A 53552-nucleotide genomic window follows, 5' to 3' on the forward strand; every position below is an offset into this window, starting at 1 on the left:
CGGACCAGCTCCTCGGGTTTGTCGAGGAAGATCCCCATCGAGCCGACCTTGTCCGAGCGGACCGCGCTCAGCAGGGCGTCCGGATCGTCCGGCCACTCGGAACGCGAGGCCCAGTCCCGCTCCCGGGACTGGGTGTCCGCCCACTCCTGCCGCTCACCGGGCAGCCAGACGATCCCGGGCGCGTCCTCGGCGACCAGCCCGGTGACCGTGCGGACCTTGACGGCCTCGCGTGGCCGGGTCCAGGGGGGACTCGTGAGCAGTTCGGGCAGGGACGCGGCCGGGGCGTCGGGCACCCGGCCCTGCGGACTCAGCAGCGGTTCGACGGCGCCGGCCGCCTCGGGAGAGAGGGAGGCGAGCGCCTTCCCGGCCAGGTCCGGGTGGGCGGACACATGCACCAGCAGCGTGTGCCGCAGGGCGTCGGCGTTCGGCCCGCCCGCCGCCACGGCCTCGGCGAGCATGCGCAGGGCACGCCTCGGGTAGCGGCGGGCCGCCTTCGTCACGAAGGGCTGCGTCCGCTTGTCGCCGAGCTGTGCCATCAGCAGGGCGAACGCCTCGTCGGACGGAATCTCGACCAGGATCGAGTTGACCTTCCTGATGGTGTCCGACGTGACGTACGAGCCGCTCAACGACTCCGCCACGAGGGGTGCCACCGCCGTGCCGATGCCCTCGGCGACGGTGGCGACCGTCGGCATCGGCCATGCCCCGTAGCTCAGGCCGGCCACACCGCCCAACTGCCGGACCTGCTCCGGATCGTTGAACGAACAGAACAGCATCGAGCGCAGGGCGTTGTTGCGCGGCCGGTTCGCCTCGGGGCCGCCCGCGCACTCGTTGAGCCATTCCGTCTCGCTGGGCACGAGGTACGAGACGACGACGCGTCTGCGGGCGCTGCTCCGCATTCCGGTGAGCGCCGCGACCACGGTTCGGTACGTGTCCTCGTCGGCGGCGGCGAGCAGCGCACGCATACGGTCGGCGACGCCCCGCACCCGCTCCGCGGCGCCCGCGAAGGGTTTGTTCGGTGTGCGCTCGACGTACGGATCGAAGCGGCGGGTGCCGTGCTGGGTGTAGTGCCCCTCGACGTCGAAGAGTTCGACGGTCGCGCGGGCGGCGAACACCGGGCCGTGGGCCTCCACCCAGGCATCGGCGCACGCAGCACCCGACCAGGCCATGTCGGAGGCGACGGCCAGCACGGCCGCGCCCAGCGGGTCGGCCGTACCGGCGAGATGAGCCTCGGCGGCCCGCAACAGGTCCGCGTCACTCCGAGGGCTGTCCAGGTACAGCCGCACCCAGGTGGCCCCGGCGCTCAGCCGCTGCTCGGCCTCGCTCGCCGCGCCCTTGCGCGGGGGCGCGGGCTTACGGCGGACACCGCCCCGGCGCGGATGGAGGTGGCGGTGCCAGGAGGCCGGGAGCACGAAGGTGTCCTCATCGACCACAGAGGCTTCCGGAACCGGGGCGTCCCCTTCGGCGGCGGGAGCCGCGCCGACCTCCTGATATCCCTTGCGCTCCTTGGCCGTTATGGTCTTCCGCAGGTACTCGGCGGCCTCCTCCGGGGAAGCGCACTCCTTGACCTGGGTCCGGCCCTCCGTACCGCAACGCCCGTACCGGACGGTGACCGTGGCCCCGTCCGCCTCCGCCTCCCAGAACTTCGAAGAGTCCCCTTCGCCATACTCCCAGCGGCGCACGCCCCCACCCCTTCCGACCGTGCCGGCTCCCCGGCCCACCCCACGCGGATCAGGCCGCTGACCGGCGGATACACGCCACGTCCAGCGACAATCACCACATTAGAGGGAGCCACTGACAACGCCGTCGGCCGTCGGTCGGCTGATGTCCGAGGCCGGCCGACGGGGCGTCACCGGCCGGTTCGTTCAGCGCCCTCGGCGTTTGCCGCCCGCCTCCAGTTCGCGGCGCAGCCGCTGCGGGGCCCAGTTCTCACTGACGGCCTGCCAGAGCAATTCGGCCTGGGAGGGCGGGGCCAGGCCGTCGACGGGCGGGTCGAGGTCGAGGTCGGTGGGGAAGGGGTAGCCCTCGGCGGTGGCGGCGACGACGCGGCGCAGCCAGCACTCGGTGGCGCCCTCGGACCTGCGGTGCGACAGAACCGGGAAGAGCGCGTTGGCCATCGCCTCGCGGTCCACGGTCTCCATGGCGCGGCCGAAGGCGGAGGAGATCTGGAGCAGGTTCGCCATGCGCCGGATGCCGGACGAGCGGTTGTGCCCGGCGGCGTGGAGGAGCGCGGGGTTGAAGAAGGCCGCGTCGCCCTTGTCCAGGGGGAGTTGGACGTGGTGGGCGTCGAAGTACGCGACGAACTCGGGGAGTCGCCAGGCGAGGTAGCCGGGCTCGTACTTCTGCGAGTGCGGCAGGTAGAGGGTGGGGCCGGACTCGACGGGCATGTCGCAGTGGGCGACCGCTCCCTGCAGGGTGAGGACGGGGGAGAGGCGGTGGACGTGCGCGGGGTAGGCGGCGGCCTGCCGCTGGGAGAGGAAGCCGAGGTGATAGTCGCGGTGCGGGCTCTGGGCGGTGCCGCCCGGGTTGACGACGTTGACCTGGGAGGTCACCTGGTAGGCGGGGCCGAGCCAGGCCTCGGCTATCAGCGCCAGCATGTCGTTGGCGTAGTAGTCGGCGAAGACGTCCGGCGCCCGTACGGCCAGCTTGTCCAGGGCGTTCCAGACGCGGTCGTTGGCGCCGGGCTTCGCGAAGTGGTCGCCCCGGGCCGTACCGGCGGCGCGCTCCTCCTCGATCAGTTCGCGGAAGGCGGCCGAGGCCCGGTCCACGACGGCCGGGTCGGTGAACGCGCCCTTGAGCACGACGATTCCGGGGCCGTCCAGCAGGGCCCGGACCAGCTCGGTCTGTAGGTTCCGACGACCCTCCGGGGTGGCCGTCAGGGCGCGGAGCCGGTCGCTGTCGTAGAGCGGCACGTTCCGCTCGACCCGCTCGGCCGAGGGATGGTCGGCGAGATCGGTGCTCTGCTCGACGAGCGCGCGGAACGCGTCGAGATCGCAGTCCGCCTCGGTCAGCCAGGTCCGTGACACCGCAGCGATGGGGGACATCGCGGCTCCTTTCGCAGGCCTTGTGTTTCTGCCAGTCTGCGGACCTAGAACCCCTCATTCAATGCGCGGAAACACGTCAAAAAGACCTCACGGAACGTGGGAAAACAGCGATGCGACACCCGTACACGATCAGGGAGATCGCCCGTCAGTCGCGGCTGAGCACGGCCACGGTCGACCGCGTCCTGAACAGCCGGGGCCAATGTGCGGGAGAGCACGATCCGTGAGGTGCGGCAGGCTGTCGAGGACCTGGACCGCCAGCGGAGCCGGGTCCGCATCGGGGGCCGTACTTTCGTGATCGACATCGTGATGCAGGCCCCGGCACGCTTCACGACCGCCGTGCGCGAGGCCCTCGAAGCGGAACTGCCCTCCCTGCACCCGCCGTCGTGCGCTCCCGGTTCCACTTCCGTGAGACCGGGCCCGCGGCCGAACTGGTTTCCACCCTGCACAAGATCGCGAAGCGGGGTTCGCAGGGCGTCTCCTCAAGGCGCCGGACCTGCCGGAGATCACCGCCGCCGTCGGCCGGCCGCGGCCGGCATGCCCGTCGTCACCCTCGTCACCGATCTGCCCGGCAGCGCGCGTGGCGTACGTCGGGATCGACAACCGCGCGGGCCGGAACCACCGCCGCATACCTCATCGGCCAATGGCTCGGCGATCGGCCCGGCCATGTGCTGACCACCATCAGCCGCGCCTCCTTCCGGGGTGAGGAGGAGCGCGAGACGGGCTTCCGCAGCGCCATGCGCCTCGCCCACCCCGCCCGCTCCCTGGTGGAGGTCACCGACAGCGACGGCCTCGACGCCACCCAGCGCGACCTCGTCCTCGCGGCACTCCGACGCGAGCAGGACATCGTCGCCGTCTACTCTTTGGGCAAACGGGAACCTCGCGACCCTGGACGCGTTCGACGAACTGGGCTGGAACCGCGCGGTGTTCATCGCGCGCGACCTCGACCACGACACACCAGCCTGCTCCGCGAGCGCCGCCTGTCCGCCGTCCTCCATCACGACCTCCGCCAGGACGTACGCCGCGCCTGCCAGACCGTGATGCGCGCGCACGAGGCACTGCCGGACGACGGGCCGATACTGCCGTCGGCGATCCAGGGGGTCACCCCGTTCAACACGCCCGCCCCGACGCGTCGGGGCGGTCACGTACGGGATGAGGCCGGACCGTGACCCGGGGGCGGCCGGCACGGGCCGAAGCGGCGGCGGAGTATGTACGGAGTACGTGTCGAACATGCCTGGAAAACCGGGTCCGGATGTCGGTTTTCCGGGTTCCGGTGGGCGGTGGCTTCGTCGGGCGGCCGGCGCGGCCGAGGGTGGGCGCAGTCAGTCCGTCCCCGTGCCCACCGGGCGCTGCAGAGAAGAGTCTTTCGTGAATGCCACGACCACGGCGAGCACGCCGCGGGAACGGCGGGCCGCGACGCTCGTCATGGCCTGCGTCGGCGTGTTCGTCGCCTATCTGCCGGTGACGAGCGTCTCGGCCAGCCTCCCCGCGATCCAGCGGTCCCTCGACGCTTCGACCTCCCAGCTCTCCTGGGTCTCCGACGCGTTCGTCCTCCCGATGGCCGCCCTCATCCTCACCGCCGGGGTGTTCGGCGACGTCCACGGCCGCAAGAAGGTCTTCCAGGCGGGCCTCGCCCTCAGCGGCGCGGGCGCTCTCGTCGCCCTGTGCGCGCAGTCCGTCCAGATCCTCTGGGCCGGTCAGGCACTGGCCGGTCTGGGCTCGGCCGCCCTGCTGCCCACCACCCTCGCCCTGATCAGCCACGCCGTCCCCGACCCGCGCGAACGAGGCAGGTTCATCGGACTGTGGGCCACGTCCCTGGCCGCCGCCCTGGCGCTCGGCCCCGTCATCGCCGGCGTCGTCCTGGACCACTACGACTGGCGCTGGATCTACCTCCTGCCCGTCCCCGCCTCCCTCGCGGCGATGGTCTGCGCGGCGAAGCTGCTGACGGACTCCCGGGCTCCGGGCACCCGCCGACTGGACTGGCCCGGACAGCTCACCGCCGCACTGACGATCACCACACTCGTCTACGGGATCATCGAGGGCGGCGCCACCTCCTTCACCGACCCGAAGGTCATGGTGGCGCTGTCCACCGCGGCGGTCGGTGCGGTCGCGTTCGTCGTCGTGGAGCGCGCGAGCGGCAGCCCCATGCTCGACCTGACGCTGTTCCGCAGCCCGGCCTTCACCGCCACCACCCTCATCGCCATGATCAGCTTCCTGGGCCTGATCGGGTTCTTCTTCACCCTCAGTCTCTACTTCGGCATGGTCCAGCGGCTCTCCACCCTCGACGCGGCCTGGCGGCTGCTGATGGTCTCCATGGTCCCGCTCGTGCTCGGCGCCACCGTGGGCCGACTCGTCCACCGGGTCTCACCGAGGGTGCTCATCCCCGGCGGCCTGCTGATCGCCACGGCCGCGCTGCTCTCCCTCACGAACATCGGCGCGCACACCTCCTTCGGCTCGCTGGCCTGGCGGCTGGCCCTGCTGGGCCTCGGCATGGCTTTCGTCATCACGCCGATGACCGCCACCGCCGTCAGTTCGGTGCCCTTCCACCAGGCAGGCATGGCCGCCGCCGGCAACAACGCCTTCCGCCAGGTCGGCGCCGCCCTCGGCCCCGCCGTACTCGGCACCCTCCTCTCCACCGAGGCCGTCGACGCCCTGCCCGGCCACCTCACCGACACCGGCCTCACCACTCCGACCGTGCAGCACGTCACGGCGGTCGCCGAGCAGGGCGGAATCGGCGCCGTCGCCGGACTCGACCTGGGCGCCGACACGCCCCGCGCCCTGGCCGCCCTGTCCGAGGCCTTCCTCGACGGCCTGCACGTGTGCCTGCTCGTCGCCGCCGTACTGACCCTGCTCGCGGCGGCCGTCGGAGTGCTCCTGCTGCGCCGACCGCGGCACCCGGCACCGTCCGGGCCCGTGCACACCACGACCGCATCCCATCCTGAAGCAGTACGACCCCATCCCGCCCTGAACCTCTGAACTCCGAGCCCCTGAACCGAGGAGGGCCATCGTGGACGCCCGGCCGCTCGACGCGCTCGACCTGAAGCTGCTGCAGGCCCTGCAACTCGACGGCCGGGCGCCCTTCAGCCGGATCGGCGAGGTGCTCGGCGTGTCCGACCAGACGATCGCGCGACGCTGCCGGCGGCTGCGCACCACGGTCGGCCTACGGGTGGTCGGCATGGTCGACGAGAGCATGCTCGGCCGCAACAGCTGGATCGTCCGGTTGCGCTGCACCCCCGACGTGGCCGAGCAGCTGGCCAACTCCCTGGCACGCCGACCGGACACCTCGTACATCGACCTCATCGCGGGCGGTACGGAGGTGCTGTGTGCGATGAAGCCGCGCAGCCAGAAGGACCGCGACGAACTCCTCTTCGACCGACTGCAGCGAACCCCGCGCGTCATCTCCGTCAGCGCCCACTGCCTGCTCCACATCTTCTACGGCGGCCCGCTCAGCTGGCTCGACAAGATCCGGGCGCTCGACGCGGACGAGGAGGCGGCGCTGCGTCCGCCCCCGGTGGAGAGGGCCGAGGCGCCCGTCTCCCTCGACGCGGAGGACGAGGCACTCGTAGCCCTGCTCCGCGACGACGGGAGGGCCACGTTCCAAGAACTCCAGGCCGGTACGGGCCAGTCGGAGGCCGTCGTCAAGCGGCGCGTGGAACAACTGCGTTCCTCGGGCGTCCTCTACTTCGACGTGCAGCACCGCAGCGAACCCCTCGGCCACGGCGTCCGCGCGATGCTCTGGCTCACCGTGGCCCCCTCCGCCCTCGCCGCCGTCGGCCAGGCCCTCGCCGCACACCGCGAGGTCCGCTTCGCCGCCGCGACCACGGGCCCGGCCAACGTCGTCGCCTCCGTCCTCAATCGCAGCACCGGCGAGCTCTACCGCTACCTGAGCGAGAAGATCGGCGCCCTCGAAGGAGTCCGGTCCGTCGAAACCACCCTGACCCTGCGCCAGGTCAAACAACTCACCTACGAGCCCACACGCTGACGGCGAGCCGGGCATCGGGGACGCGACGTGCGCCCCCGGCAGCCAGCTGGTGCCAGCGGCGGCCGTAGCGCACCTGGTGTCTGTAGGCTCTCCGTGGCTCTCCGTGGCTCTCCGTGGCTCTCCGTGGCTCTCCGTGGCTCCCGTGGCTCCCGTGGCTCCCGTTGGTTCTCATAGCCCCCGTGTCGCCCCGCGAACGGCCGCCGGGAGCGACGTAGCGTGGCCCGCGCAGATGACGGTCGACCCCATGGTGGCGTGATGTGCTGGAGTGCGACGGCCGATCTCGTGGCGGGTGCCGGTGTCGCGGCCGTCGGGGTGGCCTGTGTGGCGCTGGTGCGCAGCGGGCGGGACCTGCCGCTCGCCGCGCTGCCGTTGCTGCTCGGGGCCCACCAGATCGTGGAGTCGGTGGTCTGGTCCTCGGGCGGAGGCAGCGGACCGGCCACCGTCGCCTGGGCCGTCATCGCGTTGCCGCTGCTGGCCGTGTGGGTGCCCGCGGGTGTGCTGTGCGCGGCCCCGCCGCCCGCCCGCACCCGGCTCATCGTCCTCCTCGCGGTCGGAGTCGCGACCGCCGCGCTGCTCACCCACGGCCTCGCCACCGGCCCGGTGACGGCCGAGGTCCGCGGCCATACCGTCGGCTACACCATCGCCCTCTCCCACCCGGTGGCCCCCGTCGCGGGCTACCTCCTCGCCACCGTCGGCTCCCTGCTCCTCTCCGGTGACCGGCGGCTCGTGGTGCTCGGGATCCTGGCCGCCGTCGGCGCCTCGATCTGCTGGACCCTGTGGCGGCTGGAGTTCATCTCGACCTGGTGCGCCTTCGCCGCCCTGTGTTCGTTGGTCCTCCTCGGCTGGGTGCGCACACGACCGAGGGCTTCCTCGCCGCCGTCCCGTCACCCGGCCGCGGAGCATCGGGAGCACGCGAAAGGCGATTGACAGGGCACACGCGTGTACGAGAGATCCTGGGCATGGGCGCGAACCGCTATGCCTGCCGCCCGTACCGGGGCCCTGCAGACCATGACGCGATGGCCGCAGTACGGCTGGGCTGCGCTGAGCGGGACCTCTACGCGAACGTCGGGTTCCACCGCCGGAACTGGTACGTCCGCTACCGCAAGCCGATCGAGTGCTGAGGCGGCGGAGGTGGGGCCCCGCGACCGCCACGACCCGCCACGACCCGCCACGACCGCCACGACCCGCCACGACCGCCACGACTGCCACCAGGACGGGCCGACCCCGCGGAACCGCCGAGGCTTGATGAATCAATCATCCACCAAGCTGTTGACTTTCGGCTTGATCAGCCAGAGGATTTCGGGGGTGACACACTCCGCCGCCGGGCCTGTCGGCCCGGTCCTCCCCGCGGCCCTCGACGAGGCAGCCCACCGCTGCCTCGTCGCGGGCTTCGACGGTACGACGACCGTCCCCGACACCCTGAAACGGCTGATCGACCGTGGGCTGGGCGGGGTCATCCTGTTCACCCGCAACATCCGCGACGCCGACCAGGTCCGCGAACTCACCGGCACGCTGCGGACGTTGCGCCCGGATCTGCTGGTCGCCATCGACAACGAGGGCGGCGGCATCGGCCACCTGGTAGCCGCGGGCGCTCCCGAGGTGCCCGGCTCATGGGCGCTCGGTGTCGCCGACGACCCGAGCCTGACCGCCGCGTGCGCCGACGCCCTCGCCGGACACCTGCTCTCGCTCGGCATCACCGCCTCCTACGCCCCCGTCGCCGACGTCCAGAGCCGGCCCGAGAATCCGATCGTGCGCACCCGCGCCTTCGGCGGCGACCCCGAGCTGGTCTCCCGGCATCTGCGCGCCTGGATCGAGGCCACCGAGGCACGCGGCGTGGCCTCCTGCGCCAAGCACTTCCCCGGCCACGGCGGGACCGTGACCGACAGCCACCACGAGCTGTCGGTCGATCCACGGCCGTACGAGCGACTCGACCTCGCGCCCTTCCGGGCCGCCGTCGACGCGGGCGTGCCCATGCTGATGAGCGCCCATGTCGTCTTCCCGGCCCTCGACCCCGACCTGCCCGCCACCCTCAGCCCGCGCGTCCTCTCCGACCTGCTGCGCGGCGAACTCGGCTTCGACGGCGTCCTCGTCAGCGACGCGCTGGAGATGAAGGCCATCGCCGACCGCTACGGCGAGGCGGCCGGCGCCCGGCTCGCGCTCGCCGCCGGAGCGGACCAGGTCATCGTCGCCGTACCGGACCTGCAGGTCACCCTCGCCTGCCGGGACGCCGTGCTCGACGCCCTGCGGACGGGCGACCTCGCCGAGGAGCGCGTGAGCGAGGCCGCGGAACGGGTACGGCGGCTCGCGCTGAGGTACGCGGTGCCGTACCGGCCGGGTGCCGTGGCGACGTGGGACGCGGACGCCGGACTGACGGCGGCGCGACAGGCCGTACGGAGCGGAGGGCCGCTGCCGGAGCCGGTGCCGGGCGCCCATGTCGTCGACTGCTTCCCGCCCCCGCACCCCGCCCTCAACTGGGGTGGCGAGGACCTGCTGACCGAGATCCGCGCCCTCGACCCGACCGCCACGGGGACGGCGGTCGCCGGGGAGCCGGACGACCTCGGGGCCGTCGCGGAGGAGGCGCTGCGGGCCGCCGGGGAGCGTCCGCTGGTCGTCGCCGTGTGCGACGCGGAGCTGTACCCCTGGCAGGGGCGTCTGCGGGGCGCGCTGCTGACCGCGCGACCGGACGCGCTGCCGGTCTCCACCGGGTTGCCGGAGGCGGGCAGCGCGGTGTCCGCGCACGGGAGGGGACGGGTCAACCTGCGGGCGGTGGCCGAGGTCCTGACGGGGCGGACGTCTGAAAGGGATTGAGAGGGGCTGAAAGGGATTGAGAGGGGCTGAGGGGGACCAAGAGGGCGGACGTCCTGACGGTGTCCGCCCCTCGGCCCGCTCACTTCCCCTCGATCAGCTCCGTGATCCCCCTCGCCGCGAGGTACGCCGTGTCCTCCGCGCGCTCCGCCAGGACCACCGCCGGGCGGGTGCCCTCCTGCCGCAGGCCCATCCAGGCGTCGAAGAAGGCGCCGCCCGGGCCGGAGACCGAGCGCGTGGACGGGGTGCAGTCCAGGACCAGGGCCGTCGTGCGGGGATCGGGCGGGGTGGCGGCGGTGCGGATCTCGGCCACCGTCGCGGACAGGGCGTCCGCGATCGGCTTGGGGCGGCCCGTGGAGTCGAACAGGCCGAGCGTGTACTCCAGTTCCGGGAAGTCGGCCAGGGAGCGGTCGACGTCGTGCGAACACCACCAGGTGACGCCCCACAGGTGGGCGCAGCCGGCCGCGTTCAGCAGGGTCGCGCGGGCGAAGTCGGGGGCGTCCGACGCCGGGATGTGTGGCTCGGGCGCACCGGTCTCCTGGACCCAGACCGGGCGGGCCGGGTCGGTGGCGTAGGCGGCGGCCAGCTCCGTGCCGTACTCCGCGAGGTGGTGCACCTGCGGTGAGCGGGGCCCGTAGCGGCGGGCGCAGTCGGCGGAGAAGACCCAGGGATGGACGGTGGTCAGGTCGCCCTTGCGGGCCGAGGACTCGGGGGTGAAGGGGTGGTCGTCGCCGTACCAGGCGGCGTCGTACGCCGAGTGCGTGACCAGGCCGCGTCCCTCGCCGAGCCCGTCCCGCGCGGCGGCCAGCAGGGTGTCCAGGTAGTGGTCGACCTCGGCCACGGAGACCGGGTTGTGCTCGACCAGGTTGTTGAGCTCGTTGCCGAGCTGGAGGCCGAGGAGGTGGGGGTGGCCCGAGAGGGCACGGCCCAGTGTGCGCAGCAGCAGTGCCTGGGCCTCGATCGCCTCGGGGTCGGTGAAGACGTTGCGGTGGTGCCAGCTGCGCGTCCACTCCGGGTAGAAGTCGAAGCTCGACAGATGGCCCTGGACGCCGTCCACGAGGACGTCCAGCCCGCACTCGGCGGCCAGGTCCACCAGTTGGACGAGCTGGTCGACGGCCGACGCCCGGACCAGGGTGCGGTTGGGCTGGAGCAGGGGCCAGAGATGGAAGACCCGGACGTGGTCCAGGCCCAGCCCGGCGATCTGTGCCAGGTCCTCGCGCGCGAGCCCGGGATCGAAGTCGTGCCAGGCATGGAACCAGCCCCTGCGTGGGGTGTAGTTCACTCCGAAGCGGAGTGCGGGTGTGGGCGAGGGCGGTGTGCTGATGGCGTCCTCCTCAAGAGACGGACCTTGTCTCCGGCGAATGTATCAACCACCATGGACGGCAATGAATAGTGATTTGAACCAAGCTTTCGCGGATTCCCCGGCCTGCGACGCATCTCCGGCTGCCGACGACTCCCCGGCTGCTGACGAATCCCCGGGTACCGCGGCTTCCCCCGCCTACGTGGTCGGCCTCGACGCCGGCGGCACGCGTACCCGTGCCGTCCTCGCCGACCTGGGTGACGGCCGTACCCGGGGCGAGGGCACGGCCGGGCCGGGCAACGCGCTCACCGTGCCCGGGCCGGTCCTCGCCGACCACCTCGCCGAGGCCGTCGCGCAAGCCGTGCCCGAGGAACTGCGCGGGCGGGTGGTCGCGGTGGCGGGCGGTTTCGCGGGGGCCGGCCACCAGGCCCAGGGCGCCGACGAGCCCGGCCGACTGCGGGCCCGGGCCGCCCTGTGCGCCGCGCTGGCCCGGCTCGGCATCGACGCGACCACGGTCGGCGTCCACAGCGACATCGAGACGACCTTCGCAGCGGCCCCCGGCCACCCCGCCGACGGACTGGTCCTGGTGGCCGGCACCGGCGCGGTCGCGGCCCGGATCGCCGGACGGGTGCCGGCCGCGACCTCAGGCGGCGACGGCTGGCTCCTCGGCGACGACGGCGGCGGCTTCTGGATCGGCCGCGCGGCCGTACGGGCGGCCCTGCGCGCGGCCGACGGCCGGAGCGTGCCCACCGCGCTCGTCCTCGCCGTCGGCCAGGACCTCGGGCTGCCCGCGCAGGTCCTGCCCCCGGAGGGCTACGGAGCCACTGACGCCGTCCCGTGGAGCGCCGAGCGGCGCACCGCCTACCGTGCCCATCTGCTGCCCGCCGTCATGGACCGGTCACCCGTCCGCCTGGCCGACCACGCGCCCGGGGTGGTGCGGACCGCCGAGGAGAAGGACGTCGTGGCCGTGCAGATCCTCCAGGAGGCCGCCCGCCGCCTGGCCGAGACCGTCGCGGCCCTGGCGCCCCACCCGGGCGAACCCCTCGTCGCCACCGGCGGCCTCCTCGCCCCGAACGGCCCCCTGCTGCCCCCGCTGACCGAACGTCTGGCCCCTCTCGGACTCACCGTCACCCCGGTGTCGGACGGTTCCCCGGGCGCCGTCGCCCTGGCCCGCCTCGCCCACGCCGCCCGCGACTGACCGGGCAAGAGCCCCCCACCCCCCAGCCCAGCTCCTCCCCGATGCCGACAAGGACGACCCATGCCCCCTCAGGACCAGACGGTCGCCCCGGCCGCCACCCCCGCGACGCAGCCCCCGTACCTCGACCCGGCCGCCCCCCTCGACACCCGCGTCGCCGACCTCCTCTCCCGTATGACCCGGCGCGAGAAGGTCGGCCAGCTCAACCAGCGGATGTACGGCTGGGACGCCTACCGCCGCACCCCGGACGGGGACTTCGAACTCACCGACGCCCTGTACGCCGAGACCGAGCGCTTCGCCGGCCTCGGCGCCCTCTACGGCCTGATGCGCGCCGACGCCTGGTCCGGCGTCGACCACGGCCACGGTCCCGGGGCGGACGACAGCGCCGACCTCGTCGACCTGGTCCAGCGCCACGTCCTGGAGCGCAGCCGCCTCCGTATCCCCGCCCTGTTCGTCGAGGAGGTACCGCACGGCCACATGGCCCTCGACGGCACGGTCCTCCCCGTCAACCTGGCCGTCGGCGCCACCTGGGATCCTGCCCTGTACGAGCGGGCCGCCGCGCACGCCGCCGCCGAACTCCGCGCCCGTGGCGGCCACGTGGCCCTCGTGTCCGCGCTGGACATCGCGCGGGACCCGCGCTGGGGCCGTACCGAGGAGTGCTTCGGCGAGGACCCCCACCTCGCGGCCCGCCTGACCGAGGCGCTGGTCAGGGGCATGCAGGGAACGCCGGACGCGGAAGGAGGCTTCGCCGCCGACCGCGCCCCCGTCGTCCTCAAGCACTTCGCCGGCCAGGGTGCCACCGTCGGCGGCCGTAACTCCGCCGAGTCCGAACTCGGCCCCCGCGAACTGCACGAGATCCACCTTCCGGCCGCCCGCGCCGGGGTCCGCGCCGGCGCCGCCGCCGTCATGGCCGCCTACAACGAGGTCGACGGCATGCCCTGTTCCGGCAACCGCGCCCTCCTCACCGGGCTGCTCCGAGACCGCTGGGGGTTCCAGGGCCTGGTCATGGCGGACGGCCTCGCCGTGGACCGCCTCGCCCGCGTCACCGGCGACAAGGTCTCCGCCGGCGCCCTCGCCCTCGACGCCGGAATCGACCTCAGCCTCTGGGACGAGGGCTTCACCCACCTGGAGGAGGCCGTCGAACGGGGCCTGGTGAGCGAAGCCGCCCTGGACACGGCCGTCGCCCGCGTCCTGCGCCTGAAGTTCCGCCTCGGCCTGTTCGAGAACCCCTGCACGCGCCGCGCGCCGATCCCCGAGCACACCGGGCGCGCACTGAGCACCGACCTGGCCCGGGCCTGTGTCACCCTCCTCCACAACCCGACCGGCACCCTGCCCATCGGGCCATCGGTACGCCGTATCGCCGTGCTCGGCCCGCACGCCGCCACCACCGCCCACCAACTCGGCGACTACACCGCTCCGCAGCGCCCCGGCACCGGCGAGAGCGTCCTCGACGCACTGCGCCGCCTCGCCCCGCCCGGCACGGACATCCGCCACGACAGGGGCGCCGCCCTCACCGGCGCCGACCGCACCGCCGTCCCGGCCGCGATCGCCGAAGCCACGGCGGCCGACCTGGCCGTACTCGTGCTGGGCGGCAGCAGCGCCCGTACCCCCGACACGGAGTTCGACGCCAACGGGGCCGCGCGGACGGTGGTGTCCGAGATGACCTGCGGCGAGGGCGTCGACCTCGCGGGGCTGCGGCTGGGGGAGGCCCAGCACGCGCTGCTGGACGCGGTCGTCGCGACAGGGACGCCGACGGCGGTCGTCCTGATCCAGGGCCGCCCGCACGCCGTACCCCACACGGCGGGCGCGCTGCTCACCGCCTGGTACCCGGGCCCGTGGGGCGGCACCGCGATCGCCGAGGTACTGCTGGGGCTCACGGAACCCACGGGCCGGCTGCCCGTCTCGGTGCCGCGCTCGGCAGCCCAACTCCCGGTCCACTACAACCACAAGGACACCGAGTACGGCGCCTACGTGGACGAGAGCTCCGAGCCGCTCCACTCCTTCGGGCACGGGCTGTCGTACACGAGTTTCGCGTACGGCACACCCCGCCTCGCGGGGGCCGGCGTCGAGGTCGACGTCACCAACACGGGGACACGGCACGGGCGTACGGTCGTGCAGGTCTACCTTCGGCGGCTGATCACTCCAGTATGGCCGCGCACCCTCGAACTGTGTGCGTTCGAGGGTGTCGGCCTCGCGCCGGGTGAGCGCCGTACGGTCTCCCTGTCCTTCGACGTGCCGCCAGGTGTCGGTGCCGTCGAGATCCGAGTCGCCGAGTCGGCGCGAGGGGCGCTCACCGTCGTACCCCTGGTCCTGGACCTGAGAGAGCGGCCTCAGAGCTTGACGGCCCCTGAGGACACCCCCTTGTAGAACCACCGCTGGGTGATCACGAAGAGCACCAGCACCGGGATCACGGAGATCACCGAGCCTGCCATCACCATCCGCTGGTCGTAGCCGAAGGACGAGGACTGCAGACGGGCGAGGCCCAGCGTCAGAGTGAAGTGGTCCTCGGTGCGCAGCACGATCAGGGGCCAGAGGAAGTCGTCCCAGGCGCTGATGAAGGTGTTGATGGTGACGACGAGGATGGCGCCCCACGCGGACGGCAGATACAGATACCGGAACCGCTTCCACTCGCCGGCCCCGTCCAGCATCGCCGCGTCCTCGATCTCGCGCGGCACCGCGAGGAACGCGGCCCGCATGATGAGGACGTTGATGGCGGCGACGAATCCGGGCAGCCAGACGCCCGCCAGGTTGTCGAGCAGGCCCAGGTCACGGATGCTGAGGAACAGCGAGACCATGATCGACTCGAAGGGGAACATCATGGACGCCATCAGCAGCACCCAGACCAGCTTGCGGCCCTTCCAGCTCGGCTTGGAGAGCATGTAGCCGGCGAGTGTGGAGAAAACCAGCTGGCTGGTGACCGACAGGGCGACGACGGCCATGCTGTTGCGGATGTACGTCCAGACCGGGACCTGCGCGAACACCTCGCGGTAGGCGCGCAGGGTCGGGTCGCGCGGGAAGAGGGAGGCGTTCGAGCCGAACACGTCCTCGCCGACGCCCTTCAGCGACGACAGCAGCTGCCACAGCAGCGGGCCGACGGTGATACCGAGGACGAACAGCAACAGCAGGTAGCGGACGACGAGTTCGCGTGGCCGGCCGTAGTCCCGCCAGCGCGGCATCAGGCGCCGCCGCCTCTCCACCGGAGTCACGGCCGCCGCCGTCGCCTGCTCTTTCACGGCGGTCGTCATGACTCGTCCTCCTTCGTCAGGCGTTGTGCGAGCAGCGTGAGGCCCAGGGTGAGTACGAAGAGGGCGACGCTGACCGCCGAGCCGTAGCCGGCGTTGCCGGTGAGCGGGTCGAGGGCGACGTCCCGGATGTAGAACGGGAGGGTGCGGTCGGCGCCGCCGGGGCCGCCGGTCGCGCCGCCGAGCATGTAGATCTCGGTGAACACCCGCAGCGAGCCGATACCGGTGAGGGTGCCGACCAGCATCATCGAGGTGCGGACGCCGGGCATGGTGATGTGCCAGAAGCGGCGGATCGCGCCCGCGCCGTCCACGGCGGCGGCTTCGTGCAGCTCCTTCGGTACGTTCCCCAGCGCGGCCAGGTAGAAGATCATGTACCAGCCGAGGCCCTTCCACAGGGTGAGCCCCATCGCGCACAGCAGGATCAGCCAGGAGTCGGAGAGGAACGGGATCGCCGACCGGATGATGTGGGCCTTCTGCAGCCAGGTGTTGACCAGGCCCTGGTCGCTGAGGAGCCACTGCCAGCTGAGTCCGACGACCACGCTGGAGGCGAGGACCGGGGTGTAGAAGGCGGAGCGGAAGAAGCCGATGCCGGGCAGGTTCTTCTCCACCAGCACGGCCAGCATCAGCGGCAGCAGCACCATCAGCGGGACGACGATCAGCGCGTACAGCACGCTGTTGCGGGTGGCGAGCCAGAAGTCGGAGTCGCCCAGCATCCGCGTGTAGTTGTCCAGGCCCACGAACGAGGCGGCGCCGCCGAGCGGTTTGGCGTCGGTGAACGACAGCAGGAGCGTGTTCAGGAACGGGTACAGACCGAAGACGGTGATGCCGATGATCGCCGGTGACATCCACAGCCACGGCAGCCACCAGCGGCGGTACAGCGCGGCGCCGCCCGCATCGGCGGTGGGGCCCGGCCTGAGGGCCCGCAACGGGCGGCGCCGGCCGCTCGGTTCCCCGGGGCGGGGGTCGCGGGAGGAGTCCGCGACCCCCGGTCCCTCGGTGGGGGGAGAGAGGGTGGTCATACTCAGCTGCCCTGCTCGATCAGCTCGTTGGCCTTCTTCTGGGCCTCGTCCAGCGCGTCCTGGGCGCTCTTCTTGCCCTGCATGGCCAGCTGTATCTGGGCCGTGATGGCGTTCAGCTCACCGGGCGTCAGCGCGATCTCGTCGGCGGTCGAGGTCTTGCGGTCGCTCGCGACGATCTTGCGGGCCTCGGCGAACGGGTCGTCGCCCTGGACCGACTGGAAGAACGGGTCGTCGAGGGAGGCCGTGGTGGAGGGGAAGATGACGACGTTCGGATCCTTCGCCCACCCCAGCTGGTTCTCCGCGTTGGTCAGGAACTGCGCGAAGGACAGCGCGGTCGCCGCGTTCTTGCTGGTGGACGCGACACCCACGTACTGCGGGGCGCCGACGGTGTGGCCGAGGTCGTCCAGCATGAAGCGGGCGACCCCGGTCTTCTTGTAGACGCTCGGGTTGTTCTGCTGGATGAAGCGCAGGAAGTTGGGGTTCGTCGGGCCGTAGACCAGCTTGCCCTGGCCGTAGACGTTGGCCGGGTCCTGGGTGGAGGAGAGCGAGTCGCGGGGCATGCCGCCGCTCTTGTAGAGCTTCGTCATGGCCTCGACCCACTGGGCGGTCTTCGGGTCCTCGGCGAAGGTGAACTTCTTGCCGTCGGAGGAGAGGATCTTGATGTCCATCTGCTGCCAGTCGGCCGGGATGCGCAGCTGTGGGTTGGCGAGGAACGCGTAGTACTTGCCGTCCGAGGCCTCGGCCACCTTCTGGGCGTCCTCGAAGAGACCGAGCACGGTCGTCGGAGGTTTGGCCGGATCCAGGCCCGCCTTCTCCATCAGGTCGGTGTTGAAGGTCTGCACGATGCCGCCGGAGTACCAGGGGAGCACGCTGTGCACCTTGGCGCCGGAGGCGTCCGCGTACCTGCTCGACTTCCACAGGTTGGGCACGAACGGCTCGCCCGCGTCCGGCGCCTTCTTGTCCAGGTCGAGCAGATAGCCGTTCTTGGTGAGCGCGATCGCCGTGTTGACGTTGATGTTCACCACGTCCGGCAGCGTGCAGCCCTGCGCGTCCGTGACCAGGCGCTGGGTGAACGTGGCGTCGCCCGGGTCGTCGACCCACTTCACGGTGGTGTCCGGGTGGGCCTTCTCGAAGGCCTTGATGACGCCGTTGAAGTAGTCGCCGAAGTCCTTCTTCAGGTTCGTCGTCTGGAAGGTGATCGTGCCCTTGACGTCCCCGGTGAGCTTCCCGGAACCGACGTTGCCCTGGTCGACCTCGCAGCCGCCGGCGGTGGCGTCCCCGCTGTCGGAGCCGCCGCCCGACAGGCCGCAGCCGGCGGCGGTCAGGGTGAGGGCGATGACGCCCGCCACACATCCGGTCAGTCTTCTCGCGCGCATGTTGCCTCCTGCGATCAGTCAGCTGCTGGACCACGCTGCTGGATCAACCCGTTGAATCGAGCTGCCGGATCGAGCCGCTGGTTCAAATCACCAACTTGGACTCCGATTGATGAAAAGGTGGACCAGAATTCATCGGAGGTCAATGCCTAGCCGTGTTGCTTTTCGGTTCCGAGTCGTTTGCCGGCCGGGTGTTCGGGCGCCGCGTGTCAGTGACGGTGCTCGTGGTCGGGGTGCGACGGGTCGCCCGGGTGCTCGTGCCCCGGCGTGTACTCCACGTCGGCCCGGGCGCGGTCCAGCCAGTCGAAGAAGGCCTGCCGGCCCATCGCCCGCCGCAGCTCCCGCACGAGGTCGTCGTGGACCTCGTCGTACGGCAGGAAGTCCCCCGGCCCCGCCCCGCCGTACGGGTCGACGCCGCGCCGCAGCGCCTCCGCGGTGAGGAATCGGTCCGGATTGCGGTCGTAGAAGCCCCGTACGGCCTTCTCCGGCACCCGTTGCTCGGTCTCCAGCGCCGCCAGCAGGGCGCGCGCGGCGGGGGAGTGGGCGAGCGCCACCGCGATGATGCTGCCCAGGTCGGCGACCTCGGTCCCGGACACCGCGAGCGCACCCGCCGGCGACCCCTCGTCCGGCGGCGCGAGCCCCCGCGCGGCACAGGCCCGCCGCGCCAGCTCGTCCGCGACGACGACCTGCGTCGCCCACCGCCTGCGCTGCCGCTCCGCCCGCGCCTGCCCCTCCGGCCGGGCCTCCCGGTCCCGGGCGGGCACGGCGTCCAGCACGGCGTCGACCCGGGCCCGGGGGACGGGCTCACCACCGACGAGCACGGCGGGCCCGGCGGGGGCCGGGTGGCTGTGCGGCGCGGAGAGCTGTTCGCGCGCCGCGATTCCGCCCGACGTCGCGTGCCCGCCGTGTCCCGCGTGTCCGTCCGGCGCCGGGTGTCCGTGCGAGGCCACGTGTCGGTCCGGCGCCGGGTGTCCCTGCGAGGCCGTGTGCCCGTCAGGCGCGGAGTGGGCGCCCGGCCCGGCATGCCCGGCGTACGCCGAGTGCCCGTGCGGCGGGGCGTGGTCGCCCGGCTCCGCGTGGCCGCCGTGGGCAGGGGGCTCGCTCATGGCCTCACCTCCAGGACGACCGTCTCCGTATAGGCCACGCAGCCGTGCCAGCCGGCCTTCGCCATCAGCCAGTACGAGCCCGGTGGCACCGCCGATCCGTCCACCTCGACGAGGCAGTCGGTACTCTCCCCCGGGGCCAGGGCGAACCCCTGGAGGCCCGGTCCGACCCCCGCCCAGGTCCCCCAGGACGACAGCGCCCACAGCGTTCCGTTCACCGGGCCCCGGGTCGTGTTCCGCACGCTCACCGGCACCCGCACCCGTTCGCCCCGGCGCACCTCGACCCGGTCGACGCCCAGCTCCATCACGAGACCCGGCCCGGTCCGCCCGTCGGATTCGCCCTCCGCCGCCTCGCCGGGCACGTCCAGGGCGACCACGTCCTCGAACGTCTGCCCGCCGTACGCCAGCCGCGCGGCCAGCGAGTAACGGCCGGGCACCGGGTCCGGCGGCGGCGTCACGGTGACCTCGGTGAGCGAGAACCCGCCGGGGCCGAGCGCGTACGGCAGTTGGGCGGGCTCGACGCTCCAGCGGGGCGGCACTTCCAGGGCGACCGTGCCCGACACGGGCGCGTCCGTCAGCTCGGAGGAGATACGGACCGCCGCGGTGACCGGCCCGTCGGCGCTCAGCGCGGTCGGCGAGAGATACACGGCCACAGGCATGTTCCCCCGGGGCGCGGGACCGGAGTTGTGCAGCCAGTACCGGGTGTGCACGGGCTGGGCGGGTTCGTGCGCGGCGACACCGGGGTCTTCGGCGGGGCGGCCGTCCGCCGGCGAGGCGCCGGCGGTGGACCCTTCGAACCGCGAGGCGTCGGCGCGGGGCCCTGCGGACCGCGAGGCCTGAGCGGTGGTGACCGGCGAGGCCAGCACGGTGGCCACCTCGAACCCCGTCAGGTCCAGCTCCAACGCCCCGTCCGCGCCGGGGGCCAGAGCCTCACCGGGCCGTTCCAGGACGTCCGCCCGGCTGCCCCCGGCCCACGCCGACGGCCCCGCCAGCCGAGCCCGCACCGGCCGTCCGTCCACCTCGTGCGTCCGTACGACGACCCCGCGGGCCGGGTCCGCGCAGGCCGTGCCGCCCCGGGCCAGCGGCGATCCGGCCGGCTTCAGCGCGTCCAGCAGCACCCGGCCCTCGGGCTCCAGCGACAGCAGGGCCGCGGTCCTCGGCAGGCCGGGCGGAGTCCCGGCGGGCTCCCGCAGTCGTGCCGTGAGCGGATGATCCGGCTCCCGCAACCGCGCCGTCAGCGGATGGTTGAAGGCGTGCCCCACGCGCGGCCAGCCCAGGTCGCGCCAGTCGCCCTCGCCCGCGACGACCGCGTACTCGAAGGTGTGGGACCAGCGTTGGAGCTGGAAGCCGGAGCCGTCGGGGGCGGTGCGGCGGGGCGGGTCGACCCAGATGCCGGAGGGCCAGCCGGTGCAGGAGCGCATCAGCGACATATAGAGGTCGCCGGAGGAGGTGACGACGCACCCGGGGGTGCCCCGGTTGAGGATCGCGAAGCCCCGCCCGTCCCAGGCGTCGCCCGGCGGCAGCGCCTCGCCACCCCCGGCCGCGGTGGCCCGTACGGTCGCGTCGTCCAGGTCGGCGACGAGCGCGTCGACGGCCTTCGCGTCGTCCTCGGGGCGGGCGCCCGCCACCACGAGCAGCGGCAGCCGCTCCAGGTCGCGCAGGTCGGCGCCGGGCACCCACTCCTCGCGGAGCGAGGCGCGGGGCGCCACCCACACCGAGGCCAGACCGTCCTCGGCCAGTTGGCGGCGCAGTTCGCGGGCGGCGGCCGGGTCCCAGCCGAGGGCCTCGGCGACCAGGGAGTTGCGCTCCGGGCCGCCGACCGCGATGCGGATGTCGGGGAGGTTGGAGTCGACCTCCAGGTCGCCGTAACGGGGGCCGCCCGCGATGGTCGAGGTGGCCGTGACGCCCGTACGCACCAGGGCGGCGGCGAGCGGGGTGCCCAGCTCACCGGCGGAGTCCCAGTCGCTGAAGATCAGCTCGGCGACGCCGACGGACCGATGGCCGAGCAGCGCGCCGGTGTCGTCGTGGACGGCGATGCGGGCCGTGGAGCCGAGCCCGAACCAGGTGTTCGCGGGGTTGTCCAGCGTCCACGGGAACTGCTCGCTGTCCACCTCCACGAACCCGAAGCCGCGCCCGATCACCGCGTCCGCGACCTCGTGCACCGGAAGCCCGCCGCGTACGTCCGAGGGCCAGCGCACCCGGATCAGCCGGTCGGCGCCGTCGTAGCCGTCGACGGTCGTCGTCACGTCCAGCCGGTCGACGCCCGCCCAGAGCGTGAGCCGCTGGGTGTAGCGGAAAAGGCCCAGGTCGGCGCGGACGGTGATCCGCGAGCCGGCGGACGAGTGTTCGACATCGATGTCAGCCGTCACGTCCCGGCTGCGGGCGGCGGTCGTGCCGGTCGGCGTGAGGTGCCAGGGGCCCTCGCCGAAGCGCGGGTGCCTCGGGTACTCCTCCTGCACCACCAGCTCGTTGCCGATGCCCCCGGCGCGCAGCAGCTCCCGGCCGCCCTCGCCATCGCCCCCGGCTTCGGTGAGCGCGCGCAGACTGCTGACGCCTCCTCCTCGCGCGGGGTCGACGGTCACCTCGTAGAACTCGTTGCGGATCGTCGCGCCTTCACCGGCCGTCCAGCCGGTCACCGAACCCTCCGCGAGGGAGAGCGCCTTGAGGCCCATGCCGGGCACCTCCGGCACGACGACCTTCAGTTCGCCGTCCTCGGACACGGCCGGCAGCGGCAGCCCGGTGTGGTCGAGCGGGACCCGGCCGGGGTCGGCGACGGTCAGGACGTCCTTGCGCTGCCAGGTAGCGGAGTTGAAGACGACCAGGTCGGTGCCGTCGCCCGGCAGGGGCACGACCCGGTCGGCGAGCGCCTGGGTCGCGTCGGCGTGCACGGTCCCGGCGAGGTCGTACAGCTCCCGCCAGCCGGTGAGCAGGTCGATGTACACCTGGTCCGACTCGGAGCCGGTGATGGCGTCGTGGTGGGCGCCGTAGATCAGCTGCCGCCAGGCCTTGTCGAGGGCCGCGTCCGGGTAGGCGTGCCCGGTGGTGAGGGAGGCGAGGGTCGCCCAGGCCTCGGCGTCGGCGAGCAGCGCCTCGCCGTACCGCTGGGCCTGCTTGGTGTCGATGTAGGAGACGTCCTTGCCGGTGTAGACCGGGTTCATGTCCCGGGTCTGCGGGGACGCCGTGCGCCCCTCCCGCTCCAGCTCGGCCCGTACCGCGGCGAAGAAGTCCCGGGGGATGCCGCTGATGAACCGGGGCCAGACGTACCGCTCGTTCCAGTCGCGGTGGATACCCATCACCCAGCGGCACGGCGGGGCGTAGTCGCCGCCGACCGGCAGCAGGACGTTGCGGGTGAGCGCGACCTTCTTCAGCCCCCGGAAGAGCTTGAGCGCGGCGGCCTCCGCCTCGGGCAGGGTGGGCGCGTTGTCGATGGCCCAGCCGGCGCCGTAGTGGTTGACCATGTACGCGGTCAGCAGGCCGCGCCCGCTGGGGGCGATCCAGCTGAACTCGGCCGGGAACTGCATGCGTTGCGGGTCGCGCGGCTCCTCGCCGAACACCGACAGGGTCGGCCCCCACTGGTGGAACGGGCCGCGCGCCCACGAACTCGACGTGACCCCCGCGTCCGCCATCAGCCCCGGGAACTGCGGGTCGTGCCCGAACGCGTCCAGCTGCCAGGCCGTCTCCGGTGCGGCCCCCATGATCCCGCGCTGGAAGCCGTCGCCGTACAGCGCGTTGCGTATCGTCGCCTCGGCGCCGGTGAGGTTGGTGTTGGGCTCGTTGTAGGTGCCGCCCATGATCTCGACCCGGCCGGTGCGGATCAGCTGCCGCAGGAAGGACCGCTCCTCGGGGAAGGCGTCCCAGTAGGGCTTGAGATAGTCGACCTCGGCGAGCACGAAGGTGTACGCCGGGTCGCGCCGGGCCAGATCACAGTGGGCCCGCACCAGGCTCATCCCGCTCTGCCCGCGCGAGTCGAAGGTCCGGGCGGGCAGCCCCGTGACGGCCGGGTCGTCGGCGACGTCCCAGGTCTCGGTGTAGGCGGCCTGCGTGTTCCACCAGACGGGGTCGTAGTGGAAGTGGCTGACCATGAACATGGTCCAGCCGGGCTCGGCGGCCGTGAACTCGGCGCTGTGCCGGGCCACTTGGTCCCCGTCGACGGCCGTGACGGTGATCTCGCGGCGGTCGCCGGGGGCGAGACCGTCGACGGCCACGGGTATCTCGGCGCGTACGGTCCCGTCCTCGCCGACGGTGACGGCGGTCTCCCGGACGCCGCGCACGTCCGAGCCCTCGGCACTCAGCCGGACCGGACGGCCCGGGTCGTGCTCGACCTCGACGGCGACCACCTGGTGCGGCTGGTCCTCCGTCCCGACGAAAAGCTCGGTCGACTCGACAGAGATGACGCGCATGAGGCTCCTACGAGTGCTCGGCGGAGCCCCATCCTGGCAGCGTGGGGTGGTTCAATCAACCATTCAATGGAATGTTGGTTGATTCATCCATGCATAGTCGGCCGGTCCGGCGGCCGATGTCCCGCCCGGTCAGCGAGGACGCCGGGACTTCACCGCGTGTGCCCCCGCGATGTGGTCGGTCAATGCCAGGGAGGCGCTCGCCCGCTGGTAGGAGAGCTGGCCGACGCGGACGTACAGACAGTCGATGAGCATCAGCACGGAGTGGCGGGCGCCGATGCTGCCGGTGCGGAAGCTGGTCTCCGAGGAGGAGGAGATCAGCCGGATGTCGGCGGCGCGGGCCAGCGGTGAGCGCGGGTCGGCGGTGAGCGCGACGGTGGTGGCGCCGCGCTCCTTGGCCAGCTCGAACGGCTCGATCGTCTCCCGGGTGGCGCCGGAGTGGGAGATGCCGATCGCCACATCCGCCGGGGTGAGCAGGGCGGCCGAGGTGGTCGCCGCGTGCACCTCGGTCCAGCCGCGCACCGCGCAGCCGATGCGGAACAGCCGGGTCTCCGTCTCCTGCGCGACCGCGCCGCTGCCGCCGACGCCGTACACGTCGACGCGCCGGGCGCGGGCCACGGCCTGGGCCGCGCGCTCGACCGAGTCCAGGTCGATCCGGTCGATGGTCTGCTGGACGGCCCGGAGATCGGCGGTGCCGACGACCTGGACGACCCGCTCCAGGCTGTCGTCGGGGGAGATGTCCGGGCCGATCTCCGCACTGCCCCACTCGGAGGACTCGCCCCGGCCCCGCTCCTGGGCCAGCTCGATCAGCAGATGCTGGTACGAGTCGAGGCCGATGGCCCGGCAGAACCGGGTGACGGTGGCCTGGGAGGTGCCGGTGCGGCGGCCCAGCTCCGCGGCCGAGCAGTGGGTGACGGCGGCGGGATCCTCCAGGATCAGCTCGCCGACCTTCCGCAGGGAGCCGGCCAGCCGGGGCAACTCGGTGCGGATCAGGGTGGTGACATCGGTCGAGGGCATGAAGAGAAGGTACCAGCCACCCGTTGAGGCAGCGGCTGAATACCAGGACCGGCCTTTGCGCCCGCACTCGGGGGTGAACTGCGCCATTGCCCTCGATGCCGAGCGTGTGATTCAGTGATTCACTGATAGGTGAGTATGGGGTGGTTCAATCCACCAGTGGGGAGTCTCAGGTGTCCGTCGAGTCCGCCAATGAGTCCGTGACCGAGCCGGTGAGCGCCGACCGCTTCGCGCGCGAGGGCCTGGCCGTCCTGAACCGCCTCACCGAGTCCGCGCGCGCCGACGTGAGCGCCGCCGCCGCGCTGATCGCCGACTGCGTCCGCGAGGACGGCGTCGTCCAGGCCTTCGGCACCGGCCACTCCCAGGCCATGGTCCTCGAACTCGCCGGCCGCGCCGGCGGCTTCGTGCCCACGAACCGGATCCAGATGGCCGACCTCGTTCTCTTCGGCGGCGACCACCCCCGTGGCCTCGACGACCCGCTCCTCGAACGCGAGCCCGGCGTAGCGGTCCGCCTCTACGAGCTGGCCGGCCCCCGCCCCCAGGACCTCTTCGTCGTCATCTCCAACTCCGGCGTCAACAACGTCATCGTCGAGATGGCCCTGCACGCCAAGGAGCGCGGCCACCGCCTCCTCGCCCTCACCTCCCTCGCCCACACCAACTCCGTGCCCGCCACCCACCCCAGCGGCAAGAAGCTCGCCGACCTCGCCGACGTCGTCCTCGACAACGCGGCCCCGCGCGGCGACGCCCTGCTGGAGCTGCCGACCGGCGGCGCGGTCTGCGCCCTCTCCACCCTGACCGGCGTCATGCTCGTCCAGATGACGGTCGCCGAGGCGGCCGCCCAGCTCCTCGCCTCCGGCGACCGCCCCCCGGTCTACGTCTCCGCCAACGTGCCCGGCGGCTTCGAGGGCAACCTGGAGCTGGAGAAGCGGTACGCCGGACGGATCCGGCGTACCGCCACCTGATCACCCCCGGTTGCCTAGGACACCGGTACGGGCGTCAGCGCCACCGCCAGCGGATAGGCGCCGGTCGTCAGAGGGGCCCCGGCGGTGCCGGACGCGGTGTCGACCGGCACCAGCCTGTTTCCGTCCGCCGTGGTGACGTACACCGTGGCGCCGTTCCAGTCGGGCGCCACGTCGAAGGCCGACCTGCCGACCGTGACCGTCTTGCCCGGGGCGCCGGTCACCGTGTCGACCGGTGTGACGGTGTCCCCCGTGCTCGGGCTGACCCACAGGGTCCGGCCGTCCGGGGAGACGGTCAGGCCGTAGGCCTGACCGGAGACGAGGAACGTCGGACCGGTGTCATCGCTCGCCGTGTCGATCGGCGTCACCGTCGAACCACCGGAGTTGGACACGTACACCGTCTTCCCGTCCGGGGCGGCGACGACGTTGAACGGGCGAGGGCCGACGGGAATCGCCGCCCCCGCCCTCCGGGTGCCGAGGTCGACCGGCGTGACGGTGTTGTCGTGGATGTTCGCCACGTACAGCGTTCCGCCGTCCGGGGTGACCGCCATGTTCTCCGGCCCCGCTCCGACCGGGACGGGGGTGCCCGCCGTGCCGTCGGCGAGGTCCACGGGCTGGACCGTGCCGTCGGTGTAGTTGGCCACCCAGAGCGTGCCGCCGTCGGGCGTGAGCGCGAGCCCGGCCGGCACACGGCCCACCCCGACCGAGTCGATGACCTTCCCGCTCGCCACATCGATGACACTGACCGAGTTCGACCCCTGGTTGGCCGCGTACGCGGTACGCCCGTCGGTGCTCAGAATCACCTCGCCGGGGTTGGCGCCCACCTTGATCTCGGTACTCGTACCGGAGGCGAGGTCCACCGAACTGACCGACGCGCCACTGAAGTTGGCGGTCAGCGCCCTCGGTGTTCCCGTGCCGTCGGTCACCTGGACGGGCAGCGCCCGTGTGAGCACACCGGAACCGCCCGACACGACGACCGAGCGAACCCCCGCCGAGGCGCCCTCGGCTGCCGTGAAGGTGACGGTGGCGGAGGCGCTGCCGCCCGCCGGGACGCTGACCGTGCCGCTGTCCGGGGACGCGGTGACCCCGGCGGGCACGGTGAGTTTCCAGTCGACGGACCGTGCCGCGGCGGACCGGTCGTCGGCCAGGGTGAGGGTGACCGTGGCGCTCGCGCCGGGCCTCAGGGAGAGCGAGCCGGGCGAGAAGGCCGGGTCGACGCCGGGGTCCGGGGCGTGCTGGAGCATCGCCGTGTACAGGAACTGGTCCATCACTCCCGGCGAAACCTGCTGCGGGACCGCGTCCAGCGCCCTGCGCTCGCTCCGCAGCCGGTTCCAGTACGTCGACACGGCCTCGGCGTCACCCCGCTTGCCGGCCAACAACAGATCCACGGCGGTCAGTCCGGCGCTGCCGTACGAGCCGAGCTTGTCGAGCCAGGGTGAAGTCTCCGCCAGAAAGCCGGGGTTGGCGAGATGGGCGCGCAACTTCGCGGGTGTGGCGGCCATGTCGGTGAAGTAGGACCGCAGCGCGGCCGCCGCCCGGTCGAGGCCCTTGTCCTCGTCGTACGCCGTGCGGAAGGCGGCGATGAGCTTGGTCAGCGTGGGGGACTCGGTCGCGTCGAGCTGTGAGGAGTAGCTGTTCTCGGCGAAGATCCGCAGCCATTTCGCGGCCTTCGGCTCTCCGGATCCCGCTTTCCCGGTCGGTGCCGAGCCCGCCAGATCCCGGACCGACGCGAGGAAGGCGGCCCGGGGGTCGTAGGAGTCCGGGTTCCAGAGATAGACCGCCGAGGTGAAGAGCGCGAGCTTGCTCGCCTCGGCCTGGACCATCGGGTTGGCGGTGACGCCGACGGACTCACGGGCCACGCCGGGCTCCCGGCCCGTGTAGGGCCCGAGCAGGAGACGGCTGGTGACGTAGTCGTTGACCGGGTAGTTGTCCCAGACCAGGATCGGATGCCCGTAGACCTCGCGGGCCTGCCGCACCTGCGCGGCGGTGACGGTCGGCGCGATCACGCCGACGCCGGTCCACTCGACGACGACGTCCGGGTCCAACTGCTCGCGCAGCGCCTTCTTGTACGGGGTGTCCGCGAGGTCGGAGTACTCGGTGGGGACCATCTCCAGCGGATCGAGACCGGTGCGGCCGGCGGAGAACTCCTCCCACACCCGGTTCAGCAGATGCGCCTGGGCGGCACCGGCGGCCCCGCCCCCGCTGCCGAACCTCTCCTCGTCCGCCGCGCAGTTCCACTTCGTGTAGCTGATGTCGTCCAGCGGGATCGCGAAGGAGCGCACGCCGATGTCGTACAGCGAGGCGAACTTGCGGACCAGCGCGGTGATGTCGCTGTCGGAGGAGTAGCAGACCGACAGGCCGGGGGAGAGGGCGTAGGTGAAGCGGACGTGATGGGCGGCGGCCCGGTCGACTAGCTCGCGCAACCGGTCCAGCTGGGCGGCCGGGTACTCGTCGCGCCAGCGTTCCCGGAGATAGGGATCGTCCTTGGGGGAGTAGACGTACACGTTCTGCTTGGTGCGGCCGTAGAAGTCGAGTTGGCTCAGCCGCTCTGCGTGGGTCCACGGGGTGCCGTAGAAGCCCTCGATGACGCCGCGCAGTTTTGCCGTGGGCCAGTCGCGGACCGTCACCTCGGGCAGGCGCTCGCCGGTGAGGAGTTGGCGGAGGGTCTGGGCGGCGTAGAACGTGCCGGTGGTGTCGATGCCGGAGAGGGCGAGCAGGGCACGCCCGGCGTGACGGCCGGAGGCCAGGACGTATCCCTCCGCGGGCAGCCCGGCCGGGGACTTGACGCCCAGCCGCTGCAACGCGCCCTTGGTGGCCGGGTTTTCGCCGGGCCCGCCGACGAAGACGGTGAGTCCGGCGGCGGGCGGACGCTTTCCGGCCGGCACGGTGACGATCCGGTCGGCCCCGGCCGCCCGCAGCGCGGCCTCGACGACCCGTCGGGCGGCGGGGTCGGTGTCCGGCCCCACGACCTCCACCACCCGGTCGGGAACGGCGAGTTGACGCCCGTCTCCCTCGATGTGCCGGGGCGTCGGCCACACCTCGGGGACCGCCGGGCTCTTCGGCGCCGACGGAGCGGACGGAGCGGCGGCGGCCGACGGTAGTGAAGGCAGGCTCAGGCTCAGGGCCAGGAGCAGGGCCCAGCGCAGACGCCGGGGTCTGCGGGGTCTGCGGGGTGTGGGGGGTCTGTGGGGGTGCTCGGGGCGCGGGAGGAGAGAGGTGATTGAAGCCATCGAAAGAGGCTAAGGCTGCTGAATCAACCATTCAATAGGGCGGGGTGTGGCGGCGTGAGGGGGCGCCCGAAACGGTGGCCTTGACGCTGCCGCGGGTCGACGGCCGGCCTCGGGTGCTGTTCGAGGCGGGAGAGCCTACGGCGCTCGACTGGGACGAGCCGGGTCACGTACTGCGGGTGGGACTGCCGGCGGAAGGGTCCGCAGCGCTGATCGTCTTCGACGCGACCGCCTGACCACATGCCAACGGCCCTGTCGCCGCGGCGACAGGGCCGTTGCTCGGTCGTTCAGCGCCGGCGCAGCACCACGGTCGTGCCGGGCTTCACGCGCAACTCCGCGTTCCCGCCCACCTTCGCGCCGGTCACCAGGTTCGTCGACGCGCCGAACCCCTTCGTGGTGAGGGTGTAGCCGCGGTCGTCGGTGGTGTTCATGGCGATCAGGTACGGGCCGTACTCGCACCGGTAGAAGGCGGCGCGTCCGGCGTACGGGGTCTCGATGCCCACCGCGCGCTCCGGCATGTCGTCGGGAGCCTTGGCCAGCGGCAGCACCTGTCCCGCGAACGCCTGCTGGAGGGTGTCGCCGGGCGGGTCGAAACCGCCGTCCGGGATGTCGAGGTCGCCGACCGCGAACTCCCAGTTGACCCAGTCGGGTTCGGCGAAGGCGCGCCCGTCCGCGATGTACTTCACGTCCTGCCAGACCGTGGCCGAACGCTCCACGCCCGCCGCGCTGATGTGGTGGACACGGGCGAGCCGGTTGACGCCCCAGCGGGCCCGCCAGTACAGGGACGCGTAGAGGATCTCGTCGCCGTGCTTGACCGCGAGCAGGCCGTTCTCCTCGTCGGAGAAGACGAAATCCGGCGCCCCGGGGGTCATGGGGAGCTTCGCACCGCTGCCGGTCGCTCCGCTGATGTACGCGTAGTCGTCGGCCGCGGTCACCAGGTTGAGGTTGGTGCGGGCGGAGACCGTCATCGCGTGGGAGTCCTGGAGGGACTGGAACGCCTGGCCGTCGGCGATGGACTGCCGCGCGTACGAGGTGAGGTCCGGGTCCTTGATCAGCGCGGCCAGCTTCAGGGCGTGGCCGTCCCACTTGGTGTCCTCGTCGTAGGCGACCTTGCCCGGGTACTCGGTGTCACGCCAACCGACCACGGTCTCCAGGCGCATCGCCCGGTAGCCCTCGCGGTCCAGGGACGGGTGACGGAAGACCATACGCGCCTTGGCCATCTTGATCAGGTGGTCGCGAAGCGTGCCGTCCTCGACGCCGCCGATGCCCGTCACCGCGTCGTACACCAGCGACAGCCACTCCTGCAGCTCGCCGTAACTGCCCGCGTAGCCCAGCTCCTTGGAGATGCCCTTCCTCGTGACCTGGTGGTACGAGCCGCCGAGGGGCTTGGCCGGGGTGCCGTTCTCGTCCTCCGGGCCGAGCCAGGGGAGCAGGCCGACGGACTGGTAGATGTGGTCGCGGGCCTTCCTCTCGCCCCAGGCCTCGTCCGAGCCGAGCAGGCTCAGGCCCCGGTCGGCGAGGTAGAGGCCGATGGCGCAGATGATGGCCTGGTTGGTGTACTGCGGGATGCGCTGCCGCCAGTACTCGCGGCTGTCGAGGAGCATCTTCGCCCAGGCGTCCCGGCGTACGACGGGCGTGTACGACGAGCCGTCCGGCTCGGCCATGGTCAGGTCGTCGAACCAGGCGGTGCCCGCGCCCGACAGCCGGACGCCGATCGTGACCCGGGTGGCCGTGGCGGGCGTGGCGAGGGAGGCCGTCACCCGCTCCCAGTCGTGGGTGCCTGCCGAGGCGTAGACCTTGTTGTCCGTGCCGACCACGGTGCCGTTCGCGTCGTGGAAGAGGATGTAGAGGTAGGCGCTGTCGGTGCCGACGCCGTCGGTCCTGATCCAGGCGCCGTACGTGTACGTGCCCTGGTCGACCGGGATCTTCGCCGAGGTGCTGTAGCCGACGGTGCCGGCGCCGGGGATCGTCACCTTCGCGGCGGCGTGGCCGGTGCGGTGCACGGTGGTGTCGCGGGAGGCGGTGCCGCTGCCGGACCAGGTGGACGACTTCCAGCCGGTCATGCCGAACTCGAAGCCCGGGTTGGTGAGTCCGTACGGCGAACCGAGGACCGGCTCGTCGAGCAGCGGTTCCAGGACGTCCGCGAGCGCCAGCATGACCAGACCGGACCGGCCCAGACCCATCCACTGCTGGCTGGAGCCGGTCATCACGGTGGGGTCGGCGAGGTACTTCCAATAGACGCCGTCCAGACTCCGGGCGATCTGCGGCGGCACGGCGATGTTCCCGTACGCGGCCGTCGACGGCATGCCGTAGGCGCGGGCCAAGAACTCCAGGTACCACAGGTCGAGTTGGGCGCTGGTGCGGGACGCCTCGGACGCGGCCCTGGCGAGGATGCGGTCGTTGATCGTGTCGATGATCGCGGTGCCGGGGGAGGTGCGGGTGGCCGCGGACGGCAGGGTGCCGGTGAGGTCGTCGTGGGCCGGGTCGAAGTAGGGCGCGTCGTGGGTGTAGAGGCGGTAGATCGTGCGGCTCGGGCCCGCCATCGCCTTGTAGTAGGCGTCGGCCGTCGCCGCGTACCCGGCGATCCGTCCCATGGACCGGATCTCCAGGGAGACCGACCGCTTGCCCTCGGTGAGGTCGGGGGGCAGCGGCAGCGTGTGGAAGAAGAACCGCTCCGGGGAGCGAGGGTCCTCGCTCGCGATGTCCAAGGGGTCGACGGCGCCCAGGTGGTAGTGGCCCACCTGCTTGCCCTCGGCGAACAGCTGGAGCCGGCCGAGTTCGGCGCCGTTCTCCGAGCCCCACAGTTTGACCGTGACATAGGTGGCACCCGTGGGCTTGCAGGCCATGCGGGCCGAGAGGCCGCCGCCCCAGAAGCCCGCGGTCTCCGGGGCGTTGAGTACCCGTGCGGCCTGGCCGAGGCCACCGGTCACGACGCCGGAGAGGGCGGCGGTCAGGCCGTGCGCGCTCTCCGACGCGCTGTCGCCGAAGACGAGCGTGTCGAGGGCGCAGGAGACTGACTCCGCGGTGGCGGTCGTGGCGGTCGTGGCGGTCGTGGCGGTCGTGACGGTCGTGGCATCGGCTGCTCGGGCGGTGCCGCCCTGCCACAGCCAACCCGCCGCCACGGTGCCGGCGGCCGTCTTGAGAAGGGATCTGCGCTGAAGGGCTTCGGCCACGGCGGGACGGTCCTTTCGAGTTGGGTAAACGTATTCCACGCTAATGAGAGCGCTTGCGGGCGGTCAATGGTCGTGAAGGTCTCAACTTTCGACTCGCAGGAAGCCTGGGAGGTCTTGCTCCGCGACGGTTCGGGGCGCATCCTGGAATGGATTCAGTAATCGTTTACTGCCGTCGCCCCCTGTCGTGGCACACCCCGCTCGCTCCGACGCGAGAAACCTTCATAAAGTACTTTTCGGACGTTGTTCCCCCTGCCCCCTTCCCCCTGCCCCCTCGATGTGGTGTCGACTTCGAACGGTGAGTGGTGAGTACGGATGAGCGCGAATCCCGCCGATACCCCGCCTTCCGGCCCGACCTCCGGTGCCGGCAACGGGCCCGCTGTCTCCCGTCGGGAGTTCGACGCGGTCTTCGAGGCGGTCCGTACGTGGGGGCACTGGGACCTGGCCGATCGCGGGGCCTGGAACCGTGTGGCCGCGGATCATGTGCGGCGGGCCGTGGGCGGTGTGCGGTCGGGGGTCGTCGTCCCGATGGCGCTGCCGTGGAACACCCGGCCGGGCCCGGACAACCGGAAGCCCGCCCTGCATCACATGACCGATCTCGGGGACGTGGAGAGCCCGGAGCCCACGACCCACAAGGACTTCGTCGGCGCCGACTACCACGGCAAGGGCGTCACGCATCTCGACGCCCTGAGCCACATCGCCTACCAGGGGCTGCTCTACGACGGCCGGCCGGCCCGCGAGGCCGTAGGTGCCGCGGGTGCCCGGTTCGGCGCGGTGTCGGCGCTCGGACCCCTCGTCACGAGGGGGGTGCTCCTCGACCTCCCCGCCGTCCTCGGTGTCCCCTGGCTGGAGCCGGGGCGGGCGGTGCGCGCCGGGGACGTCGTCGCCGCGGAGAAGGCGCTCGGCGTGACGATCGGCGAGGGCGACGCGGTACTGCTGCGCTCCGGACACGGGCGTCGCCGCAAGGAACTCGGCGCCTGGGACCCCGACGCGGCGAGCGCGGGGTTCCACGTGGATGCCGTACCCCTCCTGGCCGAACGGGGCATCGCGCTGCTCGGCGGAGACGGCGACAGCGATGTGCGGCCCTCGCCCGTGGAGGGCGTGCACTCACCGGTGCACGCCCTGGCGGTGGCCGCGATGGGGGTGCCCCTGCTGGACAACCTCGACCTGGAAGCGCTCGCCGACGCGACCGCCGGGGCGGGGCGGTACGAGTTCCTGCTTGTCGTGGCCCCGCTGAACATCCCGGGCGGCACGGGCTCGCCCGTCAATCCGGTCGCGGTGCTGTGACACCGGGCCCGACCGGTCCGTCCATCGGCCCTGACCGGGTGAACCCACCCCGAACGGTTGTCGCGTGTGAGGAAACCCGCGAACCGTGACTCGTGTTGCTGATGCCCGTATCCTCGTCAATGCCAGATATTTCCGATAAGCGGATGTCCAGGGCGCGAGTGAGGCCAGCGTGGTGCGGTCCGACGGCGAGCCGGTACTCACGGGACGTGCGACAGACGGCACGGGCCCCACCGTTTTCCGTGAGCGGTTTCTGCAGGGAGAGTCGCTGGAGACGGGCGTGCGTACGTCGATCCTGAGCTCCTGGCAGCGGTGCCGTTCCCTGGGGCTCTCGCCGGACCGCTCCGACCTCCCTTTCCAGGGCGACTTCGACCGGAACGACCGGGTCGCCCGCGCGGCCGTGCCGGTGCTGGACCGGCTGGAGTCCAGGTTCGCAGGCAGCTCGATGAACATCTCCGTCGCCGACGCGAACGGCACGGTGCTCCTGCGCCGCTTCGGAGAGGCGTCGCTGGCCAGAGGGCTCCCGGACATCCAGACCGTCCCGGGGTTCGTGTTCGCCGAGCGGTTCGCCGGCACCAACGGCATCGGTCTCGCCCTGGCGGAGCGGCGGCTGATCCGGGTCTACGGTGCCGAGCACTTCGCCGAACGCTCCCAGGCCAGCGCCTGCCGCGCGCTTCCCGTGCGCGATCCGCTCAGCGGCCGTATCGAAGGTGTCCTGTGCTTCGGATATCCGCGCGGCTTCGAGAATCCGGCGCTGTCCACGGTGATACGCAAGGCGGCCGCGGCCATCGAGCGGCGGTTGCTGGGGCAGAGCTCCGCGCGTGAGCGCTCCCTGCTGCAGGCGTACCTGGACGCCGGGGTCGAGGCCGGCGCGGGCCCGCACCACAGCGTCGGGGTCGACGAACTGGCCCTCGGGCTGCGCCCCGTCGACCGGGCGACCCTCCTGGAGAAGGCCGCCGAGCTGATCTCCCGCGCGCAGCGGGCCGCCGTCGAGGTCCCCCTGGCGGACGGCCGACGGGTCACGCTCGTGAGCCGCGCGATGACCAGTGCCTCCGGGGTGGAGGGCATCGCCGTCGAGGCCGTCGTTCCCGGCCGTCCAGGGCACGGGCCCCTCGCCGCCGCCCGCCTGGTCGAGCCGGTGCTGAGCCTCCCCGTCGAGGCCGCGGAACGCATCGCGCCCATCGACACCGCGGTCGTCCGGCCCTTCCGGAGCACCCCCCTGGCCGCAACGCCCGGCCCGCTCTCCGCCGTCCCGGCCCCCGGTCACCTGCGCGACGCCGCACCACCCGGCAGGATCACCGCGGGCGTCGACGGCGTCACGACCGACGGCCTCAGCGCCGGTGCCCAGCCCACCGCCGAAAGCCTCCTGCCCGCTGCCGACGGCGTCCCGTCCGCTGCCGAAAGCCTCCTGCCCGCTGCCGACGACGTCCCGTCCGCTGCCGACGGCGACCCGTCCACCGCCGACGGCCCGCCCGGCGGCGGTCCCGGCTCCCCGGCTCCCGAAAGAGGTCTCCTGATGGTGGGGGAGCCCCACGTCGGCGCCTACGCCCTGGCCGCGCGCCGCCGTCTGGAGCTGCTGTCCGAGGCCAGCGCCCGTATCGGAACCACCCTGGACGTGCGCCGCACCGCCCAGGAACTCGCCGAGACGGCGGTCCCTCGCCTCGCCGACTTCGTCACCATCGACCTCGCCGAGCCCGTGCTGCGCGGCGAGGAGGCCGCGGACCCCCGCAGCGACCTGCGCCGCACGGTGGTCCACGGCCTCCGCGACGACCTCCCCTTCAGCCCGGTCGGCAAGCAGGTCGACTACGGCCCTACCGTCCCGCAGCTGCGCTGTCTGACCAGCGGGGAGGCGGTGCTGGAACCGGACCTGAAGGCGGCCGCGGGCTGGCTCGCGCAGGACCCCGAGCACACCGACCGGCTGCTGAGCCACGTCCACTCCCTCATCGCGGTGCCCCTGGTCGCCCGCGGCGTCGTCCTGGGCGTCGCCGCCTTCTACCGCGCGCAGGACCCCGCCCCCTTCGGGGACGACGACCGTTCGCTGGCCCAGGAGCTCGCCACCCGCGCCGCCCTGTCCATCGACAACGCCCGGCGCTACACCCGCGAACGCACCATGGTCCTGGCCCTGCAGCGCAGCCTGCTGCCGCAAGGGCTCCCCGACCAGGACACCGTCGAGGTCGCCCATCGCTACCTGCCCGCCGAATCCGACGTCGGCGGCGACTGGTATGACGTCATCCCGCTCTCCGGAACCCGTATCGGCCTCTTCGTCGGCGACGTCGTCGGCCACGGCATGCTCTCCGCCGCGACCATGGGGCGCGTGCGCACGGCCGCCCGCAGCTTCGCCGAACTCGACTTCCCGCCGGACGAGGTCCTCACCCACCTCGACAACCTCGTGGGACGACTGGACCGGGAGGACCCCGTCTCCGACGGCGGCGGCATCATCGGCGCGACCTGTCTTTACGCCGTGTACGACCCGACGTCGCAGCAGTGCACCCTGGCCCGCGCCGGCCACCCGCCGCCCGCCCTGGTCCAGCCCGACGGCACCGTGTCGTTCCCCGAACTGCCCGCCGGACCTCCCCTCGGCCTCGGAGGGCTGCCCTTCGAAGCCGTCGAGCTCCATCTGCCCGAGGGCAGCCAGCTGGTCCTCTACACCGACGGACTCATCGAGGACCGCAACCGCGATGTCGACGTGGTCCTCGACCAGTTGCGCGGCGCCCTGGCCCACCCCGGGCGCACCCCGGAGGAGACCTGCCGGGTGGTTCTGGACACCGTGGCACCCGCCCACCCGGGCGACGACATCGCCCTGCTCGTCGCCCGCACCCACGCCTTCGACCCGCGGCGGATCGCCACCTGGGAGCTGCCCGCCGACCCGGCCCGCGTCAGCGAGGTCCGCTCCGCCGCCCTCCGGCAGCTGGCCGACTGGGGGCTCGACGAGGCCGCGTTCGCCGCCGAACTGATGCTCAGCGAACTGGTCACCAACGCCATCCGCCACGGCGCCGGGCCCATCCGGGTACGGCTGCTCCGCGACCGCTCCCTGATCTGCGAGGTCTCCGACACCAGCAGCACCGCCCCGCATCTGCGTCGGGCGGCCACCACCGACGAGGGCGGCCGCGGCCTGTTCCTCGTCGCGCAGCTGTCCCAGAGCTGGGGTACGCGCTACACCCCGGAGGGAAAGGTCATCTGGGCCGAATGCGGGCTCGACGACGGCTGACGGGATCGACGCCCGGGCTGCGCACTGACCCGTTGGGGTCACAGAGGGTGGCTAAATGCCGCAAATAAAGTGATATAAGCAGTTAGTATCGCTGCCGCAAGTCGAAGTCGGGAAGAACTCGCCAGGCCGACCCCCGGAGCTGTCCGTGCACGACGCTCACGACACCTCTGCGCAGCCGGCCCCGCCCAGCGGGCCGGAACCGCTGGTCCGTGTCCGCGGCCTCACCAAACGATTCGGCGGAACCCTCGCACTGGCCGGTGTCGACCTCGACGTCCACGTCGGCAGCGTTCTCGCGCTGCTCGGCCCCAACGGAGCCGGGAAATCCACCCTCATCAAGATCCTCGCCGGCGTCGACCACGCCGACTCGGGCCGGATCACCGTGGACGGACACCCGCTCGGAAGCCACGCCACCTCCCACCACATGTCCTTCATCCACCAGGACCTCGGTCTCGTGGAGTGGATGACGGTCGCCGAGAACATCGCCCTGAACACCGGGTACGCGCGACGCGCAGGACTGATCTCCTGGCGGCGCACCCGGGACCGCTGCACCGAGGCCCTGGGGCTCGTCGGCGGACACCTCGACCCCGACGCGCCGATCGCCCACCTCGCCCCCGCCGAGCGGTCCCTGGTCGCCATCGCCCGCGCCCTGGCCACCCGGGCGAGGCTCATCGTCCTCGACGAACCGACCGCCCGCCTCCCCGCCGCGGACTGTGCCCGCCTCTTCCGCGTCCTGCACACCCTGCGCGACCGGGGCCACGGCATCCTCTACGTCAGCCACCGCCTCGACGAGGTCTACGAGGTCGCCGACACCTTCGCCGTCCTGCGCGACGGCCGCCTCGTCAGCCACGGTTCGACGGCGGGCCACAGCCCCGTCCGCCTGGTGCGCGACATCACCGGCGAGGAACCGGCCGGCCACCGCCCCGCCACGACACAGGCCGGCGGCCCGGCGGTCCTGGCCCTCGACGGCGTACGGACCTCCGGCGCGGGACCGGTCGACCTGGAACTGCGCGCCGGAGAGGCCCTCGGCCTGGTCGGTCTCTCGGGCGCCGGACACATGGACCTCGGCCGGGCCCTCGCCGGTGCCCGGCCCCTCCTCGGAGGACGGGTCCTGCTCGACGGCGGCCCGTACCGCCCCCGTACGGTCGCCGACGCCGTCGGACGCGGTGTCGCCTTCGTACCCGGAGACCGGCAGCGGGAGGGCTGCCTCGCCGAACTGACCGTACGGGAGAACCTCCTGGCCAACCCCCGCGCCGGAGGCGGGCCGAGGCCGCGCTGGATCGGCCCCCGCCGTGAACGCGCCGCGGCCGCCGCCCTGATCGAACGGTTCTCCGTGCGGCCCCGCGACAGCGAGGCGGCCATCGCCACCCTGTCCGGCGGAAACCAGCAGAAGGTCATGATCGGCCGCTGGCTCAGGACCGGTCTGCGCCTGCTGATCCTGGAGGAGCCGACGGCGAGCGTGGACGTCGGTGCCAAGGCGGCCATCCACCGCCTGCTCGACGAGGCGCTGGCCGGCGGCCTCGCGGTCCTCCTCCTCTCCACCGACTTCGAGGAGATCGCGGGCGTGTGCGGGCGCGCCCTGGTCTTCGTCCGCGGAGCCGTGACGGCCGAGCTGAGTGGTCCGGCCCTCACGGTCGCGGGCCTGACCCGGGCGGCCTCGGCCATGCCCCCCTCCGGCACCACGACGAACCCGTGACCGCCCCGCCCACCCCGTCCGCACCGCGCCCGCGCCCGAGTCGACCGCGCCCGCCGAGCCGGCCCGGCCTCCTCGGCGGGCGCGGCGGACACTTCATCGGCGCCTACGGCCTCCTCGTCCTCACCGCCCTGCTCGTCCTGATCTTCTCCCTGACCCTGCCGCGCACCTTCCCCACACTGGACACCGTCGACTCGATCCTCTCCACCCAGTCGATCCCGGCCGTCCTCGCGCTCGCCGCCATGATCCCCATCGTGACCGGCGCGTTCGACCTCTCCATCGGCTACGGCCTCGGCCTCGCGCACGTCATGGTGCTGTACCTCGTCGTCGACGCCGGCTGGCCCTGGCCGCTCGCCTGTCTCGCCGTGATCGTCGGAGGGACGGTCGTGGGCGTCCTCAACGGCGTCATCGTCGAGTTCGGCCGGATCGACTCCTTCATCGCCACCCTCGGGACCGGCAGCATGATGTACGCCGTGACCGGCTGGATCACCGACGGCGGCCGGATCGTCCCCGGCCCCCAGGGCCTCCCGCCCGCCTTCACCGACCTCTACACCTCCACGTTCCTCGGCCTCCCGGTCCCCGCCTTCTACGTGCTGGCGCTCACGGTCGCCCTCTGGCTGGTGCTGGAGCGGCTGCCGATCGGCCGCTACCTGTACGTCGTCGGGTCGAACCCGCGCGCCGCCGACCTCGTCGGTATCCCCGTCCGCAAGTACACCGTCTGCGCCTTCGCCGCGTCGGGCCTGATCGTCGGCTTCGCCGGGGTGCTGCTCGCGGCCCAGCAGCAGATCGGCAATCCGAGCGTCGGACTCGACTATCTCCTGCCCGCCTTCGTCGGGGCCCTCCTCGGCTCCACCGCGATCAAACCCGGCCGCCCCAACGCCCTGGGCACCCTCGTCGCCGTCGCCGTCCTCGCCGTCGGCCTCACCGGCATCGCCCAGCTGGGCGCCGACTTCTGGATCGTGCCCCTGTTCCACGGCGGCACCCTGCTCCTCGCCGTCGGCCTGGCCGGATACGCCGCCCGCCGCCGGGTGCACACCGGCGTCTTCGCGGCCCGCGACGCGCCCCCCGTGACACCGGAGCCGCCGCCCACCCCGCCGCCGGGCGGTACTCCATGACCCCAGTCGCGCGCACCGCCGCCGCGCCCCGGCCGCGTTCTCCCGCTCGTCCCTCCGCGAGGAGTCTCCGTGCACCACAAACGCAAGACCGACTCCGGCGCTTCGAGAGCCCGGTACGCGGTGACCGCCCTGCTCACCGTGACCACCGCCCTGCTCGCCGGCTGCGAACGCGGATCATCGACTGACCCGGAGGAATCCGCCTCGGGCAGGAGCGGCTGCCCCGAGGCCCACGCCGAGGCCCGGGCCGCCGTCAGCCGGGCGGAGCGGACCGACGTCCCCTGGAACGGCCCGACCACCGGCCCCACGGCGGTCACAGGGAGAACCATCGTCTACGTCGCCCAGACCATGACCAACCCCGGAGTCGCGGGAGCCGCCGAGGGCGTCCGGGAAGCCGCGCGGGTCATCGGCTGGAACGTCCGGGTGATCGACGGCGGCGGCACCCCCGCCGGCATCCAGGCGGCGATGAGCGAGGCCGTGACCCTCCGGCCCTCCGGCATCGTCATCGGCGGCTTCGACCCCAACGCGACCTCGCAGCAGATCGCGCGAGCCGATCGGGCGGGCATCCCCCTCATCGGCTGGCACGCGGTCGCCGCACCCGGCCCCAGCCGACGCCCCTCCCTCTTCACCAACGTCACCACCCAGGTCGAGGACGTGGCCAGGATCAGCGCGCAATGGGTCATCTCGACCTCCAACGGCGACGCCGGGGTCGTGATCTTCACCGACGCCTCGATCCCCTTCGCCAAGAACAAGTCCGACCTGATCAGAAAGGAGCTCGCCACCTGCGCGGGCGTGAAACTCCTGTCGTACGAGAACATCCCGATCTCCGACGCGAGCAGCCGCACGCCCCGCGAGGTCTCCTCGCTCCTCTCCCGCTTCCAGAGCGGCTGGACCCACTCCGTCGCCATCAACGACCTGTACTTCGCGGATGCCGCGCCCGCCTTCCGCGCGGCCGGCAAGGACGGCTCGGGCCCGCCGTTCAACATCGGCGCCGGAGACGGCGACCCCTCCGCCTTCCAGCGCGTCAACAGCGACCAGTACCAGGCGGCCACCGTCCCCGAGCCGCTCTCCCTGCAGGGCTGGCAGATCATCGACGAGTTCAACCGCGCCTTCTCCGACCGCCCGGCCAGCGGCTACGTGGCCCCCGGCCACATCAGCACGGCCGACAACAGCGACGGCGCAACGAGCTGGGACCCGTCGGGCTTCCGGGAGGGGTACCGGAAGATCTGGGGCAAGTGAGACCGCAGCCGAGCCCTCATCGGACAGCCCTCATCGGACAGCCCGCATCGGACAGCCCTCATCGGACAGTCCTCATCGAATCAGGACGCCGCGTCGGTCACAGACGAAGGACGATCAGCGCCGTGTCGTCGGTGTTGCCGGAGGGCGGAAGGAGATCGGCCAGGAGGGCGTCGGCCAGGGTCTCGGGGTCGTGCTTCCGGTGGTGGGCCAGGGAGCCGGCGAGGCGCTCCAGACCCGTGTCGATGGCCTCGGTGCGGCGTTCGATCAACCCGTCCGTGTACAGGACCAGGGTGGAGTCCTCGACGAAGGGCATGCGGGCCTGGGGGCGGGCGGCGTGGGTGGGTCGGGCGGCGAGCGGAGGGTCGGTGGCGCGGTCGAGGAAGGTGACGGTGCCGTCGGGGTGCACGAGGGCGGGCGGCGGGTGGCCCGCGCAGCTGTAGGTGATGGTGTGGCCGGCCCAGTCGATGAAGGTCGTCACGACCGTGGTCGACTCGGCGCCCTCGACGGAGCGGGCGTAGAGGTCGAGGGCCTCCAGAGCCTGGGCCGGACCGTCGGCGACGCGGGTGGCCCCGCTCAGGGCGCTGCGCAGCTGCCCCATGGCGCAGGCGGCCGCCAGGCCGTGGCCCACGACGTCGCCCACGGCCACCGCGAGGCCCTCGCCGGGCAGGCCGACCAGGTCGTACCAGTCGCCGCACACGTTCAGCGCGCCGATGGCCGGCCGGTAGCGCACGGCCGCGTCGTGCGGCCCGGTCGGGCCGGGCGGGGGCAGCATCGCCGCCTGCAGGGCCAGGGCCACCTCGCGCTCGTGGGCGTGCGCCGTGCGAAGCCGTTCGTTGACCTCCTGCAGTTCCCGGGCGTGGGTGTACAGCTCGGCCTCCAGCACCCGGGCCCGGCTGTCGCCGCCCGGGCCGCCCCGGGCGCGGATGAGTTCGGTGACCTCCTCCACGCGGTGGACGATCAGGGCCACCTTCCCGTCGGGGCCGAGGACGGGTGCGTTGACCGGGCTCCAGTAGTGCTCCTGCCAGAGACCGGGGCGCTGCCGGTCCTCGATGTCGTAGCGGAGCAGTGCCATCGTGTCGCGCTCACCGGTGGCCACCGCGCGCAGCATCGACGCCTCGGTCTCCCGCATGCCGGCCGCGGCCGGTTCGTTCGGGTTCTCGGGGAAGACGTCGAAGATGTAGCGGCCCAGCAGCTGCTCGCGGGTCCGCCCGGCCAGCCGCAGGAAGTCGTCGTTGGCGTCGACGTACACCAGGTCGGGCGTGAGCAGCGCCACCATGCCGGGCAGAGCCCGGAAGACCTCCGCATAGTCGATATGCGGTTCCCTCATGTCCAGCCTGCCTTGGCGCCGAGCGTCGGTGTGCTGTTCCACGATAGGCGTGAACCGGCCGCGGGGCCCGACAGATCCGCAGCTTCGGCACCGACCTTCTCCCGACCTTCGACTCCGGACGCCCCGTGCCCCTCCGCCGGCACCTGACACCGGCCGCCTTCCGAGCCTCTGAGCAGCCGCGGGTACCCGCCCAGGGGTAGGACCGAAAGAGTGAAGCTCCAAGAGCGGCCCGAGCTGTCCGACGGAGAAGCTCAGGCATCCCCGGGTATCTCGGGGGTCCCCTCCGATCAACTGGCTCATTCGCTGACCGTCGGCTGCCCAGCTGGTAATCCATCCCGGCCGATCGCATCACCAATTGCCGGCCGGTCGCCCCCCTGCCTGGGACTGTCGCGCTTCGCGCGTCGAAAAGGTCGGGGATCAAACTGGTCAGTTCCAGTGACGCGCTCTCGGCTGAAATCTATCTTCTGCTCGAACTTGCGAACAGTGTTCTATTTTGCGAACCGTGGCCGTCAAAGGGGACAGCCCGTGTTCGGCTCACGCCACTGGCTCGCTCCTGAGAGCAGTTCTGTTGGCCCTCTTCGCTGTCTTCGTCACCCCGCCCGCCGCTGCAGGGTCTCGGTCGCCGCCACCCTCGGGCGGAATCCGCAGCTCCTCGGCCCGAAGGCAGGCGATTGCTGCGGATCATCCGCAGGGGCACCGGTTCGGTGGTGACCCGGCGGCGGGCCCACAAGGCGCTGCTATCCGCGCAGGGCAGGCCCGTGGCGAAGATCGCCGAGGTGACGTTCACCAGCCCGGACCGGGTCCGGGACGTGATCCACAACTGCACCACCGACGGTTTCGACTCGCTCTACCCGAAGCACAAGGGCAGCCGGCCGAGAACCTTCACCCTCCCCGAGCGCCGGGAGATCAAGAAGATCGCGAAGTCGAAGTCGGCCAGGCACAATCCGCCGTTCTCGACCTGGAGCCTGGCCAAGCCGCCGGACTTCCTGGTCGCCTTCACTCTGTGTTGCCTGCACCGTCATGAGCATGGTGCGTTCTCATGGACTACTGAACGGGATCATGCCGACTCCGGCCACCCGCACCCTGTCAGCCATGCCAACTCCCCTGCAGCAGGTGGGATCTGACCTCGTTCTTGAGGACCTTGCCGACCTTCGAGGTGGGCCAGTGGCCCGGACGCCGGCCATCACAGCCTGGGTACCGTGCCGCGCGGGGGCGCCCTCGGGGATCGGCCGGGTCATGCCCGCCGTCTCCAGTACGGTTCCGCGATGGTGCCCAGAGTCATTCAAGGGGGTCGAACACAGTCTCGGCGGCTTCCTGGCGCTGGGCGCGGTTCGCCGATCAGGAGAGTTGGCGAAGCCTCGCACATCATGAGGATTGTCGATGAGCAGCCCGGTCCGGTGTGGGAAGGACCGACGGCGTGCCCACCGTTGCCGTCTGGGTGACCGCTTGCGGCGTAGGGGAGGTGGGCGGCGGTGCGAGGTCGGTTCCGTAGACGACAACGATCTGCGAGCCGGGTATAACGACGAACCGCGCCGGATGGTGGAGCCTGCCTTTTCCGGTCTGGGTGACCGCAAGCGGCCACTGGAGTACGAGGTCGCCCTCACTGAGCAGCTCGTGCTCGCCGTCCAGACTCAGCAGCTTTCCCTCCCAGAGCCGTCCGTCGGTCAACTGCACGGCCAGCCAGAGGGAGTGTCCCGGCGCGGTCAGTTCGACGGCTCTGCGCATCGGGGAATACGGGGTGTGCCGGGTCGCCGTGCCGCGGTGCCGGGCAATGACCAGTCCTCCAGTCGCCGCGCAGATCACGCCCACCGCGAGCGTGAGGGCGCCCGAGGACATGGCCTGCCAGGGATGACGGCTGAGGTACGAGGTCCCCGTGAGCAGTCCTTCGAGCGGCAGCAGCGCTGTCCAGTGCGGGGCCAGCAACAGAGCCGTCAAGGCCCCTCCGGCACTGCTCATGGTTCCCACGCACACAAGGTCCACGAGCTCCAGGAGGGGACTGCGCCGGCGCCGGGGCAGACGCACCTCGACGATACGCACGTAGACATAGCCGGGTGCGGCTGAGAAAAGCAGAACGATGAGCGCGACAAAACTGGTCGGCATCTCTCCCGGTACCTGGCCCCTCTGCTCGACGTTCTACCGGCCGGTCAGTTCGTACCGGCACCGGAAGCGGCGTCGCCGTTCCCGGCGTCAGGCCCGTCGCCGCTCGGCTGCGGTTGCCGCAGGAGTTGTGCGTCAGGGCTGCGGAACGGATCCGGGAGCCCGGCAGGGCCTGGATCCTCCTCGGCCGGCATGTCGACACCCCTCGCGTCCCCTCCCGTGTCGTCGCTCAACTCGTGTCGATGCACGAGGTCCTGGAGATCCTCATGCGTTTCGAGGAGTTGCCCGAGCCGTTCGTCGAAGTCCTGGTCGTCCAGGTGGGCGGAGCCTCCGTAGAACGTGGCCAGCGCCGCTCGGGTCGACGCGGCCAGGTCGTGCCAGCCGGGGCTGTGGGCGGCGGCTCGGACCCGCGCGTCGGCGACGGTGCGCGGAGGTCCGAGAAAGGACGGATCGGGGGAATCGGAACGGCTGGATCGCACGGTTGCTGATACCTCCGGAGGGCTGGTCCATGGCTGACTGGTCATCTTGTCAGCGACAGCTGCCGAGTTGACCGCCTTTTCCGTGCCTTCCTGGGCATAAATCATTCATCGTTACGTAATGTGGAGGATGAGAACGCGACTGGATCCGGCCGTCCGGAGACGTCACCAGGCGCGAGGCCCGGGCAGAGGAGCACGGTGGTCGGGGATGGCATGCCCGGTGAGTACCGGGACTTCACCATACGCCTGGAAAAGACGCGGAGCGGGACGAACAGGATCGGGTTCGACATCTGTGCACCGGGGGTTCGGGAGCCGGCGAGCGTCTCGGTCGACGTGGCCCGACAGGTGGCCAGGGAGTTCGTCCAGCGCGCGTCCAAGGACGATGGCCTGGCCTTCGACATGGGGAACAAACTTCTTCCTGGAGCCGTGGGGGAGCTCTTCCGGCGTACCCTCGCCGACAGCGCGACAGGGCGGCCCGGAGTCCGGTTGTGCATCGAGACCGACAGCCCGGAACTGGCCGCGGTTCCCTGGGAGATCAGCTGTGTACGAACCGGGGGACGGGGGATCGCCGAGGAAAGGGAGTACCTGTTTCTCATACCCCGGGTTTCCGTGGTTCGCCGACCCCTCGTCCAGGTCGGCAAGGCGCCGCCCACGGACCAGCCCGCCGGGGCAGTAGTCCTGAGCACCGCCCTGGACCTGTCCGATCCGGACGCAGCGTTCGGCCTGCCTGTCCGGGACGCGAACCCCCTGGGGCACGGCTCGGTGGGAAAGCTCAGGGACGCGGGCAGACGACTCGTGGATCTCGGGCTCGAGGTCATACCGCCCAAGGACCCGGTCAGTTGTGCCGAGCTGCGCAACGAACTCGGTTCGCCCACTTCGGTGTTCTGTTTCGGGGGCCACGGAACCCCGGAGGGGATCGTGCTGGCCGGGCCGGAGGGCCGAGCGGCCCCGATGCTGATGCCCGCGGAGGAACTCGCCGAACTGCTCCGGGGAGCGGGCGTGCGGGTCGCCGTACTCATCGCCTGCCACACGGCCACTGAGCTGACGGCGGGCTCCTCGGCCGCGAACGAGGGCTGGGCGAGTGTCGCGGCGACCCTCGTGAGGGGCGGAGTGCCCTGGGTCATCGGCATGCGGGGCATGGTCGCGGAGAACACTGCGGCCGAACTCACCCGCGAGTTCGTGCACGGACTCGCCGTGGACGGCTCTGTCGACAACGCGCTCGCGCGGGCCCGGCGCCGGTTGCCGTCCGGTGGGTGGCTTCCCGTGCTGTACAACGCCAGTCAGGAGCGGGAGACGGAGGTCCTGCTTCGGCGACGCCCGTCGGACCAGGAAGCGGGACCGCGCGCGCTCAGGGCGTTCCCGGTCGTGCCAGGGGGTTCGGGCGACGTCCGGCGGCTCCCTTGCGACAACGGTCCATGCCGTCTCGATGTGTTGTGGGGGCTGGACCGGGGCCCGTTCCGCGGCGTGCTGGCCGACCGCTCGGGAGCCGATCTCGTCGGGGAACTCAAGGAATTGGAGGAAGGGGCGCTGCGGTCGGTGACCCAGCGGTCGGAGGACCGGCCGGCCCTGGGGCAGGAGGCGAACGCGGACTCGCTGTTACCGCGGCGGGGGTGGTACGAGGTGCGGTGCGAGGACGTCGAGACGCCTCGGTCTCTGGAGGCCCTCAGGGCCCGGGTCACGCACAGCCACGGGTGGACGACCCGCCTTGCGCGGGACCCGGGCGGCTCCGCGATGGGGTTCGTGGTGCGCTGTGCGGTGCCGATCCATGACCCGGACGCCGAGTTGCGAAACGGAGCCGCCGCCGGCCACTTGCGTCGGGCGGCGGAACTCGCGGGAGCGATCGGCTCGCTGCTGCCCGACGCGGCGCTGATACTCCAGATCACCGCGCAGGGCGAGGAAGCCTTGCGAGGGAACGACGAGAAGGCCTTGCTGAAGGTCGCTGAAGCGGCCGGTCGGCTGCTGCCCCCGCGCGACGACGGCTCGGGCATCGCACCGACGGTACTGACCCGTGTGCGGTGGGGAGACGCCGCGTGTCAGGACCACACGGAGTCGGAACCACAGGCGGGCCGCGCCGCCCAGGACTCCGCGGACCCTGAGGCTTCCGAGCTGCTGCTGGGCTACGGTCGGGAACAGGGACGGCGGAGTGCGGCCGATCAGCGGTTGGAGGAGGCCAGGCGACTGCTCGAGAAGGCCGCCGCAATGAGTCCCAGTCCACTCAACGACCCGCAATTCCTGGCCGACTTGTTCCGGACGGACACACGTCCCGCCGTAGTGGCACGGCTCAGCGTTCTGGCCCGGTGGGAGGACGACGAGGCGCTGTACGCCTCCCTTGCCGTCGCCGCCACCAGGGAGGAACACCTGGCAGTCTGGCTGGAGGCCGCGGAAGGGCGTCCGACGCTGGCGGGCGAACCCGCAGGGCCGCCGCCCCCGGCGGGTGAACCCGCCAAGAGCATCCGTCCGATCGACCCCGGTCGGCTGCCGCCCGCACTGTTCCCCGAGCCCGTCGTGACCTGCGTGGCACTCGGGCTCCTCCGACGCGGAGACGACCCCGCGCGTGCCGTGCCGTCGCCGGACTGGGACGGGCTGGTCCGCCCGGACCTGCGCGAGGTCTTCGCGTATCTGAGGTCCGCACCCGAAGGACCGGACACGGAGGCTCGCCGCAGGGCCGATCGGGAGTTCCTGCTCGGCCTCGACACCTACGCGGCCGCGGTGACCGCACTGCGGTCCCGTGTCGGCCGGACCGTCACGATCGCCGAACTGGCCATCGGGGGACGGCTTTCTCCGGCCGGCTGGGCCGCCCTCACCTCGCGCCCGCTGGACACGGAGTCGGTACGGCTGCTGAGCGAAGAACCCGCGGACTGGATGCGGCGAGCCGTCGGCTTCCACCGAGTACGGTCCGAACCCGACGGCCACATCCTCCGTTTCGCCGAGGGCCTCCGCCGTGCGCTCCTCACCCCGCACCCTCCTCTCGCGCCCACCATCTGACCGGACTGCACACGCTCACCGTCCGCCCTTACCTCCCCCGCACCCCCTCCGGTCCGTCCCTCCGTCGCCGCCCCGCACTGAAACACGAGGAGAGTCCGTGCTCGCCGCCTGGTACTTCTGTTCCTGTCTCGGTCTCACCATCCGGCAGAGCGCCGACTACCTCGACATCGTCGAGATCCTGCGCTCCAAGAAGAGCCACCCGGACCATCTGGCCGCCGCCGTCGAAAAACTGGCGGAGTGCGAGCCCGCCCTGCGTCTGCACGGACTCGTGTACGTCCTCACGGCGCCCCGGCGCGCGGAGTTCGGCCCCGACGCGCTGTCCGCCGCAGCCCGTCTCTGCGACGGACTAGCCGAGTGGGCCGTACCCGCGGAGCCGGAAGCCAGACAGGCGCTGGGCGGCCTGCTCAAGGAAGCCCTGGGTGCCTCCCGGGACCGGGGATTCGTCGAACGGGTCGAGGAAGTACTGCGAGGCTGCCCGCCACGGGTTTCCGTCGCGACGGAAGCCGTCCCTTACCAGGACCCCGGCGACACCCTGCGGGAAACCCTCGCGCTCACTCTGCTGGTGGCTGCCGTCCCGGAGGAGGCGGCGGACGTCGCCGCGCTCTGCGTGGGTGACGACCGCCCCGACGTCGTCACCTACGCGCTGGCGAACCAGCTGGGCCGGCTGCCCCTGCTGCTCGCGCTCGACGCCGTACTCGCCTCGTCCCCCGAGGAGGCGGACGACATGGTGCGCGCGGCCGTCCGGCGCGCGGGCCGGGGCTCGGCAGACCTCGAACCCGATCTCCTGACAGCTCTCGCCCGGTCCTGGTTTCCCCTCTCCTCTCCGGACCAGGACGCCATGGCCGTCGCCGACCAGGAGGACTGGGCCTCACCGGACCCGGAGGGCCTCGCGGAACGGTTCGAGAACGAACTGGGCACCGGACTGCTCCTGCGGGGCTGGGCCGGGATCGGAAGCGGAGCCCGATCGGGACACTCGACGCGTGGTGAAGTGCTCACCCGGCTGGGCTGCGAGTCCGACGACATCGCCGCCGAGCGTGTGCCCACCGCGTTGTGGCAGCTCGTTCTGTGGGAACTGTTCGCCGAGCATGATCCGGTGCGGGCGCTGGCGTCGGCGGCGCGATGGTGGGGCGCACCCGCGAAGCACGAGAAGCGGACCCTGCCCGACGGCGCCCTCGCGGTCCTGGCGTCCACCGCGGCGACCGACTCCGAAAGGCAGACGGCTGTCGAGTGGATCGGCACCATGGTGAGGGGAGGGCTCCGGCCGGGAGCGGAACCCGCGGTCACCCGACGGGACGATCCGAACGGCCTCCCGCCGTACCTGGTCTGCTCGCCGTGGATGTGGCGGCGCGACAACCGCTACTCGCTGGCCCGTTACCGAGGGGCCCCGGAGAACTTCCCGATCTGGTACGACGGTTGGGACGATCTCGATCTGCTGCGCGTCACGGCGCTGGCCCCGGTGGCGGTGCGACTCCTGCGTGAGGCCGATGCCCCGGACTCCGAGTCACTGACAGACCCCGCTGTGGCCTTCCTGTTCCACGCCAAAGACGTGTTCACCGACCCTCGTCGGCGCCTTTTCCTCATCTCGCTGCGCACCGAGTCACACCCCGAGAACCTCACGGTCCGCCCACCGCTGGCGGCCCTGATCCGTCACGCCCATCTGACTGTGGGACGCGCCGGCCGCGGTCTGTACCCCGAGATTCCCGTGTCGAGGTTCGCAGACTTCCTGGTCGGCGGTCCCGGCGATACTCACGGAACCTTCGACAACGGGCAGTGGAACCGGCTGTTCTCGCGCCCCGCTCTCAACGGCGCGCGTGACTGGATAACCGACTCCGCGTCCGGCGCCCGACGCGTCGGCAACGAGGAGAACGACGGGGCCGGCTGGTTCGACGGAAGCGTCCCCCACGCGCGCCGGGTGCTGACGGCAGCCGTCGGACGACTTCTCCCCCTGGACAGGGAGGAGGACCCGAAGAACCTGAAGAAAGCGGAGAAGAAGGGTTACGCCGCGCCGCGCACGCACATGTCCACCACGCCCTTCCTCGTATCGCTCGCGGGGGACTTCTCCCTCGACCTCGTACCGGAGGCCCGCGACGAGATCGACCGGGACTGGATGACCTCCTCCCGGCTGGAACAGTTGCTCGCCAAATACCGCTGGAACAAAGAAAGATCGGAGAAGGAGAACAGAACGACGGAGCCGGGGATTATCTCGGAAACCCTGCTCGTGGCCGACCGCTACCCCGCACTGCGGTGGCGGCACTACCAGGAGTCGATCGCCGAACTCGTTCCCGATCCGTACGACCCGCGGCAGTGGCAGCACAGCCGGGAGAACTTCGACAAGTTCCTGGAAACGATGGGCGCCGCCCCGTTGACGCTGCACACGCTGAGGCTGGCCGCGCTGCTGGACGCGGACAGCCTGGCCGACATCCCCGAGGGCGAGGAGTGGATCAGCTCCTGGCGGCGGATGATGGACGCCATCACACATCGGAGGCATCTGGGCCGCGTCATCCGCAGGGTGGCCCTGGAGATGTTCCGGACCCCCGACCATGGCGTCGACGCCCAGGACCGGGTCACGGGAGTGCTGGAGCGCGTTGTCGACAGCGTTGTGGCCTTCAGCGCCGAAGCCCCGCGATACTACCAACTGCTGCTGTCCGAGGAGGCGTTGAGACCCGGACCGAACGCGGTGGAACCGCTGCCGCCCGAAGGAATGAACCGGCTGCGGAAGCGGGCCGTGGAAGCCGTCCGGCGACGTCAGTGGCATGAGGACCGCACCCTCGAGCCGACGACCGGCCCGTGGGAGGTCATCCAACGGCGACGGTCCCGCGCCGAGATCGACGCCGAGGTCCGCGCTTTCGTCGCCGAGTCGGCCGTCATCAGCCTGACGTCCGACCCGGGGCAGACCTTGGGGCACGTCTTCGTCCGGGCGTGGGAGCAGCACGCGCTGAGTCCCACACAGCGTCCCGGCGACGAGCGGTCGGATCCCCGGCTGGTCGTCTCGAAAGGCTTGCGGCACCGGACCGGACAGTCGTGGTCGGGCCTCGCGCCGTGGAGACTGCGCTCCGCGCCGGGCGAACAGCCCACCGACCGGCCCACCGACCTTGTCCCGCTCGCCCCGGCCGAACGGCACGAGCTCCTCGCTGCCTGGCGGGCGATCCCGCTGCAGCGTCCCGTCCTCGGCATGGTCGCCTCTCGTGACGACGCGCACGGCATACAGATCAACTGGGGCGGCGGCTTCCCGGTGACAGCCGAGGACCGCGGGCGGCTGCGTGTCGGCGACCCCTGCGTGGTCCAGGTGCTGTGGGACGAGACGGACCAGGCCTGGCGGCAGGCAAGAGGCGACACGGCGTTGCCCGCGGGCCGCGCCGACCCGGTGGACGGCGAGGTGCGCGCCGCCCGGGTGACGTACGACGACGGACGGCCGCGGGTCATGGTGGACGGGGTCGTGGGCGACGTGCTCGACGGCAACGCCGTCGCCGCCACGCGCTGGGAACCGGACCTCTCACAGGTGCTCCCCGGACGGACCGCCCCTCCCTCCCCGGACGTCCAGTCGGAGACTCCCGCGCGGTGGGACGCCGCGACGGGCTGTTGGCTGCCCGTCGACCGCTCGCTGACGGAACTCGTCGCGAACGACCTTCCCTACAGGACGCCGGAGGGCCGGCCCGCCGGGGTCCTGGTCTACGCGGGCGAGGGAGAGCCGGACCGTCGGGAGGAACACGGGGCGCGACGCTTCTCGACCGTCACCGGCCGCACCTACCTGCTTCGGACCGACGACTGGCAGGACCCGGAAGCACTCGCGACCGCACTCGTCCCTCCGAAGCGGGCAGCGACCGCCGCCGACGTCGACGAGGCCGAGGAGCAGGAGCTGGCACCCGTCGCGGGCATGCTCGTCTACGTGACGCTGGGCGAGGGCACCGATCGACGGCTGAGGCTGCTCCAGGACCCGCCCGAGGGCACGCAGCCGCGCTGGCCGGGCCTTGCCCGGGGTGCGTGCCGTGACACCCGGAACCCGGACTGGCTGGGTCTCTTCGACGAACCGGAGTCCCGGCCGTGGCGGGCCACCATCGACACCGATGAGGACGGCGACACCCCCGCCCCCGGTACGACCCCCCTTTGGCGCGTGAGGGTCGACGACGTCACCGGCTATCCCGCGGGCGCCGGCTTCCCCCCTTCGGTGGTCGTCACGGGAGTCGAAGAAGGCGAGGGCAGGGAACGACTGTTCCGGCCGCGGCCCTGGGACGAGCGGGCCGCCCGGGCCGCCCGGGTGACCGGTGACCCGGTACGGGTCGAGCACCTCGACGACGCGGACCGTCCCCCGACCGGAGCGCGCTTCGACGAGTTCTGGCGCGTCGAGCGCGACGACGTGATCCCTGTCCGCTCGCTGGGCCGTTCCGGCTCCCGCGGGCCGACGACCGGCGCCTTCGCGGGGGCCGGCTTCCCGGTCCGGCTGGACCGCTCCGGGCTCCTCCTGGAGGAGGAACCGGTCGCCGGACTCATGGTCAGGGTGGAGCAGGTCGGGCCCGCACCGGAACGGCCCGCCCGGGACGCGGTGCCCCTCCGGGAGGCGGAGCTGGCCGCCCGCGTCGGGGCGGACTCGTTCCCTGCCGGCGAGGCCGAGGGCGTCGTCGTCAGGCTGGTACGCCCCGCCGACGGGGCAGTCACCTCGTACGGCGTCTGGCTGCGCGCACCGGGGGAGCGGCCGCGTCTCTGTGAGCTGCCGGCCACGGCCTTCCGCGCGCAGGTGACCGACATCGGCACCACATTCCGCGGGACACGCGCGCAGGACAGCTGGCTCTTCACCCCGCGCCAGGTGTCCGGCACCCCGCTGTACCAGGTGAGTGAGGCGGTGTCGGAGCCCGGGGAGCCATGGCAGTTCCAGGCGCTCGTCCGCCGCCAGGGACACCGGGATCTCGCGCTGTACATGCGGCGGGACACGGGCGGCATCGTCATGGCTCCGCCCCCGGCCCGGCGTCCCCGCGCCCGGATCACCGTGCGCACCACCCTCGGCACGCGCTTCGTCGGGGCCGGCCAGGTGTCCTTGTCACTCGTGGTCGCGCGCATCGGGGCATCCCACGCGGTGGGCACGCTGCCCGTCTTCCTGACTGGAAAGAGCGTCGTTACCGGCAAGGCCGTGGTGACCGGCACATACTTCGTCCTCACGTCCGGCGGTCGGCCCGAGGACGGGGCGGCCGGTACGGGCCTGACCGGGTTCCGGCGGTGCTTCGACGTCGGCCCCGGCACCCGGCCCGCTCCGCGGAACACCTCCCCCCGACCGCGCACCCAGGAGGATCTCTGGCGCCAGGCGGCCGCCGAGGGCCGGCCCCGCACCGAAAGGGGAGAGGTCCGGGCCGGCGCGCTGCATGTGGCCGGGCACCGAATCCCCCTGCTCCCGGGGGACGCTCCCCTGGTCAGGGCCGTCCGGTACTCCTTCAACGACGTCAGGGCGCGGATCGTCGTGGAGGGCGGCGCCCTGATGGCTTCGACTGAGCAGGTGCCGCACTTCGACGCCGCCGGGTTCGCCCAGTACCTGACCGAGACGGCGTCCGTGCGGCGCGGACGCACCTATCTGCTGAGCCGTCTGCACTACGTGGGCGCCGACCGGCAGGACGGCGAAACGTGGTACCTCTTCGAGTGGGGACGCGGATACACGGTCCTGCTGCGGGCGGCGGAACTCACCTGCGATGGACAGCCCTGTGGCGAGCCGTTCCCGCTCTACCACGGCGACCGTCTGGCGGCAGTGAGGCTCCACCGGGCCCCCGGCTCACCTGGGGTCACGCTGGATTTCCGCAGGGACGACATCCGTATCCAGTCGGGCACCCGGGTCTACGGCGAGGCACGGTACGACCGCCTCGTCCACCAGATCACCGTCTTCGCCGATCCCCGCACGGGCGTGGTCCGGGTCAGGCGGGTCCGGCTGACGCCGCGCTACGAACCGCGGGCCGAGGAGTCGTTCCAGGACGCGCCGATCGCCGCCCACCTCACCAGGGCCGATCAGGAGAAGGTGCTGCGGCTGCTGGGCGACAGCGCCGCCGCGACGGAACTGAGCGTGCTGGCCCGCTTCGACCAGCGCGAGTACGACAGGAGCGAGGGCGACCGGCGCACCTTCCACTACGAGGAGCCCGGATTCGTCGGCGCGGGCGATTCCGGCGACCGGGTCTTCATGGTCGCCGCGGGTATCACGCGCGACGCCGACGGCACGTATCTCACCCTCGGCCTGCCGGACTCGGTCCGGCAGGCCGAGGGCACCGAACAGTCCGTACGCTGTCTCTTATACACAACGGACGCTGCCGACGCGCAGAGGGGTGAAGATCGCGGGGGT

General features: G+C 72.0%; 29 protein-coding genes and 2 pseudogenes (1 of these 31 only partly in view). 17 read left to right on the forward strand and 14 right to left on the reverse strand.

Annotated features, from left to right (window positions below; all coding sequences use genetic code 11):
- A protein-coding gene (locus ACFU53_RS00490) for a DUF4132 domain-containing protein (protein WP_383984120.1) crosses the window boundary here: on the reverse strand, positions 1-1679 show its beginning. Its footprint begins 1888 nt before the window's first position; 1679 of the gene's 3567 nt are visible here — the first part of the coding sequence; the start codon lies at positions 1677-1679; its stop codon lies off the left edge, out of view.
- 183 nt (positions 1680-1862) lie between these two features.
- Complete coding sequence (locus ACFU53_RS00495; protein ID WP_383984123.1) at positions 1863-3041, reverse strand: phytanoyl-CoA dioxygenase family protein; 1179 nt, start codon at positions 3039-3041, stop codon at positions 1863-1865.
- Between the two features lie 110 nt (positions 3042-3151).
- On the opposite strand from ACFU53_RS00495, the pseudogene ACFU53_RS00500 reads away from it, so the two are divergent.
- The 5 genes and pseudogenes from ACFU53_RS00500 (at position 3152) to ACFU53_RS00520 (ending at position 9828) form a co-directional block, all read left to right on the forward strand.
- Positions 3152-4207: pseudogene (locus ACFU53_RS00500) on the forward strand (LacI family DNA-binding transcriptional regulator).
- A 199-nt stretch (positions 4208-4406) separates the two neighbouring features.
- Positions 4407-6014: an MFS transporter gene (locus tag ACFU53_RS00505; RefSeq protein WP_383984126.1), complete on the forward strand. Its 1608-nt coding sequence runs from the start codon at positions 4407-4409 to the stop codon at positions 6012-6014.
- A gap of 31 nt (positions 6015-6045) precedes the next feature.
- Positions 6046-7020 (forward strand): Lrp/AsnC family transcriptional regulator, encoded by a 975-nt coding sequence (locus tag ACFU53_RS00510; protein ID WP_383984129.1) that lies wholly within the window; start codon positions 6046-6048, stop codon positions 7018-7020.
- 255 nt (positions 7021-7275) lie between these two features.
- A complete protein-coding gene (locus tag ACFU53_RS00515) occupies positions 7276-7947 on the forward strand; it encodes a DUF6629 family protein (protein WP_383984132.1) in 672 nt (223 codons plus the stop codon).
- A gap of 378 nt (positions 7948-8325) precedes the next feature.
- The gene (locus tag ACFU53_RS00520) at positions 8326-9828 is read left to right on the forward strand and encodes a glycoside hydrolase family 3 N-terminal domain-containing protein (RefSeq protein ID WP_383984135.1); all 1503 of its coding nucleotides are present in this window, start codon (positions 8326-8328) and stop codon (positions 9826-9828) included.
- A gap of 79 nt (positions 9829-9907) precedes the next feature.
- Here the strand turns inward: ACFU53_RS00520 and ACFU53_RS00525 are convergent, their stop codons facing one another.
- Positions 9908-11188 carry a glycosyl hydrolase gene (locus ACFU53_RS00525; protein ID WP_383984220.1) on the reverse strand — a complete coding sequence of 427 codons (1281 nt, stop codon included), beginning with the start codon at positions 11186-11188 and terminating at the stop codon, positions 9908-9910.
- Between the two features lie 22 nt (positions 11189-11210).
- Here ACFU53_RS00525 and ACFU53_RS00530 point away from each other — a divergent pair, with 22 nt between their 5' ends.
- Positions 11211-12323: a BadF/BadG/BcrA/BcrD ATPase family protein gene (locus ACFU53_RS00530; protein ID WP_383984138.1), complete on the forward strand. Its 1113-nt coding sequence runs from the start codon at positions 11211-11213 to the stop codon at positions 12321-12323.
- A gap of 60 nt (positions 12324-12383) precedes the next feature.
- Positions 12384-14687 carry a glycoside hydrolase family 3 N-terminal domain-containing protein gene (locus ACFU53_RS00535; protein WP_383984140.1) on the forward strand — a complete coding sequence of 768 codons (2304 nt, stop codon included), beginning with the start codon at positions 12384-12386 and terminating at the stop codon, positions 14685-14687.
- Here ACFU53_RS00535 and ACFU53_RS00540 read toward each other — a convergent pair.
- The 6 genes from ACFU53_RS00540 to ACFU53_RS00565 all read right to left on the reverse strand — a co-directional run bounded on the left by ACFU53_RS00540 (position 14651) and on the right by ACFU53_RS00565 (position 24471).
- The gene (locus ACFU53_RS00540; protein WP_383984143.1) at positions 14651-15565 is read right to left on the reverse strand and encodes a carbohydrate ABC transporter permease; all 915 of its coding nucleotides are present in this window, start codon (positions 15563-15565) and stop codon (positions 14651-14653) included. The genes ACFU53_RS00535 and ACFU53_RS00540 overlap by 37 nt on opposite strands.
- The gene (locus tag ACFU53_RS00545) at positions 15562-16581 is read right to left on the reverse strand and encodes a carbohydrate ABC transporter permease (RefSeq protein ID WP_383984146.1); all 1020 of its coding nucleotides are present in this window, start codon (positions 16579-16581) and stop codon (positions 15562-15564) included. The genes ACFU53_RS00540 and ACFU53_RS00545 overlap by 4 nt, the downstream gene beginning before the upstream one ends.
- A gap of 2 nt (positions 16582-16583) precedes the next feature.
- Positions 16584-17957, reverse strand: coding sequence for an extracellular solute-binding protein (locus ACFU53_RS00550; protein ID WP_383984149.1), 1374 nt, complete (start codon positions 17955-17957; stop codon positions 16584-16586).
- Positions 17958-18163: 206 nt separating this feature from the next.
- Entirely contained in the window at positions 18164-18835 is a 672-nt protein-coding gene (locus ACFU53_RS00555) for a peptidyl-prolyl cis-trans isomerase (protein ID WP_383984223.1), read from the reverse strand.
- A 221-nt stretch (positions 18836-19056) separates the two neighbouring features.
- Entirely contained in the window at positions 19057-23457 is a 4401-nt protein-coding gene (locus ACFU53_RS00560) for an NEW3 domain-containing protein (protein ID WP_383984152.1), read from the reverse strand.
- 129 nt (positions 23458-23586) lie between these two features.
- Entirely contained in the window at positions 23587-24471 is an 885-nt protein-coding gene (locus ACFU53_RS00565) for a MurR/RpiR family transcriptional regulator (protein ID WP_319265730.1), read from the reverse strand.
- Positions 24472-24641: 170 nt separating this feature from the next.
- Here ACFU53_RS00565 and ACFU53_RS00570 point away from each other — a divergent pair, with 170 nt between their 5' ends.
- Positions 24642-25430, forward strand: a complete 789-nt coding sequence (locus ACFU53_RS00570; RefSeq protein WP_383984155.1) for a sugar isomerase domain-containing protein — start codon at positions 24642-24644, stop codon at positions 25428-25430.
- 14 nt (positions 25431-25444) lie between these two features.
- Here ACFU53_RS00570 and ACFU53_RS00575 read toward each other — a convergent pair whose 3' ends face one another.
- Complete coding sequence (locus ACFU53_RS00575) at positions 25445-28657, reverse strand: beta-N-acetylglucosaminidase domain-containing protein (protein ID WP_383984158.1); 3213 nt, start codon at positions 28655-28657, stop codon at positions 25445-25447.
- 74 nt (positions 28658-28731) lie between these two features.
- On the opposite strand from ACFU53_RS00575, the gene ACFU53_RS00580 reads away from it, so the two are divergent.
- The gene (locus ACFU53_RS00580) at positions 28732-28890 is read left to right on the forward strand and encodes a hypothetical protein (protein WP_383984161.1); all 159 of its coding nucleotides are present in this window, start codon (positions 28732-28734) and stop codon (positions 28888-28890) included.
- 51 nt (positions 28891-28941) lie between these two features.
- Here the strand turns inward: ACFU53_RS00580 and ACFU53_RS00585 are convergent, their stop codons facing one another.
- On the reverse strand, positions 28942-31827 hold the full coding sequence (locus ACFU53_RS00585) for a Tat pathway signal protein (protein ID WP_383984164.1): 2886 nt from the start codon (positions 31825-31827) through the stop codon (positions 28942-28944).
- A 312-nt stretch (positions 31828-32139) separates the two neighbouring features.
- Here ACFU53_RS00585 and ACFU53_RS00590 point away from each other — a divergent pair, with 312 nt between their 5' ends.
- The 5 genes from ACFU53_RS00590 (at position 32140) to ACFU53_RS00610 (ending at position 40357) form a co-directional block, all read left to right on the forward strand.
- Positions 32140-33111 carry a cyclase family protein gene (locus ACFU53_RS00590; RefSeq protein WP_383984167.1) on the forward strand — a complete coding sequence of 324 codons (972 nt, stop codon included), beginning with the start codon at positions 32140-32142 and terminating at the stop codon, positions 33109-33111.
- 169 nt (positions 33112-33280) lie between these two features.
- Positions 33281-36316 (forward strand): SpoIIE family protein phosphatase, encoded by a 3036-nt coding sequence (locus ACFU53_RS00595; protein ID WP_383984170.1) that lies wholly within the window; start codon positions 33281-33283, stop codon positions 36314-36316.
- 145 nt (positions 36317-36461) lie between these two features.
- Entirely contained in the window at positions 36462-38009 is a 1548-nt protein-coding gene (locus ACFU53_RS00600; RefSeq protein WP_383984174.1) for a sugar ABC transporter ATP-binding protein, read from the forward strand.
- Complete coding sequence (locus ACFU53_RS00605) at positions 38006-39121, forward strand: ABC transporter permease (protein WP_383984178.1); 1116 nt, start codon at positions 38006-38008, stop codon at positions 39119-39121. Before ACFU53_RS00600 ends, ACFU53_RS00605 begins: the two co-directional genes overlap by 4 nt.
- A gap of 69 nt (positions 39122-39190) precedes the next feature.
- On the forward strand, positions 39191-40357 hold the full coding sequence (locus tag ACFU53_RS00610; protein ID WP_383984182.1) for a substrate-binding domain-containing protein: 1167 nt from the start codon (positions 39191-39193) through the stop codon (positions 40355-40357).
- 97 nt (positions 40358-40454) lie between these two features.
- On the opposite strand, the gene ACFU53_RS00615 is transcribed toward ACFU53_RS00610, so the two are convergent.
- Positions 40455-41684 (reverse strand): PP2C family protein-serine/threonine phosphatase, encoded by a 1230-nt coding sequence (locus tag ACFU53_RS00615; RefSeq protein WP_383984185.1) that lies wholly within the window; start codon positions 41682-41684, stop codon positions 40455-40457.
- Between the two features lie 605 nt (positions 41685-42289).
- Between ACFU53_RS00615 and ACFU53_RS00620 the strand changes: the two are divergent.
- A pseudogene (locus tag ACFU53_RS00620) lies at positions 42290-42679 on the forward strand (hypothetical protein); the annotation flags it as partial.
- A gap of 370 nt (positions 42680-43049) precedes the next feature.
- Here ACFU53_RS00620 and ACFU53_RS00625 read toward each other — a convergent pair.
- A complete protein-coding gene (locus tag ACFU53_RS00625; protein WP_383984188.1) occupies positions 43050-43784 on the reverse strand; it encodes a DUF6338 family protein in 735 nt (244 codons plus the stop codon).
- 44 nt (positions 43785-43828) lie between these two features.
- Complete coding sequence (locus ACFU53_RS00630) at positions 43829-44260, reverse strand: hypothetical protein (RefSeq protein WP_383984191.1); 432 nt, start codon at positions 44258-44260, stop codon at positions 43829-43831.
- 210 nt (positions 44261-44470) lie between these two features.
- Between ACFU53_RS00630 and ACFU53_RS00635 the strand changes: the two genes are divergently transcribed.
- The gene (locus ACFU53_RS00635; protein ID WP_383984193.1) at positions 44471-47242 is read left to right on the forward strand and encodes a CHAT domain-containing protein; all 2772 of its coding nucleotides are present in this window, start codon (positions 44471-44473) and stop codon (positions 47240-47242) included.
- 97 nt (positions 47243-47339) lie between these two features.
- Positions 47340-53552: hypothetical protein (locus ACFU53_RS00640; protein ID WP_383984196.1), on the forward strand; the 6213-nt coding region annotated here is incomplete at its 3' end.

The organism is Streptomyces sp. NPDC057474 (assembly GCF_042802555.1).
Classification (GTDB): Bacteria; Actinomycetota; Actinomycetes; order Streptomycetales; family Streptomycetaceae; genus Streptomyces.

Excerpts from the sequence above, each read along its gene's own strand:
- ACFU53_RS00495 (WP_383984123.1), bottom strand. The coding sequence starts at position 3,041 with ATGTCCCCCATCGCTGCGGTGTCACGGACCTGGCTGACCGAGGCGGAC.
- ACFU53_RS00515 (WP_383984132.1), top strand. The coding sequence starts at position 7,276 with ATGTGCTGGAGTGCGACGGCCGATCTCGTGGCGGGTGCCGGTGTCGCG.
- ACFU53_RS00530 (WP_383984138.1), top strand. The coding sequence starts at position 11,211 with ATGAATAGTGATTTGAACCAAGCTTTCGCGGATTCCCCGGCCTGCGAC.
- ACFU53_RS00535 (WP_383984140.1), top strand. The coding sequence starts at position 12,384 with ATGCCCCCTCAGGACCAGACGGTCGCCCCGGCCGCCACCCCCGCGACG.
- ACFU53_RS00540 (WP_383984143.1), bottom strand. The coding sequence starts at position 15,565 with ATGACGACCGCCGTGAAAGAGCAGGCGACGGCGGCGGCCGTGACTCCG.
- ACFU53_RS00545 (WP_383984146.1), bottom strand. The coding sequence starts at position 16,581 with ATGACCACCCTCTCTCCCCCCACCGAGGGACCGGGGGTCGCGGACTCC.
- ACFU53_RS00550 (WP_383984149.1), bottom strand. The coding sequence starts at position 17,957 with ATGCGCGCGAGAAGACTGACCGGATGTGTGGCGGGCGTCATCGCCCTC.
- ACFU53_RS00560 (WP_383984152.1), bottom strand. The coding sequence starts at position 23,457 with ATGCGCGTCATCTCTGTCGAGTCGACCGAGCTTTTCGTCGGGACGGAG.
- ACFU53_RS00565 (WP_319265730.1), bottom strand. The coding sequence starts at position 24,471 with ATGCCCTCGACCGATGTCACCACCCTGATCCGCACCGAGTTGCCCCGG.
- ACFU53_RS00575 (WP_383984158.1), bottom strand. The coding sequence starts at position 28,657 with ATGGCTTCAATCACCTCTCTCCTCCCGCGCCCCGAGCACCCCCACAGA.
- ACFU53_RS00590 (WP_383984167.1), top strand. The coding sequence starts at position 32,140 with ATGAGCGCGAATCCCGCCGATACCCCGCCTTCCGGCCCGACCTCCGGT.
- ACFU53_RS00615 (WP_383984185.1), bottom strand. The coding sequence starts at position 41,684 with ATGAGGGAACCGCATATCGACTATGCGGAGGTCTTCCGGGCTCTGCCC.
- ACFU53_RS00625 (WP_383984188.1), bottom strand. The coding sequence starts at position 43,784 with ATGCCGACCAGTTTTGTCGCGCTCATCGTTCTGCTTTTCTCAGCCGCA.
- ACFU53_RS00635 (WP_383984193.1), top strand. The coding sequence starts at position 44,471 with ATGCCCGGTGAGTACCGGGACTTCACCATACGCCTGGAAAAGACGCGG.